At 47.0% G+C, this 57,671-nt stretch carries 46 protein-coding genes, 1 tRNA gene and 1 pseudogene (1 of these 48 running past the window's edge); 14 read left to right on the plus strand and 34 right to left on the minus strand.

Features of this window, described 5'->3' with window-relative positions:
- Positions 1 to 271: 271 nt before the first annotated feature.
- Positions 272 to 499: pseudogene (locus OCV81_RS07055) on the plus strand (transposase); the annotation flags it as partial.
- A gap of 131 nt (positions 500 to 630) precedes the next feature.
- On the opposite strand, the gene OCV81_RS07060 reads toward OCV81_RS07055, so the two are convergent.
- A tRNA-Gln gene (locus tag OCV81_RS07060) sits at positions 631 to 701 on the minus strand.
- A gap of 132 nt (positions 702 to 833) precedes the next feature.
- Here OCV81_RS07060 and OCV81_RS07065 point away from each other — a divergent pair.
- Positions 834 to 4,082: a S41 family peptidase gene (locus OCV81_RS07065; protein WP_148329481.1), complete on the plus strand. Its 3,249-nt coding sequence runs from the start codon at positions 834 to 836 to the stop codon at positions 4,080 to 4,082.
- Positions 4,083 to 4,321: 239 nt separating this feature from the next.
- Here OCV81_RS07065 and tyrS read toward each other — a convergent pair whose 3' ends face one another.
- The 10 genes from tyrS to OCV81_RS07115 all read right to left on the minus strand — a co-directional run bounded on the left by tyrS (position 4,322) and on the right by OCV81_RS07115 (position 14,829).
- A complete protein-coding gene (gene tyrS / locus OCV81_RS07070) occupies positions 4,322 to 5,614 on the minus strand; it encodes a tyrosine--tRNA ligase (RefSeq protein ID WP_148329421.1) in 1,293 nt (430 codons plus the stop codon).
- 77 nt (positions 5,615 to 5,691) lie between these two features.
- Positions 5,692 to 6,351, minus strand: coding sequence for a TatD family hydrolase (locus tag OCV81_RS07075; RefSeq protein WP_148329422.1), 660 nt, complete (start codon positions 6,349 to 6,351; stop codon positions 5,692 to 5,694).
- Positions 6,352 to 6,362: 11 nt separating this feature from the next.
- Positions 6,363 to 6,584, minus strand: a complete 222-nt coding sequence (gene yidD / locus OCV81_RS07080) for a membrane protein insertion efficiency factor YidD (protein WP_022353779.1) — start codon at positions 6,582 to 6,584, stop codon at positions 6,363 to 6,365.
- Positions 6,581 to 6,976 (minus strand): ribonuclease P protein component, encoded by a 396-nt coding sequence (locus tag OCV81_RS07085; RefSeq protein WP_148329423.1) that lies wholly within the window; start codon positions 6,974 to 6,976, stop codon positions 6,581 to 6,583. The genes yidD and OCV81_RS07085 overlap by 4 nt, the downstream gene beginning before the upstream one ends.
- A gap of 72 nt (positions 6,977 to 7,048) precedes the next feature.
- Positions 7,049 to 7,795, minus strand: coding sequence for a uroporphyrinogen-III synthase (locus OCV81_RS07090; RefSeq protein WP_148329424.1), 747 nt, complete (start codon positions 7,793 to 7,795; stop codon positions 7,049 to 7,051).
- Between the two features lie 5 nt (positions 7,796 to 7,800).
- Entirely contained in the window at positions 7,801 to 8,610 is an 810-nt protein-coding gene (locus tag OCV81_RS07095; protein WP_148329425.1) for a DUF4271 domain-containing protein, read from the minus strand.
- Complete coding sequence (locus tag OCV81_RS07100) at positions 8,607 to 9,194, minus strand: LOG family protein (RefSeq protein ID WP_148329426.1); 588 nt, start codon at positions 9,192 to 9,194, stop codon at positions 8,607 to 8,609. Before OCV81_RS07100 ends, OCV81_RS07095 begins: the two co-directional genes overlap by 4 nt.
- 93 nt (positions 9,195 to 9,287) lie before the next feature.
- Positions 9,288 to 10,601, minus strand: a complete 1,314-nt coding sequence (locus OCV81_RS07105; protein ID WP_148329427.1) for a TolC family protein — start codon at positions 10,599 to 10,601, stop codon at positions 9,288 to 9,290.
- Entirely contained in the window at positions 10,598 to 13,771 is a 3,174-nt protein-coding gene (locus tag OCV81_RS07110; RefSeq protein WP_262640243.1) for an efflux RND transporter permease subunit, read from the minus strand. Before OCV81_RS07110 ends, OCV81_RS07105 begins: the two co-directional genes overlap by 4 nt.
- Positions 13,771 to 14,829: an efflux RND transporter periplasmic adaptor subunit gene (locus tag OCV81_RS07115; RefSeq protein ID WP_262640245.1), complete on the minus strand. Its 1,059-nt coding sequence runs from the start codon at positions 14,827 to 14,829 to the stop codon at positions 13,771 to 13,773. The genes OCV81_RS07110 and OCV81_RS07115 overlap by 1 nt, the downstream gene beginning before the upstream one ends.
- A 174-nt stretch (positions 14,830 to 15,003) precedes the next feature.
- On the opposite strand from OCV81_RS07115, the gene OCV81_RS07120 reads away from it, so the two are divergent.
- A complete protein-coding gene (locus OCV81_RS07120; protein WP_148329428.1) occupies positions 15,004 to 15,915 on the plus strand; it encodes an AraC family transcriptional regulator in 912 nt (303 codons plus the stop codon).
- 83 nt (positions 15,916 to 15,998) lie between these two features.
- Here OCV81_RS07120 and metK read toward each other — a convergent pair whose 3' ends face one another.
- The 8 genes from metK to OCV81_RS07160 form a co-directional block, all read right to left on the minus strand.
- The gene (gene metK / locus OCV81_RS07125; protein WP_148329429.1) at positions 15,999 to 17,294 is read right to left on the minus strand and encodes a methionine adenosyltransferase; all 1,296 of its coding nucleotides are present in this window, start codon (positions 17,292 to 17,294) and stop codon (positions 15,999 to 16,001) included.
- A 237-nt stretch (positions 17,295 to 17,531) separates the two neighbouring features.
- Positions 17,532 to 17,990 carry a 2-amino-4-hydroxy-6-hydroxymethyldihydropteridine diphosphokinase gene (folK, locus tag OCV81_RS07130; RefSeq protein ID WP_148329430.1) on the minus strand — a complete coding sequence of 153 codons (459 nt, stop codon included), beginning with the start codon at positions 17,988 to 17,990 and terminating at the stop codon, positions 17,532 to 17,534.
- A gap of 11 nt (positions 17,991 to 18,001) precedes the next feature.
- On the minus strand, positions 18,002 to 19,057 hold the full coding sequence (gene queA / locus OCV81_RS07135; RefSeq protein WP_148329431.1) for a tRNA preQ1(34) S-adenosylmethionine ribosyltransferase-isomerase QueA: 1,056 nt from the start codon (positions 19,055 to 19,057) through the stop codon (positions 18,002 to 18,004).
- A 17-nt stretch (positions 19,058 to 19,074) separates the two neighbouring features.
- Entirely contained in the window at positions 19,075 to 19,779 is a 705-nt protein-coding gene (gene truB / locus OCV81_RS07140; RefSeq protein ID WP_148329432.1) for a tRNA pseudouridine(55) synthase TruB, read from the minus strand.
- Complete coding sequence (locus tag OCV81_RS07145) at positions 19,779 to 20,636, minus strand: undecaprenyl-diphosphate phosphatase (RefSeq protein ID WP_148329433.1); 858 nt, start codon at positions 20,634 to 20,636, stop codon at positions 19,779 to 19,781. The genes truB and OCV81_RS07145 overlap by 1 nt, the downstream gene beginning before the upstream one ends.
- Positions 20,636 to 20,893: a DUF3098 domain-containing protein gene (locus OCV81_RS07150; RefSeq protein ID WP_262640248.1), complete on the minus strand. Its 258-nt coding sequence runs from the start codon at positions 20,891 to 20,893 to the stop codon at positions 20,636 to 20,638. The genes OCV81_RS07145 and OCV81_RS07150 overlap by 1 nt, the downstream gene beginning before the upstream one ends.
- 28 nt (positions 20,894 to 20,921) lie before the next feature.
- Positions 20,922 to 21,791 (minus strand): cell division protein FtsX, encoded by an 870-nt coding sequence (locus OCV81_RS07155; RefSeq protein WP_148329435.1) that lies wholly within the window; start codon positions 21,789 to 21,791, stop codon positions 20,922 to 20,924.
- A gap of 6 nt (positions 21,792 to 21,797) precedes the next feature.
- On the minus strand, positions 21,798 to 22,694 hold the full coding sequence (locus tag OCV81_RS07160) for a class I SAM-dependent methyltransferase (protein WP_148329436.1): 897 nt from the start codon (positions 22,692 to 22,694) through the stop codon (positions 21,798 to 21,800).
- A 140-nt stretch (positions 22,695 to 22,834) separates the two neighbouring features.
- Between OCV81_RS07160 and OCV81_RS07165 the strand changes: the two genes are divergently transcribed.
- Positions 22,835 to 23,035, plus strand: coding sequence for a PspC domain-containing protein (locus OCV81_RS07165; RefSeq protein WP_148329437.1), 201 nt, complete (start codon positions 22,835 to 22,837; stop codon positions 23,033 to 23,035).
- An 86-nt stretch (positions 23,036 to 23,121) separates the two neighbouring features.
- Here OCV81_RS07165 and miaB read toward each other — a convergent pair whose 3' ends face one another.
- Entirely contained in the window at positions 23,122 to 24,495 is a 1,374-nt protein-coding gene (gene miaB, locus OCV81_RS07170) for a tRNA (N6-isopentenyl adenosine(37)-C2)-methylthiotransferase MiaB (protein ID WP_022353761.1), read from the minus strand.
- 121 nt (positions 24,496 to 24,616) lie between these two features.
- On the opposite strand from miaB, the gene OCV81_RS07175 reads away from it, so the two are divergent.
- Both OCV81_RS07175 and OCV81_RS07180 read left to right on the plus strand, forming a co-directional pair.
- A complete protein-coding gene (locus OCV81_RS07175; protein WP_148329438.1) occupies positions 24,617 to 24,973 on the plus strand; it encodes a hypothetical protein in 357 nt (118 codons plus the stop codon).
- Positions 24,974 to 25,022: 49 nt separating this feature from the next.
- Positions 25,023 to 26,519, plus strand: coding sequence for an acetyl-CoA hydrolase/transferase family protein (locus OCV81_RS07180; RefSeq protein WP_148329439.1), 1,497 nt, complete (start codon positions 25,023 to 25,025; stop codon positions 26,517 to 26,519).
- A 73-nt stretch (positions 26,520 to 26,592) separates the two neighbouring features.
- On the opposite strand, the gene OCV81_RS07185 is transcribed toward OCV81_RS07180, so the two are convergent.
- The 4 genes from OCV81_RS07185 to OCV81_RS07200 all read right to left on the minus strand — a co-directional run bounded on the left by OCV81_RS07185 (position 26,593) and on the right by OCV81_RS07200 (position 32,532).
- Positions 26,593 to 28,239, minus strand: coding sequence for an ABC transporter ATP-binding protein (locus tag OCV81_RS07185; RefSeq protein ID WP_148329440.1), 1,647 nt, complete (start codon positions 28,237 to 28,239; stop codon positions 26,593 to 26,595).
- A gap of 354 nt (positions 28,240 to 28,593) precedes the next feature.
- Positions 28,594 to 29,670, minus strand: a complete 1,077-nt coding sequence (locus OCV81_RS07190; protein ID WP_148329441.1) for a fimbrillin family protein — start codon at positions 29,668 to 29,670, stop codon at positions 28,594 to 28,596.
- A 36-nt stretch (positions 29,671 to 29,706) separates the two neighbouring features.
- The gene (locus OCV81_RS07195; RefSeq protein ID WP_204432623.1) at positions 29,707 to 29,871 is read right to left on the minus strand and encodes a hypothetical protein; all 165 of its coding nucleotides are present in this window, start codon (positions 29,869 to 29,871) and stop codon (positions 29,707 to 29,709) included.
- Between the two features lie 222 nt (positions 29,872 to 30,093).
- Positions 30,094 to 32,532 (minus strand): glycoside hydrolase family 2 TIM barrel-domain containing protein, encoded by a 2,439-nt coding sequence (locus OCV81_RS07200; protein ID WP_148329442.1) that lies wholly within the window; start codon positions 32,530 to 32,532, stop codon positions 30,094 to 30,096.
- 140 nt (positions 32,533 to 32,672) lie between these two features.
- Between OCV81_RS07200 and leuS the strand changes: the two genes are divergently transcribed.
- From leuS to OCV81_RS07235, 7 genes are all read left to right on the plus strand, one after another.
- Entirely contained in the window at positions 32,673 to 35,507 is a 2,835-nt protein-coding gene (leuS, locus tag OCV81_RS07205; RefSeq protein WP_148329443.1) for a leucine--tRNA ligase, read from the plus strand.
- Positions 35,508 to 35,577: 70 nt separating this feature from the next.
- Positions 35,578 to 36,474 (plus strand): YitT family protein, encoded by an 897-nt coding sequence (locus OCV81_RS07210; protein WP_022353865.1) that lies wholly within the window; start codon positions 35,578 to 35,580, stop codon positions 36,472 to 36,474.
- 138 nt (positions 36,475 to 36,612) lie between these two features.
- Positions 36,613 to 39,177 carry a beta-mannosidase gene (locus OCV81_RS07215; protein WP_148329484.1) on the plus strand — a complete coding sequence of 855 codons (2,565 nt, stop codon included), beginning with the start codon at positions 36,613 to 36,615 and terminating at the stop codon, positions 39,175 to 39,177.
- Positions 39,178 to 39,193: 16 nt separating this feature from the next.
- Complete coding sequence (locus OCV81_RS07220) at positions 39,194 to 41,530, plus strand: glycoside hydrolase family 20 protein (RefSeq protein WP_148329444.1); 2,337 nt, start codon at positions 39,194 to 39,196, stop codon at positions 41,528 to 41,530.
- 150 nt (positions 41,531 to 41,680) lie between these two features.
- On the plus strand, positions 41,681 to 42,265 hold the full coding sequence (locus OCV81_RS07225) for a non-canonical purine NTP diphosphatase (protein WP_148329445.1): 585 nt from the start codon (positions 41,681 to 41,683) through the stop codon (positions 42,263 to 42,265).
- Between the two features lie 178 nt (positions 42,266 to 42,443).
- On the plus strand, positions 42,444 to 45,521 hold the full coding sequence (locus OCV81_RS07230; protein ID WP_148329446.1) for a SusC/RagA family TonB-linked outer membrane protein: 3,078 nt from the start codon (positions 42,444 to 42,446) through the stop codon (positions 45,519 to 45,521).
- A gap of 14 nt (positions 45,522 to 45,535) precedes the next feature.
- Complete coding sequence (locus OCV81_RS07235) at positions 45,536 to 47,029, plus strand: RagB/SusD family nutrient uptake outer membrane protein (protein ID WP_148329447.1); 1,494 nt, start codon at positions 45,536 to 45,538, stop codon at positions 47,027 to 47,029.
- On the opposite strand, the gene OCV81_RS07240 is transcribed toward OCV81_RS07235, so the two are convergent.
- The 6 genes from OCV81_RS07240 to polA form a co-directional block, all read right to left on the minus strand.
- Positions 47,004 to 48,002: a winged helix-turn-helix domain-containing protein gene (locus OCV81_RS07240; protein ID WP_148329448.1), complete on the minus strand. Its 999-nt coding sequence runs from the start codon at positions 48,000 to 48,002 to the stop codon at positions 47,004 to 47,006. The genes OCV81_RS07235 and OCV81_RS07240 overlap by 26 nt on opposite strands.
- 219 nt (positions 48,003 to 48,221) lie before the next feature.
- On the minus strand, positions 48,222 to 48,872 hold the full coding sequence (locus OCV81_RS07245; protein WP_148329449.1) for a chloramphenicol acetyltransferase: 651 nt from the start codon (positions 48,870 to 48,872) through the stop codon (positions 48,222 to 48,224).
- The gene (locus tag OCV81_RS07250) at positions 48,869 to 49,780 is read right to left on the minus strand and encodes a ketopantoate reductase family protein (RefSeq protein WP_148329450.1); all 912 of its coding nucleotides are present in this window, start codon (positions 49,778 to 49,780) and stop codon (positions 48,869 to 48,871) included. The genes OCV81_RS07245 and OCV81_RS07250 overlap by 4 nt, the downstream gene beginning before the upstream one ends.
- A gap of 69 nt (positions 49,781 to 49,849) precedes the next feature.
- Positions 49,850 to 50,953, minus strand: a complete 1,104-nt coding sequence (gene ychF / locus OCV81_RS07255; RefSeq protein ID WP_148329451.1) for a redox-regulated ATPase YchF — start codon at positions 50,951 to 50,953, stop codon at positions 49,850 to 49,852.
- Between the two features lie 197 nt (positions 50,954 to 51,150).
- Positions 51,151 to 51,537: a DUF3836 domain-containing protein gene (locus OCV81_RS07260; protein WP_148329452.1), complete on the minus strand. Its 387-nt coding sequence runs from the start codon at positions 51,535 to 51,537 to the stop codon at positions 51,151 to 51,153.
- Positions 51,538 to 51,689: 152 nt separating this feature from the next.
- A complete protein-coding gene (polA, locus tag OCV81_RS07265; protein WP_148329453.1) occupies positions 51,690 to 54,458 on the minus strand; it encodes a DNA polymerase I in 2,769 nt (922 codons plus the stop codon).
- 94 nt (positions 54,459 to 54,552) lie between these two features.
- Between polA and OCV81_RS07270 the strand changes: the two genes are divergently transcribed.
- Entirely contained in the window at positions 54,553 to 55,527 is a 975-nt protein-coding gene (locus tag OCV81_RS07270) for a polyprenyl synthetase family protein (RefSeq protein WP_148329454.1), read from the plus strand.
- 85 nt (positions 55,528 to 55,612) lie between these two features.
- Here OCV81_RS07270 and deoC read toward each other — a convergent pair whose 3' ends face one another.
- The 4 genes in view from deoC to uvrC are tightly spaced (at most 33 nt apart) and all read right to left on the minus strand, a layout consistent with a single transcriptional unit that may run on beyond the window.
- Positions 55,613 to 56,560 (minus strand): deoxyribose-phosphate aldolase, encoded by a 948-nt coding sequence (gene deoC, locus OCV81_RS07275; RefSeq protein ID WP_148329455.1) that lies wholly within the window; start codon positions 56,558 to 56,560, stop codon positions 55,613 to 55,615.
- Positions 56,561 to 56,565: 5 nt separating this feature from the next.
- Positions 56,566 to 56,886 (minus strand): nucleotide pyrophosphohydrolase, encoded by a 321-nt coding sequence (locus OCV81_RS07280; protein ID WP_022353851.1) that lies wholly within the window; start codon positions 56,884 to 56,886, stop codon positions 56,566 to 56,568.
- Between the two features lie 2 nt (positions 56,887 to 56,888).
- Positions 56,889 to 57,341, minus strand: coding sequence for a D-aminoacyl-tRNA deacylase (gene dtd / locus OCV81_RS07285; RefSeq protein ID WP_022353850.1), 453 nt, complete (start codon positions 57,339 to 57,341; stop codon positions 56,889 to 56,891).
- A 33-nt stretch (positions 57,342 to 57,374) separates the two neighbouring features.
- Positions 57,375 to 57,671, minus strand: the 3' portion of a protein-coding gene (uvrC, locus tag OCV81_RS07290) for an excinuclease ABC subunit UvrC (RefSeq protein ID WP_148329456.1). Its footprint extends 1,536 nt past the window's final position; only the last 297 of its 1,833 coding nucleotides appear in the window; the start codon falls outside the window, past its right edge — the gene reads right to left on this strand; the stop codon is at positions 57,375 to 57,377.

Raw genomic sequence — 57,671 nt, forward strand, 5'->3', positions numbered from 1 at the left:
TAAAGATACAAAATCTTTAGGTAATAACAATGCCTCGGCTTGGGAAAGTCGGGGCGTTGTCATAAAAAAAGAGGGTATGCATTTTGACACACCCTCAAAAGGAGCTACCCTAAAATTGGAAACTTACATATCCTTCATTCTTTATCGACAGTTTTCCACAAACAATCAGTTTACTTTTATTCAGTCTTTGAATGTCATATCATACCTATGCTAGACATCCACAATATCAAAATTCATTCTTTAACTTAATCACATTTTTATGGAACAAGACTCAGAGAAAGGTATCAGACATAGAGGGCAAAGATGCATAGAGCCTGAAGCCGTCTTTGGACAAATCAAATACGACATGGGATACAAAAGGTTCAGGCATTTTGGAAAAGACAAGGCCACAATGGACTTTGCCTTCTTTGCCATTGCCTTTAATATAAAGAAAATGTGTGCTAAAATCAAAAATCAGAAGATGACAGACAAAAATTATCAAAATATAAGGGTGGCATAAGCCATCTACAGCACATTATACCCCCAAAAGGCATGGACATAGGAAAAACATAAATCACACTCTATGAAAAAGGCAAACGATGATTATATAACGAAAAAGAGGATGCATCATTTTGACACATCCTCTTGACGTTGGACTACCAAGATTCGAACTTGGACAAACAGAACCAAAACCTGTTGTGCTGCCATTACACCATAGTCCAAACTTTATGTTGTTTTCCTCGGAAAACGTTGCAAAGATAAATGTTTTTAGGAATACTTTCCAAATAAATTCTGACTTTTTTTCCGTTTCTGCGGGGAATCCTTACCTTTGTTTTCAAAACCATTTGATTATGATGAAGAAAATATTGTCTGCATTGGTGCTGGGAAGCACAGTGACTTGTGCCATGGCGGTTACCCCGTTGTGGATGCGTGACGTGCGTATCTCCCCAGACGGAAAAGAAATTTTGTTTTGTTACAAGGGAGACATCTACAAGGTAGCTTCTAAAGGGGGTGAGGCGGTACAGCTGACTACCCAGGATTCCTACGAATCGTCTCCGGTGTGGTCGCCCGATGGCAAGCAGATTGCCTTTGCCAGCGACCGTTTTGGGAATACGGATGTGTTTGTGATGTCGGCCAACGGAGGTTCGGCTCGCAGATTGACCACTAACTCGGCTTCGGAAATTCCTTCCGCTTTCACACCAGACGGAAAGTACATTGTGTTCTCGGCCAGCATTCAGGACCCGGCCAGCAGTGCGCTGTTTCCGACTTCTGCCATGACGGAATTGTATAAGGTATCGGCAGAAGGGGGAAAGACGGAACAGATTCTGGGTACGCCTGCCGAAATGGTTTGCTTCAATGCGGCGGGCAACAAGTTCTTGTATCAGGACCGGAAAGGGTTTGAGGATGAATGGCGCAAGCACCACACTTCTTCTATCACACGGGATATCTGGATGTACGACATGACCTCGGGCAAGCATACCAACCTGACCAAACGGGCGGGAGAAGACCGTAACCCGGTATTGTCGGCCGATGGCAAGGAAGTGTTCTTCCTGAGTGAGCGCAACAAAGGTTCGTTTAATGTGTATTCGTTTCCGTTGGATCACCCGGACCAGGTGAAGCCGCTGACTTCTTGCTCCACACATCCGGTGCGTTTCCTGTCTTTGGGCAGCGACGGTACAATGTGCTATACGTATAATGGAGAAATTTATACACAGGCTCAAGGTGGAAAACCGGCAAAAGTCGCCATTTCACTGACACGCGACGACGAGGATATTCCGGTGACGTTGACCTATACGAGAGGGGCTTCGGAAGCGGTGGTTTCGCCCGACGGCAAGCAGGTGGCTTTCATCGTGCGTGGAGAGGTGTTCGTGACCTCTGTGGAATATGGTACGACCAAGCAGATTACGCATACACCGGAAGCGGAAGAGGGATTGTCTTTCGGAGCAGACAACCGTACGCTGGTATATGCCAGTGAGCGGGAAGGAAACTGGCAGCTTTACAAGGCGGAAATTGAACGGAAAGAGGATTTGAATTTCCCGAATGCCACTTTGATTAAGGAAGAAGTGCTGTTGCCTTCCAAGACCGTGGAACGGATGTATCCCAAGTTCTCGCCCGATGGCAAGGAGGTGGCTTTCATTGAAGACCGTATCCGCCTGAAGGTGTTGAACCTCGAAACGAACAAGGTGCGTGAGATTACCGACGGAAGTACGTGGTATGAACTGAGTGGAGGATTCCATTATGCCTGGTCGCCCGATGGAAAATGGTTTACGCTGGAGTTCATCGGCAACAAGCACGATCCGTATACCGATATCGCTTTGGTCAGTGCCGACGGAAAAGGAAAACTCGTGAACCTGACCAACAGTGGTTACACCAGTGGTTCGCCGAAATGGACCATGGACGGCAATGCCATCCTGTTCACCACCGAGCGTTACGGAATGCGTAACCATGCTTCCTGGGGTTCACTGGACGACGTGATGATGGTCTTTGTGAACCAGGATGCCTACGACAAATACCGTATGAGCAAGGAGGATTACGAGTTGCAGAAGGAACTGGAAAAAGAACAGAAGAAGGCTGCGGAAAAGAAAGACGGAAAGAAGGAAGATAAAAAAGAGGATAAAGACAAGAAAGATGAGGCTGCCAAGGTGAAAGACATCGTGGTGGAACTGGAGGGCATTCAGGACCGTATCGTGCGTCTGACACCGAATTCATCGAACATCGCCTCGGCTATTCTTTCGAAGGATGGAGAGAGTCTGTATTATCTGTCGGCTTTCGAACGGGGTTTCGATATGTGGAAACTGGATTTGCGCAAACGGGAAACAAAACTGTTGCACAAGATGGGTTCCGGATGGGCCGACATGGAGATGGACAAGGATGGAAAGAATCTGTTCGTGCTGGGGTCAGGTTCCATGCAGAAGATGGACATGAGCGGGGAGAAGCTGAAGCCGATTTCTTATCGGGCGGATGTGAAGATGGACTTGGCTGCTGAACGGGCTTACATGTATGATAACATGTGTCGTGAGGAGCAGAAACGTTTTTATGACGTGAAGATGCACGGAGTAGACTGGAAGGCCATGACGGCTAATTACCGTCGTTTCTTGCCGCATATCAACAACAAATATGATTATGCGGAAATGCTGAGTGAACTGCTGGGCGAACTGAACGTATCGCACACGGGAGGCCGTTACCGTCCGGGAGCTAAGGAAGCTACCGCCAGTCTGGGATTGCTGTATGACTGGAGTTACACGGGCAAAGGCATGAAGGTGGACGAAGTGGTGGAAAAAGGTCCGTTCGACCGGAAGACGACACAGGTGAAACCGGGTGTGGTGATTGAGAAGATTGACGGACAGCCGGCCGAGGGTGATTTTGCGGCGTTGCTGAATGGAAAGGCTGGTAAGAAGGTCTTGGTTTCGTTCTACGACCCCGAGTCGAAAGCCCGTTGGGATGAAGTAGTGAAACCCATCAGCGGCGGAGCCTTGAGTGGCCTGTTGTATGAGCGTTGGGTGAAACAGCGTGCGGCAGATGTGGACAAATGGTCGAACGGTCGCCTGGGATACGTACATATCGAATCTATGGACGACGGCAGTTTCCGTACCATTTATTCGGATATCCTGGGTAAATACAACAACCGGGAAGGTATCGTGATTGATACGCGTTTCAACGGAGGAGGCCGTTTGCATGAAGACATCGAAGTGTTGTTCAGCGGACATAAGTACCTGACACAGGTCATCCGCGGACGGGAAGCCTGCGACATGCCGAGCCGTCGCTGGAACAAGCCTTCCATCATGTTGCAGTGCGAGGCCAACTATTCGAATGCACACGGCACGCCGTGGGTATACAAGCACCAGGGAATTGGTAAGCTGGTAGGCGCACCGGTTCCGGGTACGATGACGAGTGTGAACTGGGTACGGATGCAAGATCCGGATTTGATTTACGGTATTCCAGTCATCGGTTACCGTCTGCCGGACGGCAGTTACCTGGAAAACAAGGAACTGGAGCCAGACATTTATGTGCTGAACGCGCCCGAAACCATTGTGAAAGGAGAAGATACGCAGTTGAAGGCGGCAGTAGACGAGCTGTTAAAAGAGCTGGATGCGAAGAAATAAGGACTGAAATTTCCGGGAGAACTGTCTTTCCGGACTTACAAAAATGCCGGTTGATTCACAATGAGTCAGCCGGTATTTTTTGTTTTCTGACCTTTATTTCCCGAAGTAATTTTATCTCATGTCAGTACTCTCTTGGTAGTACTCTAGTACTTCCGAAAGTACTGGCAGACTTCAAGATACAAGAAAGGCTGCCCCAAATGGTATTGAGACAGCCTTCCGGTATCTTTTTCTGAAAGAATTTATTTGGCGATAACCAAGTAATAGTTCTTCTTTCCGCGCTGTACGAGCAGGTATTTTTCATCCAGCAGGTCGGCTGCGGTGATTTCCTGGTCGAAAGCCGTCAGTTTCTCTTTGTTCAATGAAACGCCACCGCCTTGAACCAGCTTACGCATTTCACCTTTTGACGGGAAGATGGCTGCTTTTTCGGTAAACAAATCTACGGCCTTGATGCCTGCTTCAATATCCGTCTTGGATACTTCAAACTGAGGAACCCCTTCAAATACAGAAAGTAGGGTGTCTTCGTCCAGTCTCTTCAGGGCCTCGGAAGTAGCTTTTCCAAAGAGGATGCCAGAGGCTTCCACTGCCGCATTGTAGTCGGCTTCCGAGTGAACCATGATGGTCACTTCCTTGGCCAGACGTTTCTGGAGCACGCGTGCTTCAGGAGCCTGTTCGTGTTCGGCAATCAGGCCTTCGATTTCTTCCTTGCTCAGGGAAGTGAAAATCTTGATATAGCGTTTGGCATCTTCGTCGCTTACGTTCAACCAGAACTGATAGAACTTGTAAGGAGAAGTATAACGGGAATCCAGCCAGATGTTTCCTGATTCTGTCTTTCCGAATTTACCGCCGTCGGCTTTTGTAATCAGCGGGCAAGTCAGGGCAAATACTTCTCCTCCGTTGGTACGGCGAATCAGTTCAGCACCTGTGGTGATGTTTCCCCACTGGTCGGAGCCACCCAGCTGCAGCTTGCAGTTCTTGGTTTCATACAGATGCAGGAAATCGTATCCTTGTAACAGCTGGTAAGTAAATTCTGTGAAAGAAAGACCGTCGCGGGCTTCTCCGTTCAGACGTTTCTGTACGGATTCCTTTGCCATCATGTAGTTCACGGTGATGTGTTTTCCTACGGTACGGGCAAAATCCAGGAAAGAGAAGTCTTTCATCCAGTCGTAGTTGTTTACCAGTTCTGCACGGTTCGGGGCATCCGATTCAAAATCGAGGAATTTGCCCAACTGCTTCTTGATACACTCCTGATTGTGGCGCAGGGTTTCCTCGTCCAGCAAATTACGTTCCTGCGACTTGCCTGAAGGGTCTCCAATCATACCAGTGGCACCGCCTACCAGTGCCAACGGCTTGTGGCCGCAGCGTTGGAAATGACGCAACATCATCACGCCACACAGGTGACCGATATGCAACGAGTCGGCTGTAGGGTCAATACCCAGGTAAGCCGTTACCATTTCCTTCTTCAGCAGTTCTTCTGTTCCTGGCATCATGGTATGTATCATTCCACGCCATCTTAGTTCATCTACAAAATTCATCGAATGAAATTCTTAGTTTAACATATTTATTTAATAATTGAAGCAAAAGTACGACACTTTCTCTGAATAACCAATTTTTAGCGGTTAAAAAAGAGACGGTTAGCATTTTCGTGGAGGGCTTTGATGAGGCTCTCCATAGTCGTGCCGCGTACGGAAGCGACTTCGGAATAGAAGGTGGGGAAATCGATATTTTCTTCATCGCTTTCCACCAATAACTTTTCGGTCGGCACGGCAGACAGGGCTTTTTCTTGGTATTTTTTTCCGAAGGAAAGATAAAATCCATGCCGGAGCAAGTCTTCGGCCAGTTCTTTCTTTCCTCTGAAACCATGAATAATCCAAGGTTGCGTAGGACGATGTTTCTTTTGGAATGCCAGAAGCTCTGTCGTAGCCTTGACAGCATGAATAAGTAAGGGGAAACGGTACTTTTCAGATAATGCAATGGCTGCCTGAAAAGCTTCCTGTTGCAGCGGAAGAGGAACATCGCACAGCTTGTCAAGTCCTGCTTCTCCCACGGCTACTACCCGTGGGTCGGATGAAAGGCAGTGTTCCATCCAGTTTGTTTGTAATGGGAGGTTCTCTGCAGACAGATACCAAGGATGGAGGCTGACAGAGAGGTACTTGGCTTGTTGGAAAACCACAGAGGCCGATTCCATCATGCTGCAGCTGAGAATGGAGGTGGTCTGTGCGTCGGATGTCAAGTGATGGGTGTGTGCGTCGAAAAAAGGAGTCTCAAGCATGGGGGAAAGAGTTAAGGAACAGGGTCGTATCCGGAGCCTCCCCAAGGGTGGCAGCGGAGAATGCGCCGTATGGCCAGGTACAATCCTTTCAGGGGGCCGTGCTTCTTGATGGCTTCAATGGCATACTGTGAACAGGTGGGGGTGAAGCGGCAGGAAGGAGGCGTGAAGGGGGAGATGCAGTTCCGGTAAAAATAAATGGGAAGCAAAAGAAGAAAAGTCAGAATCTTTCTCATGCCAGACGTTCTGCAGTAAGTTGTAACAGTTTGACGACCTTAGCTTCTACTTCAGCGGAGTCATGGAGTTCGTTGTCCAGCCAGATAAAGGCCAAGGCCACTTTTTTGTGTGAGTTCTTCAGTGAATCAATCAGGATTTGCTTATGCTTGCGGTAGGCTTCGCGTATCTGACGTTTCACGCGGTTGCGTTTCACGGCCCGTTTAAACCGTTTTTTGGGCACACTGATCAGGATGGTGGCTATGGGCAGATTCTCTCCTTCAACTGGCATGTAGACGATACGCAGAGGAAAAGCAGGAAGCGACTTGCTGCCTCCTGTGAAGAGTTTCTCTATCAGTATCCGGCTATTCAGCCGTTCTACCTTTGGCAAAGTGGGTTTTTGAGAATCAGTCATAGACACGGTACTAAAAAGTAACAAAGCGAAGTAATGCTTTTATTGCTTCGCTTTGTTGGTCAGAGATATTTCTTATTTGTTGTGTTCGCGGATAAACATATCCAATGCGGCCGGCATGGAAGGAGCGGCGCTGGAAGGAGCTTCCAAATCGAGACGTAAACCTGCGTCCTTGACTGCCTTGGCAGTGGTAGGGCCGAAACTTCCAATAGCAATGTCTTTCTGTTCGAAGTTCGGGAAGTTCTTCATCAGCGACTGGATACCTGCCGGGCTGAAGAAAATCAGCATGTCATAGTTGAATTCTTCACCGGGTGTAAAGTCGTTGCTTACTGTGCGATACATTATTGCTTCTGTATGCTGGATATGGTTTTTGTCGAGCAAATCTTTGATTTCATCGTTGTGTACATCAGATATTGGAATGAAATATTTTTCCGTATTATGCTTGACGATGAGCGGAAGTAAGTCGGCAAATTTACCTGTGGCACCGAAAAAGACTTTTCGTTTACGATATTGTACGTATTTCTGGATATACAATGCAATTGTTTCCGAAGTACAGAAATATTTCATCGTTTCCGGAATCGTCACACGCAATTCTGTGCACAGACTAAAGAAATGATCGATAGCATGGCGTGAAGTAAATACAACGGCTGTATGGTCTAGAATAGAAACCTTCTGCTGTCTGAATTCTTTAGCCGACAAACTTTCTACTTTGATGAACGGGCGAAAATCTATCTTCACTCCGTATTTCTCAGCAATGTCAAAATAGGGAGACTTTTCTGTCGTCGGTTTAGGCTGAGAAACGAGGACTTTCTTTATTTTCAACGTTACTAAAAATTTAAAATCAAAATGTTATTTATATATATCAATCCTTTCCAAAGGAAAAGAAGGGGGATGATTTCGAGGGTGCAAAAGTACAGAATTAAATGTAAAATGCCATGAAAATGATTGAAAAAGTTTCTAATGCATTTATAAAATAACAATATTTTGAAACAAATTACTACAATGAGTACGAAGGTTTTAGAAAAATTAAAGTCTAGGTTGAAATAAACAATGAGCAAAGTCAGGGGAAATAGTATGAATGCAGCTCCACATAGAAGATCAAAATAAGCGGAAATCCATGTTTTATTTTTCTCTTTGTCAAAGAAAACCCAGTTGACCAGTTGGTAAAGACAAGCTTTGCCTGACACTGTCAACAGCATACAGGCGATATAAACAAGTAATATGATAGAATGTGGGACAACCTGAAACAGGAAGTTGTTTGTTTTCGAAAAGAAGTCGTAGACAAATAAACTGGCAGATATGCAACTGATTCCTCCCAAACTCAAGGTGTAGCGAAGGTCGAAGTTGGAAGTCTCGTCAAACAGGCCTGCCCGTTCCTTTTGGCGGAAGAAGGTCTTTAGGTGCTGATGGAGATATTTTTTCCCGTTTTTTAGTGCGTAGATAATTAGAAAAAAACAGAGGAAAACCACACAGGTTATCGGTAAGTCGGTGCGGAGCTGATAGGGAAGAGGCTCGCCCGGCATGCCTGTAGTACACCGCATTTCTTTGCTATGCAGCAGTGCGTTATCTATTTCCTTTACGTGCTGTTCGTAAAGTTCCTGGATTTGGGAAAAAACTATGTGGCAGACTTTGTTCATATCGCTGCAAATTTACGAATTTCTTTGCTCCAATGGGGAATGGTATACAGCAAATCTACGGCTTCTTCTGGAGTTTCTGCTACATGCCAGATGTTTTTGTGTTCCTGCCGCATGAAATGTTGGTCGATGGCCTGCTGGAGCATTTCTAATAGAGGGTCGTAAAAGTGGTTGATGTTCAATATGACGATGGGTTTCAGGTACAGTCCGAGCTGCTTCCAGGTAATGATTTCGAGCAGTTCTTCCAAGGTGCCGCATCCTCCGGGAAGGGCGATGACGCCGTCGGACATGTCGGCCATAAGTTGTTTGCGCTCGTGCATGTCTTTGGTCTCAATTAGTCGGGTCAGCCCTTTGTGGTGCCATCCTTGTTCGACCATAAAATGAGGTATAATACCCGTCACAGTGCCTCCGGCAGCCAGTGTGGCGTCGCTGATGCGGCACATGAGTCCCAGGCATCCGGCTCCGTTGATGAGGTTGATGTGTTTCCGGGCCAGGATCTTTCCCAGTTGTTCAGCGGCTTCGAAGTAGATTGGATCAATTTTTGTGCTGGAGGCGCTGTACACGCATATATTTTTGATATCGTTCATTGCAAAGGAGAATAATTTTTGCAAAGATAGAGATTAAACAATTATATGCAATGCCTGACATCGTCTGTAATTGTCAATATTATTAGGTAAAAGCTATTCCTCCAAACGTCCCGTGCACCGCTTGTATTCTGTTTCATAAATTTTGTATTGCGTCAGTGCTTCGATACGGTTGCTTTCAGCCTGTTGCCATTGGGACTGTGCTTCCAGCAGGTCGGTCAGGGTGCTGAGGCCGTGGGTGTAGCGGTTGCGCATCACTCGCAGGCTTTCCTGGGCTTGCTTGGAACCGAGTGCGGCAGTTTGTACCAGGTTATATCCGTTGGTCAGGTTCTGGATGGCCTGTCGTACCTCGATGGTGAGCAGACGTGAATTTTGTTGTAGGTCCAGTTGGGCATTTTGCAAGTCCAGCTTGGCTTTCTTGATCTTTCTCAGTCCTTCTCCCCAATGGAAGAGGGGGATGCTTACCGAAGCCATGACCAGTCCGATACCGTCATCCATTTTTTGAGTAAAAGGAATGTAGTTTCCTTGCGGGTCGGCCGTCATCCCTTTCAGTTTGATGTTTCCGTAGTAGGCATATCCGGCAGAGAGTCCTATTTGCGGTAAAATATTCCCTCTGGCCAATTTTACTTGTTGTTCTTGGGCAGCAATCTGCTGTTTCAGCAATTTGAACTCAGGTCGGGAGTCAATTCCCTCTTCCAGTTGTTCGGGAGGCGTGACTTGGATAAGGGTGTCTGTGGGGAGAATCTGTGTTTCCAACGGTTCACCTAATACATGGCACAGGGCCAACCGGCATAGTTCGTTTCCATTCTGGGCCTTTTGCAGTTGATAGTTGATTTCACTTCGTTTGGCAGTGATGCGCAACAGCTCATTGTCTGTGCCCATTCCTGCTTTTACGGCTGTTTCTACCTGTTGGTATAGGGTATCCATTTGTGTGCGATACGCTTCCAGCATACGTACCTTTTGCTGGACGGCAATGTAGTTCCAGTAAGCCTTGTCTGCCTCCGCAATGACTTCCATGCGTGTCTTTCTCCTGCTTTCGGCAGCACTTTCTCGACCAATCTGGGCCAGTTTGTTCCCTGCCCTGATTTTCCCTCCAGCATATAACGGCTGGGTCATACTGATGCCTGCCAGGTACATGCCGTGAATCTGAAGTTCCATCCCGGTCATTTCGACATCTGGAAACATATAGGACCCCGATACCATTCCGTCGAATTTAGGCAGATAGGAACTGAAGGCAATCTTCTGGTCCAGTTCGGCCTGCTGTAAGGCGTTGGTGGCTTTCTGTAGCTCCTCGTTGCGTAGCAGAGCCAGTTCCCGGCAATCGGCTTGTGTGAGTGAAAGTATATGTTGTGCAGGGAGCTGTGTCAGAAATCCGAGCCACAGTATTCCTCCTAAAATGTATCGTTTCATAATTGTTGTATGGATGAAGGGTTAGACATGGAGTTGGGTTTGTGTATATGGAACAGAGCGGTATAGAAAATGGGGAGCAGCACGAGGGTAATGAGGGTACCTACGGTCAGTCCTCCCATAATCGTGATGGCCATGGAACCATACATCGGATCGTTTACCAGTGGAATCATGCCCACAATGGTGGTCAGGGAGGCCATCAGTACGGGGCGTACACGTGAAACGGTCGCTTCCACCACCGCATGATAAGGGTGGAGATGTTCTTCCTGTTGCAAGCGATTGATTTCATCGACCAGCACAATAGCGTTTTTCACCATCATGCCGATAAGTCCCATCATTCCGATGATAGCCATAAAGGTAAAGGGCTGTCGGAACAGCAACAGGGCGGGCGTGATGCCACAGAAAACAAACGGGAAACAGAGTAAAATGAGTATTACTTTTTTCCAACTGTTGAAAAGTAATAACAGGATGCCCAGAATGATGAAGAGGGTCACAGGCAGGTATTTCATGAGGTTGCCGATGGCTTCTCCCTGCAATTCACCTTCGCCTACCCATCGCATTTTGTAACCGTCCGGCAGAGGGATGCCTTCGATTTCTTTCTGAATGGAAGCAACTACTTTCGCTGGAGTGGCTTCGTATAAGTCGGTATTGGGGTCACATTCCGCTTCGATGGCTCTTTGTCCGTTGAGACGATAGATGTAGTTGTTTTCCCAGTCCAGCCGAATTTGACGGGCTACATTGCCGAGGGGTACACTACGGAACAATTGGTCTTGTAACTCATCGGTTTTGGTGGAACCGGTCAGCACTCCTTTCAGTGCGTCGTCGTCCATGCGCAGGTTCAACGTACTCCATACGGGAATATCATTCAGGTTGGTAATCCGGCTTCCGTCGGCATTCCGTACCAGCAGGTGGATGAGTACGGTCCGGTCTTGGTCGTTCAATACACCTACGGGTAATCCGTCGGTAGCGGCCAGCAGGGCATTTCCTACATCACTCCGTTCGATACCTGACCTTAATGCATCTTCGCGTACATAATCGGCTGTCAGGGTCTTGCCTTTGGGTTTCCAGTTGTTACCCACAGAATAAGGGTCTACATACGGGCAGCGGCGCATAATATCTTCTGCCTGTTGACTCAGTTTCCGTAGGATGGCAGGATCCGGACCTGAAAACTCGACTTCCACTGTATGAGAGGAGGCGATGGAGAAATTGTATTTCCGGATGCGGATGTACGCATCGGGATAACGTTCACGCAGAAGTTTTCTGACTGCAGGTATTTGTGCAACCACGGTCTCATAATCTTTACAGTCGACCATCAGTTCGCCGTAACAGTCGCCTCCTGAGGTCATGGGACGCACCAGGCAGTAATGGGCAGGTGCACTTCCCATGCTGGCAGCTACTCGCTCAATGGCAGGATTTTTCTTCAGCAGGGCCGACATTTCCAAAAGGTCTTTTCGTATACGGTCGGGGTCGGTTTGCGAAGGAAGAAAATATTCTACAATGAATTGCTTGTAGTCGAAATCAGGAAAAAACAGATTTTTTACCTTCGTCATGCCGAATATACAAAGCGCCAAGAGGATGAAGGCGGTAGCCAGTGTCGTCTTTTTGTATTCTACCAGCAAGCTGATGGTACGACGGATAAATCGGTGGATGGGTGAATGGTATATTTGTGGCTGTTGAGTCTTTTTTTTACGGGTAGGCAGCCACGATTTGGCACACACAGGTACTTGGGTCAATGCCAGTATCCAGCTGGCCAGCAAGCTGACACAGAGTACCAGGAACAGGTCGCCGGCATATTCTCCGGCTGAATCGGGAGAAAGATATACCGCAAGGAAAGTCGATACGGCAATCAGGGTAGCTCCCAGCAGAGGCATGGCGGTGTGCTGTCCGATGCGGTACAAATAAGTCTTTGGTCCTAGCCCACGTGCTTTGTCAATCAAAATACCGTCCATGATGACGATGGCATTGTCCACCAGCATCCCCATGGCCACGATAAAAGCCCCGAGGGAGATGCGTTGAAGCGTGGTGCCACACATCAACAGAATGGGGAAGGAGACAGCGATAGTCAGAATCAGTCCGAAGCCGATGATGAGGCCGCTGCGGAATCCCATGGTGAAGATAAGTATCAGGATGACAATCAGGACCGATTCTACCAGGTTGACCATAAAGGAACTGATGGCTTCATCCACCTTGTCGGGTTGGAAGAATATCTTTTCCATTTCCATTCCTACGGGAATCTGTGGCATGATTTCTGCCAGCCGTTTTTCAACCGCTTTTCCCACATCGGGGACAATGGCATTTTCTTCCATGGTCAGGCAGATGGCCAGGGCCGGTTTTCCGTCCACGAAGAAACCGTTCCGTTGCGGCTCACTATAGGTACGTTCTATTTGTGCAATATCTCCCAGTCGGATGGTTTTTCCCTGTGGGGTACGAATAAGCAGGTTACGGATGTCTTTCTCATCAGTAACGGCACTGCTCACATGCAATGGCAGCCGGTCGCTCTCATTCTGGTAACTGCCAGCGTTGACGGTTTTTCCGGCATTCTGCAGGCTCATCATGATTTGGGTAGGGATAATGCCATTACGGGCAATCTTCTCTTTCGATAACGTAATTTGAATGACTTCATCCCGGTTGCCTGTGATGAGGATACGTTTCACACCCTTTACTCCCAGCAGTTCCCGGCGTATCAGTTTGGCGTACTTATAGAGTTCCGGATAAGAATAGCCTTCACCTGTGAAAGCATAGAAGATGCCGTACACATCCATCATGTCGTCTATGACAATCGGGTCATAGCAGTCTTGTGGCAATTTGGAACGGCTGTCGTTCACTTTCCGTCGCAGAAGGTCGAAGTGCTGTTCCAAGTCTTTTTGGAGAACGGTCATCTGGAATTCGACGGTGATTGTGGCCATCCCGTTCTGGCATTCCGATTTGATTTTCTTGACATTGGGAAGGGCGCGGAGTTCGTCTTCCATGGTTTGTGCCACTTTCAGCTCCACTTCATGTGCGGTAGCTCCCGGATAAGGTACGATGACCATGGCTTGCTTGACGGAGACAGCCGGGTCTTCCAGTTTGGGCATTTGCAGAAAGGCCAGCACACCGGCTATTAGAATGAATGTCATGAGCGACCAGAACAAGGTAGGCCGCTTCATAAAGTATTCGGTGAGTTTTATTTTCATCAGATAAGTCCTCCTACGTTGGTTTTACTATCCGTATGGATGACACGGACTTTTTCGTTCTCTTGCAGGGCATTTACTCCTGCCTTTATGATTTGTTCATCCCCTTTCAGTCCGGCTGTAATGACGGCACGGCCTTTTTCATCTATTTCGCTGCAGTTCACTTTCCGTTTGCTGACGGTAGAGTCGGTATTCATTACCCAGACATAGGTTTCTTCCTGTGATTGAATGAGGGCATGCAGGGGAAGTGTAAAAGAAGCACGAAGACTGTCGGTAGCTGCAATGTAGATGCGTACATTGACATTTATGCCTGCACTGAGCCGTGAGTTGGTTTTCTTCTGAAAGGTCAGTTTCAGCTGGTATAACTGATTTCCATCTGCTTTGGGGGTGATGCTTGATATTTTCATGGGAATATCTTCTCCTTTTGCAGAAGGAAGTTCGCAGGTGATACGCTGGAAGCGGGAACGAAGCTGATATACCTCAGCCGGCAGTTCGGTTTCCACTTCCATGGAATGCATGTCGAGCAGGTTGATGACAGGAGTGCCTGCGTCTACCATTTCCGATGGAGCAAAATTGACGCTTTGTATGTATCCGTCGGTAGGAGCATACAAGCGTGTATATGCCAGCTTGTTACGGTTGACTTGCAATTGTACTTTCAATTGCTGCAGTCCGGCCTGTGCTTTTTCATAATCGTTTATGGAAATACTTTTGCTGCGATATAAGGCTTCTGTCCGTTTGACTTCATCTTCCAGTTGCTTGCATTGTATTTCCAAAGCTTGTACACCTAGTTGGTAGTCTGTGTGGTCCAGCTGGGCGATTAACTGCCCCTTCTTTACATAATCTCCTTCTTTTACGTATATTTTTTCAATTTGTCCTGCGGTTTTAAATCCCAGTCCGATGTTATGGCTTTCTTGTACCACTCCAGAAAAGTTTTTGATGCTCTCTGCTCCAGACGGGATAGGAGTGGTCAACATCACACTGCGGATAAAGGTTTGCGTGGGCTTTTCTGTGCATCCACTGGCCAACCAGAGAAGGAAGGGAAGTAATAATAATCGTTTCATCTGTATGGATTTAGAAGTTCTTTGATGCAAAGGTCACATTTTTTGTTTTCTTCTTTACACCCTTATCAGCCTGCAAAATGTCCTAAAGGTTGGATTAGTGGATTAAATAACCTGTTTTTTCCTTGTTTTCTGTTCTAAAGGACTATCTTTGTAAAGAAATAAAGAGCAAAATAGATGAAGAAAGAAGATTCTATTTTTAAGGAATTGCATTTGTTGATGCTTCCTGATGTGGGGCGTACGCTGATTTATGGAAATGAACTGGTTTTGCTGGATAACATCGGAATGGATGTGGAGGAGGAACTGGTTTCTGATTTTGTGTCTCCTTCCTACCCTTTCAAGCTGACTTTTACCCTGGTGATGTTCTGTTTGCGTGGTACCATGCGGGTACGGCTACAGTTGAAAGAATATGTATTGTCGGAGAATGATGTACTGGTGGTGCTTCCAGGTACGATTGGAGAATGTCTGGAAGTGAGTGCAGAGGCAAAGGTGGCAGTTATCGGGATGTCCGGTCATCGTTTGTGGAAAGGTCAACAATCGTCCTTAAGTATGGCTTTCCTGCGTTTTCTTACTGCTACTCCCCTGATACATATCTCGTCGACTCAAATGGAAGAGTGTATGATACTCTATCATTTGATGCGGAAAAAGCTGGAGCAACCCGGTTATAAATTTAAGCTGGAAGCCATAGCAGGCTATTTGCAGGTATTCTTTTACAATGGATGCCAATGGTTGTTGGAGTATGACCGGCAGCAGGTGCGTAAAGTGGAAAGCAGGCAGGAAAAGTTGTTTGAGGCCTTTCTGGAGTTGGTGCAAACGCATTATAGAGAACATCGGAACATGTGTTTCTATGCTGAAAAACTTTGCCTGACGCCCAAATATCTTTCGCAGGTCATTTGGGAGGTAAGTGACCGCCATGCTCCGGATTGGATTCGCGATTGTGTGATTCTGGAAGCAAAGGCTTTGTTGAAAAGTGGACAATACACTGTCCAGCAGGTAGGTGATTTCCTGAATTTTGCAAATGCCTCTTTCTTTGGCAAATATTTTAAGGCTGCGGTAGGATGTACTCCCCGGCAATACATGTGGAGATAGCCAGTTTGAAAAACAAAAAGCAGGAAGAGAACTTTGAGATTCTCTTTCTGCTTTCTGTAGTGATTGTGAATATATTATTCGGATTATTTCAGTCCGAAAGCTTCTTTCACTTTGTCTACATAATCCAGCTTCTCCCAAGTGAAGAGTTCCACTTCTACGTCCTTATTACCTTCGTAAACCGATTCGAAATGTTTGGTAACGATTTGCGGTTCACGGCCCATGTGTCCGTAAGCAGCAGTTTCGCTATAAATCGGGTTGCGCAGCTTTAAGCGTTCTTCGATGGCACGCGGACGCATGTCGAAGATTTCATCCACTTTCTTAGCGATTTCTCCGTCGGTCAGAGCTACATTGCTACGTCCGTAAGTATTTACGTAGATATTGATCGGACGTGCTACTCCGATGGCGTATGAAACCTGTACCAATACTTCGTCTGCTACTCCGGCAGCTACCAGGTTCTTGGCAATGTGGCGTGCAGCGTATGCAGCACTACGGTCTACCTTGCTGGGGTCTTTTCCTGAGAAAGCACCTCCTCCGTGAGCTCCGGCACCACCGTAAGTATCTACAATAATCTTACGGCCAGTCAGTCCAGTATCACCGTGAGGACCACCAATCACGAACTTACCGGTCGGGTTCACATGGTATTTGATTTTATCGTTGAACAAGGCCAGTACTTTCGGGTTGTGGATTTCAGCAATGACACGCGGCATCAGGATTTCGATGACATCCTTGCGGATTTGGGCCAGCATTTCCTCGTCGGCTTTCAGCTGTGCTTCCTTGGAATCGTTTTCCGGCTGGATGAATTCGTCGTGCTGGGTAGATACCACGATGGTATCGATACGTACCGGACGGCGGTCGTCATCGTATTCAATGGTTACCTGGCTCTTTGAATCCGGACGGAGGTAAGTCATGACCTTTCCTTCGCGGCGGATTTCGGCCAGTACCATCAGCAGTTTGTGTGCCAGGTCGAGCGACAGCGGCATGTAGTTTTCTGTTTCGTTGGTTGCATAGCCAAACATCATACCCTGGTCACCGGCTCCCTGGTTCATCGGGTCTTCGCGTTCCACGCCGCGGTTGATGTCAGGGCTTTGTTCGTGGATGGCAGAGAATACACCACAAGAGTTACCTTCGAACATGTATTCGCTCTTGGTATAGCCTATTTTGTTAATCACTTCGCGTGCCACGCGTTGCAAATCGATATACGCTTTGGTTTTCACTTCTCCTGCCAACACCACCTGTCCGGTAGTTACCAGCGTTTCGCAAGCTACTTTTGAACTGGGGTCGTAAGCCAACAGTTTGTCAAGCACAGCGTCCGAAATTTGATCGGCCACTTTGTCGGGGTGTCCTTCAGACACCGATTCGGATGTGAATAAGTATCCCATTGTTTTGGTAAATTAAATAAGTTGTTAATGGTTTGGTTTATCCGTGTACGGACAGAGTAGAGAAGTAATCTTCAAGGAAATCTAACTACGTGTTTTAGCATTTTTTTCCGTGGTTGCAAGCTACTCAAATCTTTCCACTTTTTTAATCGCTTGCAAAGATAGGGAGATAAATTGGAATAATTACAATTTCAGTATGTTTTTAACATAGCTTTAATGAGAGGGGGCTTTAAACCTTTCTCAAGCTTTGTAAAGGGTAGACAAGGCTTTTTTCTGTATAGGATGCATCACATTCTCCGCAATCTCTACCAACGGTTTCATCACAAAGTCTCTTTCTGTCATCAAAGGATGGGGGATGGTGAGTTCAGGAGTTTGCAGCACGAAGTCATCGTACAGCAGGATGTCGATGTCAATCAGCCGGTCGCTATAGACACCGTTGACGGATTTTTTCGTTCTTCCCAACTCTTTTTCGATTTCCTGGGTGGCGTGCAGCAGTTCCAAAGGAGCGAGTTGGGTTTCCAGGCAAATGGCTGCGTTGAGGAAGCTATTTGAAGATTCGAATCCCCAGGGAGCGGTTTCATAAAAAGAGGATAGGGAAACGAGTTTCCCTATCCTTTCTTGCAGTTTATAGATGGCGGTACGTAAATTTGCTTCTTTATCGCCCAAATTCGTGCCGAGTCCCAGATAAACTTTTGCCATAGTCAGCCCGTTTATTTATCCAGAATCAGCATGGCATCGCCGTAGGTACCGAAACGGTAGTCTTCTTTCAAAGCCACGTTGTAGGCCTCCATAATCAGTTCGTAACCTCCGTAGGCGCACACCAGCATCAGCATGGTAGAAAGCGGCATGTGGAAGTTGCTCACCATGGCATTGGCTACCGAGAAGTCATAGGGCGGGAAGATGAACTTGTTGGTCCAGCCTTCGTATTCTTTCAGGTGTCCATCCGTGCCTACAGCGGTTTCGATGGTACGCATGACCGTGGTTCCCACAGCACAAACCTTGTTGCCTCTGTCTTTCGCTTCGTTTACGATACGGCAGGCGTCTGCGTTGACAAACATCTGTTCGGAATCCATTTTATGCTTGGTCAGGTCTTCCACGTCGATGTCGCGGAAGTTACCCAGTCCGGCATGCATGGTGATGAACGCAAAGTCGATTCCCTTGATTTCCATGCGTTTCATCAGCTCCCGGCTGAAGTGCAGTCCGGCAGCCGGTACAGTCACGGCTCCTTCGTTTTTGGCGTAGATGGTCTGGAAACGTTCTTCATCTTCCGGTTCGGCCGGACGATGGATGAAAGGAGGCAATGGGGGTTCTCCCAAGGCATAAAGCGCTTTCTTGAATTCATCGTGAGGACCGTCGTACAAGAAACGGAGGGTACGTCCGCGTGAAGTGGTGTTGTCAATCACCTCGGCTACCATGGAATCATCGTCACCGAAATACAGCTTGTTGCCGATGCGGATTTTACGGGCCGGGTCTACCAGCACGTCCCAAAGGCGCAGTTCTTCATTCAGTTCGCGGAGCAGGAATACCTCGATGCGGGCTCCCGTCTTCTCTTTGTTTCCATACAAACGGGCGGGAAAGACTTTGGTATCATTAAAGATAAACACATCCTTGTCGTCGAAATAGTTCAGTATATCCTTGAAAATGACATGCTCAATTTCTCCGGTGGATTTGTGAACTACCATCAAGCGGGATTCATCTCTGTATTTGGCCGGGTAAAGTGCGATTTTGTCTTCCGGCAACTTGAATTTGAATTGTGACAGTTTCATCTTCTTCCTTTCTTTCCTTAATCGTTTATAACTTCTATTTCTTGCTGGTCAAGCCAAGTCTCAAAATCTTCCACTTTCATGCAGTCTTCCAGTCTCACGTTCCCCACTCGCGTGCGGACCAGTCCTGTGAGATGTGCGCCGCTGTGCAAGGCTTCCCCGATGTCTCTGGCCAGTGCCCGGATATAGGTTCCTTTGCTGCACACTACCCGTATCTTAATTTCCGGCAGGTTGTATTCCAGCAATTCGATTTCATCGATGACCAGTATCTTGGGCTTCAGTTCCACCTCGTCCCCGTTGCGGGCCATTTCGTAGGCGCGCTTCCCGTCTACCTTGCAGGCCGAGAAGGCAGGGGGAACCTGTTCGATGGTGCCTATGAATTTTTTCAATACATCTTCCACCATTTCCCGAGTGATGTGTTCGGTGGGATAAGTGGCGTCAATCTCCTTTTCCAGGTCGAACGACGGGGTGGTGGCTCCTAATTGGAGGGTGGCGATGTATTCCTTCGTGTGATATTGAAACTCCTCGATACGCTTGGTGGCTTTTCCGGTACAGATGATCATCACCCCGGTGGCCAGCGGATCGAGTGTGCCGGCATGTCCTACTTTTATTTTCTTTACTCCTAATTTGCGGCTGATGTGGTATCTTATCTTATTCACCACGGCAAAAGAGGTCCATCGCAGTGGCTTGTCAAAATATAATACTTCTCCTTCTTTGAAATTCATTAAGCCAATTCTAAATTATATCCTAAAAAAGACATGATTAGTATGATGCTTCCTACAATGATACGGTACCAGCCAAAAGCTACAAATCCATATTTTGTCACAAAGCTGATGAAAAATTTGATAGCCAGCAATGCTACGATGAAGGCTACGACATTACCCACAATTAAAGTTGTCAGATTCGTCGATATGATTTCTGTTCCTCCATCCATGAATAATTTGGCCATTTTATACACTGTAGCTGCAAACATGGTGGGCACAGCCAGAAAAAAAGAGAATTCTGCTGCTTTCTTTCGGGTAAGTTTTTGTGCCATACCTCCTACAATTGTCGCCATGGAGCGTGATACTCCCGGTATCATAGAAATACATTGGAATAATCCTATAAAAAAGGCTCTTTTTTCTGTCAAAACAGTTTTTTCGCTTCCGTTGCCGAAAATTTTGTCACAGAATAGCATAAATATACCTCCTGCTATTAACATGACAGCTACTACAGTTACGCTTTCCAGCATCGCATCTATCATGTCACTGAAGAGAAGTCCCAAAACAGCGGCAGGAATAAAAGCAACTAATAACTTCCAGTAAAAATCATATTTGTGAAGGAAACGCTTCACTGGAGTACAATTTTCTGGCATGGGCGTATGATTGAGACGGAAAAAGTTTTTCCAGTATAAACATACCACCGACAAGATTGCACCAAACTGGATAATAAATGTAAAAGCCTTGACAAAATCCGTACTTTCTACCCCTAAAATGTGTTGGGTAATAATCATGTGTCCTGTAGATGATACCGGAAGAAATTCGGTAAGTCCTTCTACAATAGCAATTACAATTGTCTGAAATAAGTTTAAATCTCCTTCCATTATAATTTTTCCTCTTCTTTTGTAGTTATTTCTTTATCTTTAGGTTTTCTCAGAATGCCATAAATCATGAAAATAAATCCCAAAAAGCAAACAACGGGAGCTACTTTGATGCGGCGTACACTGAAAATATCTGGTTCAAAAGCTGTTTCAGTGGAGCCTGGTCCGCTCATTAACAGGAATCCGATGATAATGACTATCATACCTATGGCAAGCAGTATGAAGTTTGTTTTATCAAAAGCAAAACTTTTTTTGTCCATAATGAATTTTGTCTATTTAGTTTGAACATTAAAGGCGATATAAATCTCCGGCTTTCATCTTCAAATATTTGTTGATGGAGATGTAGGCACATAAGGTGGCGATGAGGATACCCGAGATAAAAACAGCACCCATTACGCAAAGCATAACTTCCGGAGTAATAAGTTCCAGTAGCCCCGGCTCATAATTGACGAGCATGTAGGACATACTGATAAGCAGGGCATTGGCCATAGCCGCCGCAAGAATGCCTATCCATACATTTCTGACAATGAACGGTCGCCGGATGAATGACCAGCTTGCACCTACCAGTTTCATGGTGTGAATCAGAAAACGTTTGGAGTAAATGGTCAGTCGTATGGTATTGTTGATCAATGCAAATGAAATAAGGGTGAGCAAAGCAGCCAGCCCTAACAGGAACATGCTGATCTTACGTATGTTCTGGTTGATGGTGTCAATCAGGTCCTGCGGATAATTTACTTCAATGACTTTTTTATTATCCAGCAGTTTTTCCTGAATCCAGCTCAGACTGTCAGAATTGGCATATGCTGCATTGAGCTTGATTTCGATGGAAGCCGTAAACGGATTATAGCCTAAGAATTCAGCCGGATCTGTTCCCATGGCTTCTGTCTGTTCCTTCAGGGCCTGTGCTTTCGATATGTAGGTGGCCTGCTTCACAAAAGGTTCTTCTTCCAGCTGTTTTTGGAAGCGGATGGCTTCTGCTTCTTTCATGTCGTCGTTGAGGAGAACGGAAAAGTTGATATTCTCACGTACGTATACAGAAAGATTATTGGCGGTCATAACAAAAAAGACCACTATACCCAACAACAGCAGTACCAGCATCGTACTGATGCAGGAGGTAATGAATTGCATATCGAAAAGACTGCCCGACTTCTGACTCATAATTTCTTATTTTTTTCTGAATACATAAATCATGGAACTGCTTCGGTCTTTCTTAGCCAGTGAAACAATCCATGCTTCCGTTCCGGCAATCAGGCCTTTTATGAACGGGAAAGCACTTTTCCGGTACTTCTCGCTCAGCATAGATACGTAGAAAGCATCAAAAGGCATCGGATGTCGTTCGCAAAGGATGAAATTGTGCTTGGCACCGAATTGCTGCATGGCTGAAGGAGTGAAATGCCACAAATGACGAGGTACATCGTAGGCGGCCCACATTTCTTTGTACTTTTCTGCATCAAAGGAAGTAGGATTAGGTACAGCTATCACCAGAATGCCCCGGTCTTTCAGGATGCGGTTCAAGGTTTCCCATGTTTCGTTCAGATGCTCCAGATGTTCCATGACATGCCACAAAGTGATGACATCGAAAGAGTTGTCGGCATAGCTGTCCAGTATATCCGGTGAATCTACATCGAGGGAAAAATGTTCTTTGGCGAACTGACGGGCCTGAAGGCTTTTTTCGATGGCCGACACGCGCCATCCTTTTTCCTGCATGAAATGAGGAAAATACCCCGTTCCCGTACCGATATCCAGCAGGTAACCTCTGCTGAGACCTGAATGATGTTTAATCAGGCGGGCTTTACGGGAAAGCATAAAATGACGCACCCAATGATATACACGGTTCATCAATCCTTTGTGTGTATCACTGTGTGAAATGTAATCCGGTGTTTCATAATAACGCCCGATTTCTGCTTCTACGGGAGCAGCCTGAGTGAACTGGAAGCCACAATGCTGGCAACGGCAGATGGCAAAAGACTCACCGGAAGCATAGTGGTCCGTGCATGTCATTACCTCTTCAAAATGGCTTTCTCCACAGAGTGGACATTTATCTATCTTTAGTGTATTCACTTCATTCCCTAATTTGCTGCAAAATAACAAATAAAAACCCTATAGAGCGATTTTCTTTAAAAGTTTTTAAGAGTATTGGCCGGCTTTACGTATGTTTTTTTGTATCTTAGCCCCAGTTTATGGATACTTGAAAAATGAATATGGAGAAGAAAAGATTGACGCGGTCAAATAATCGTATGATAGGTGGGGTTTGTGCCGGGATAGCCGACTATTTTAACTGGGATATTACACTGGTGCGGATAGTTTACGTGCTAGCTACTTTTTTTACAGTTTTTTCCGGGGGAATTGTCTACCTGATTCTCTGGCTTATCATGCCGGAAGCAGGGAGGGAAAATGACTGAGATGAAAAAACTCACGCATACAAAAGGATGGAATCATTCACATTTGTATACGTGAGTTTTTTGTTTTGAGGAGTTTCCTCTGAATATTATTCAGTAACTTCTGTACCTTTCAGGGTTGCAGAACTGGATTCTGTGATTTTTACCTTTACAAAATCACCAATCCGGTGGCTACCGCGGTCGAATACCACTACTTTATTCTGTTCTGTGCGGCCGAACAACTGTTCTTTGGAGCGTTTGGACACACCTTCCACCAACACTTCGAAGGTTTTGCCCACGTCTTTTGCATTGCTTTCGGCCGAAAGCTGGTTTTGCAGTTCGATGAGTTCGTTCAGACGGCGGATTTTGATTTCTTCCGGCACGTCGTCGGGAAGATGCTTGGATGCGTAGGTGCCCGGACGTTCGGAATACTTGAACATGAAGGCCGAATCGTAGGCACATTCCCGCATCAGCGAGAGGGACATTTGATGGTCTTCCTCCGTTTCGGAATGGAAGCCGGAGAAGATGTCGGTGCTGAGTCCGCAGTCGGGGATGATGCGACGGATGGCAGCCACTCTTTCCAGGTACCATTCGCGGGTATATTTACGGTTCATCAGTTTCAGGATGCGTGAACTTCCACTCTGTACGGGCAAGTGGATGTGCTTGCACACGTTGGGTACTTCCGCAATGACATGTAAGGTCTCGTCGCTCATGTCTTTCGGATGGGAAGTAGTGAAGCGTACGCGCATGTCGGGTACGGCCTCGGCCACGGTACGGAGCAGCATGGGGAAGGTCACCGTTTCTCCGTCTTTCTCAAAACGGTAGGAGTTGACGTTCTGTCCCAGCAGGGTGACTTCCTTGTAGCCTTTCCGCTGCAGGTCGCGCACCTCGTTCAGGATGCTTTCCACGTCGCGGCTGCGTTCACGTCCGCGGGTGTAAGGCACGATGCAGTAGTGGCAGAAGTTGTTGCATCCGCGCATGATAGACACAAAGCCTGAGATGTGGTTGCCGCAGATACGCGAAGGAATGACGTCGCGGTAGGTCTCGGTGGTAGAAAGTTCCACGTTGATGGCCTTTTCTCCGGCTTCCACGGCTCCGATGAGGTCGGGCAGTGTCAGATAGGCATCGGGTCCGGCTACCAGGTCGACGTGATGCTTTTCAATCAATTCGTTCTTTACTCGTTCGGCCATGCATCCCAGTACACCCACAATCAGGTGTTTCCGTTTCTTGCGCAGGGAGTGGAAAAATTCCAGTCGGTTCAGGATTTTCTGTTCTGCATTGTCGCGGATGGAGCAGGTGTTCATAAACACGGCATCCGCCTCTTCCAGGTTGTCACACGGGGTGTAGCCGGCCATTTGCATGATAGAGGCAATCACCTCACTGTCTGCCACATTCATCTGGCATCCATAGGTTTCGATAAACAGTTTCTTGCTTTCGTTTTCAGTTGCAGATTTAAAGTCTGCTCCTGTGGTTTCTTTTGTCATACGTTTTTGGAAATTAAAAATTTGCTTGCAAAGATATCTGTTTCTTGGTTAACTTCCATGAAAAGGGTAGGATATATAGATTTTATTCGTATCTTTGAAGAAAACCTTAACACTTGTATTTATGGATGTGCTTCAGATTCTTATCTTTCTGGGATTTATATGCTTGGGATTTTATCAGACAATGCGGAAGAAGCAACCGAAGTCGGCTCGCCGCAAAGTGGTGAGAAAATTCGTTCCGGCAGATTTTTTTCCGATGGAAGAAGCAATTCCCGAAGAAGTGAGAATGGCTCCCCCGCCTGAAACTCGGAAAAAGAAGCGCTCTGTAAAGCAAGAAAAACAACCGGAGAAAGAACAAAAACAGGTTTCTTTGCAGACCGAGAAGCCGGAAGAAGACCGTTCGGAATATGCTTTCCGTACGCCTTCGGATGCGCGGCGGGCTTTTATTTATTCTGAAATCTTCTGCCGGAAATACGACTGAGAGACAAACTTTTATACTTAAATACTATAACATAAAAACACTTGATACTATGAGCTTTAACTTTATTACGGCAGCCGAGGCTGCCAGCTACATCAAGGATGGGGATATTGTCGGATTGAGCGGCTTTACCCCTGCAGGAAGTCCGAAAGCGGTGACCGCAGAGTTGGCAAAAATAGCAGAGGAAAAACACGCGAGGGGTGAAGCCTTTCAAATCGGTGTGATTACGGGAGCGTCTACAGGAGATTCCTGCGACGGGGCACTGACCCGGGCACACGCCATCAAGTTCCGTGCTCCTTATACCACAAACACAGATTTCCGTAAGGCGGTGAACAACGGTGAAATCAATTATACGGACATTCATTTGTCGCAGGTGGCACAGCGCCTGCGTTCTGGTTTCTTGGGGCATGTCAATGTGGCCATTATCGAAGCTTGTGAAATTACGGAAGACGGACGCATTTACCTGACTGCCGGTGTGGGCATTTCACCGACCATAGCCCGGCTGGCCGACAAAGTGATTGTGGAACTGAATGCAGCTCATAGCAAGCGTTTGATTGGCATGCACGATTTGTATGAGATGGAACGTCCTCCTTATCGCCGGCCGATTCCGATTGTGCGTCCGAGCGACCGGATTGGTCTTCCGTATATTCAGGTAGATCCTTCCAAAGTTGTGGGTATTGTGGAAACGAATATGCCGGATGAGGCTCGTGGCTTCCATGAATCCGATCCCGTAACAGACAAGATAGGACAGAACGTAGCGGAGTTTTTGGCATCCGACATGCGCAAAGGCATTATTCCCTCCACTTTTCTTCCGTTGCAGTCAGGAGTAGGGAATATCGCTAATGCAGTGTTGAGTGCCTTGGGAAAAGACTCCAGCATTCCCCCGTTTGAGATGTATACGGAAGTGATACAGAATGCCGTAATCAAGCTCATTAAGGAGGGCCGTATCAAGTTTGGCAGCACTTGTTCGCTGAGCGTAACCAACGACTGTCTGCAGGATATTTACGATAACATGGACTTTTTCCGTCACAAGCTGGTGTTGCGTCCTTCGGAAATTTCCAATTGTCCGGAAGTCATTCGGCGTATTGGAGTCATTTCCATGAATACAGCCATTGAGGCGGACATTTATGGCAATGTGAACTCTACTCATATCTGCGGTACCAAGATGATGAACGGCATCGGTGGTTCCGGCGACTTCACGCGTAGTGCCTACATCTCTATCTTCTCTTGTCCGTCGACGGCCAAGGGAGGCTGCATCAGCTCTATCGTACCGATGGTATCGCATCTTGACCACAGTGAACATTCGGTGAATGTGATTATTACCGAGCAGGGTATTGCCGACTTGCGTGGAAAGAGCCCGATGGAGCGTGCGGAGGCAGTGATTGAAAACTGTGCACATCCGGACTACAAGCAGCTGCTTTGGGATTATCTGAAAATCTCCACGAAAGGGCAGACTTGCCATAGTCTTTCTGCGGCATTGGGCATGCATCAGGTGTTCCTTGATAAAGGAGATATGCGCTTGACCGACTGGGCTGATTTTCAAAAATAACAAACGTATCCCATAAATAATCACGAGCGGGGGATGAGAACTTTCTGAGAAGGTTTTCATCCCCTGACTTGTTTCAGGAGTGCATGCCGATGCGTATTTTTCGGGTACATTCGTTCATCAGGTTGGCGTCGTGAGTCACGAACAGGATGATTTTGTCTTTTCCTCTTTCCAGCAAATGTCCGATTAATTCTTTTGCCGTGTGACTGTCCAGTGCCGATGTGATTTCATCGAAAACCCAGATGCTTCCAGGGAGGAGTAGGGCCCGGGCAATGGCCAGACGCTGTGCCTGTCCTTCAGATAACCCATAGCCGGATTCTCCGATGAGGGTATCCATGCCTTCGGGAAGTTCTTTGACAAAGTAGGCGCATGCTGCGTCGATGACCTCTTTCAGCATTTCCTCGGTGGCTTTCGGATTGGCCAGCAACAGGTTTTCCCGGATGGTTCCGCTGAACAGGCTGTTTCCTTGCGGAACGTATACGAAATTTTTTTGTGAAATGTCTTTCAGTGGGAAGGTCCGCCCTTCTTCTTCTACGTACATATCTCCTTCATCTGGTTCCAGAATTCCCATAACCAGACGGAGAAAAGTGGTTTTTCCGGCTCCTGTAGGACCGATGATGGCTACGGGTTCTCCAGCTTGGATGTCGAGCGACATTCCATTGAAAAGTTCGGTCTTTTCATATTTGAAGAACAAATTCCGGCATCCCAGTCGCGTGGGGGTATACAGCATGCGGCTGGAACGGTTCTTTTCCATATCTCCCTGGTCGAGTTCCATGAGTCGTTCAATGGACGCTTGTACCTTGATGAGCCCGGGTACGAAGGAAATCAATTGTAGGACAGGTCCCTGCACTCGTCCTACCAGCTGAATGAAAGCCGTCATGGAGCCGAATGAAATCAGGTTCTTTGAAAGCGAGTGAATGCCCCACAGGAAAGCCGTGAGATATCCGCCTCCGAAGACAAGTTGCAGCATGGACTTGGAGTAAGTTCCGAATTTCAGTTGCTCCATTCCCAGCTGATAACGTTTTTCCTGCTGTTCATTGAGTTTGGAAACCCGGACGGAAATGGCTCCGATGGAGCGTATTAGAATACGGGAGGCCATATTTTCCTGCATGACAGACAATAGCTTGCTGTCGGTTTCTTTCCACGCTTTGCTCAAAGCTCTCATTTTCTTATAATACAATTTGGAAAACAAAAGCAACGGGGTAGAGACCAACAGAATCCAGGCCAGTTGGGCATCCAGTGCACACAGGAATAAGAAAGAAGCAATCAGTTTGACTGTTGTGACCGCAATGGAGGGCAGCGTATATACCAGCAGTTGTATTACGTCGTTGCAGTCGGATATCATGCGGTTGATGATGTCTCCAGTGTGCCATTGCCCCGCACTGCTCCAGGAATTTCTCATCAGATGGTCCGACAGCTGAGTTTGCAGTTTCATTTGCATTCTCAGTTTCACTTTTTCCGTAATCCACGGATTTGACAGACTGGAAATGATGGAACCTAAGATACAGCCTACCATTAAGCCAGCGTTCAGCCATAAAGAACCGGAGTCGCTTCCGGTAGCAATATCAATGGCTTTTTTGGAAAAATAAATGGAGCACAAGGAGAACCCCATTCCCATTAAATCGATTAAGGCAGAGCAGACGATTGATTTGCGGAAAGGGCGGACCAGGGTGCTGGTCCATGCAAGGCATTCCCGTATGTGTTGGCTAAAGATAAACTTCATTCGTATATGGTTGTTTGGTACAAAGATAACCCAATCACTTTAAAACTGCAATAAAATAAGTTCTGTTGCAGGGACTTTGCTGTAAATGGATGGGAATGAAACGGATATTGGGTTTCTGACTGATGTTTTTTTCTTTTCTTCGAGGTAATTTCTCTGTTTCACAGTGTGGGATATAAAAACCACACTGTGAAATACATAAACCGCAGTGTGAAATATAAATACCACACTGTGGAATAGAGAAGTTGAAAGGGCTTTTGCCTTTATGTGACGAAGTGTATGGGAAAAAGCTTTGTCGTAAATATAAAAAAATCTGTCAGGAGGCTTTCCTGACAGATAATGGGAAATAGTAATAGATCAATCTATGGGAATCAGAATATCTTCACCTTCTTCCCAATTACCAATTACAACCGGAATGACCACCAGTGTACCGTCGGGCTGTATTCTCAAGTTGAAACGGTAGTAGGTGCCGGCTTTTAATGCATTGATGCTGTTTCCCGGAATGGCCAATGCCTCTGTCGCTTTTCCGTTCACGTTCAGTTCAAGCAAGACATTCTGACTTGCTGAGAAAGAAGTGGGAAGTGCGGACAAATAGGCAGTGAAAGCTTCGTCCGGGTCGGAGGTGAATCCATTTTCCCCTAACTTCAGCATGGTATAGGATGAACGAGTAGATGCTCTTGAGGCAGCAGTGTTCGGACTTCTTGTGCTACTTCCTTCGAACCTAAGGTAAACGCCCTCCGAATAGAAAGGAGTTCCGTTGTCGGTTTTCATGGTTACGGAATGCACTGTCACTTTCCGTCCGCTGTCGTTGATGATATTGAAGACCAGCAAGCTGCTCAGGTGCTTGAAGCGTAAGCCGGTCAGTTCATTCAAGTTTTCTTCACTTTGCACGACACTGGTATACATCGGGCGGTATTTGTTTAAGTGAAGTGAACTGTTCTTTTCCGTCTGGCATAGAGGGGAATTGCCGTTTCCGGTAGGAATGGTGAAACGGATTTGCTTGTCACTTGTATAGTAGGTGGCATTGTGGATACCGAAATAAGTCTTGGTATCGACTGCAGGACCGATGTATTCGAACAGTGCCGATGAAATTCCTCCTTCCTCTGTTTGGAACGTACATTGTGTCAGGTCGTCAATGGAGTTGCCGGTCCAGATGGTTACTTCGTCTCCGGCATCCCAGCGCAGCAAGTTTGTTCCTCCGTTGGTAGAACCTTCCACCACAGAAGCTCTGCTTTGCGTCTGAGTGGTGCCCGTACGGAAAGTGAGATGTACAGTTTGAGGGACATCGGGTTGAGTCGTTTCTGTATTTTCTCCTTGTTCGGGAGTTTCCTGTGTGGGACGATTGGTTTCGGATAATTCTTCTTTGCTGCATCCGGGCAAAAGAATATGCCCACCTGCAAGCAGCAGCATTCCCCAGAATAGTTTTTTTCTCATTTTAATTGCAATGCTTATGTATAAAACTAATACCTGTTAAAAACGTGATTCGCGTGAAGAAAAGCTTCGTCCCCATGAGCCTCCATCTGCGTCTCCTTCTCCTATGATAGGATTGCTTCCCGACAAAATAGCACCTTCTAATTCAATTTGGATAATCTCCGCGTGGGGAGGTACGTAGCTTTCTTTCTGATTTGTTTCCATTGTTATCTTTATTACCTTAAATTGTTTCAGTTGTTTTACTTTGTTGCACATTTTGTTTACAATTGTAATAACGCTTATGTGGGATAAATGTTTTCATATTTATCCGAATTTGAATTTTTTAAGAACTTGAATGACGTTAATATTTTGATAAACAGCGAAATAAAAAAAGGCAGGATTACACTCATACTGTATCCTGCCTATGATTAGGGGTATTGGTTGATTTTATTTGATTGAAATTTGTATTTTTCCTGCCTGGAGTCCTTTGGCGGTAGCTTCAAGTTCAAGTATACCGTTTTTTTCTCCTGCCTGTACAATGGCAGTCAGCATCCCATTAAAGGCATGCATTTGAGGCAGGTGGAACAAGTCTAGACAGGTCGGGTCGCCATTGGCAGAGGCCTTGTAGCTTCCGGCACCTTTTACTTTGAATTTCACCAGGCGCATGTCGGTGGGGCAGAGGTTTCCGTCTTTGTCTACAATGCGTACGGTTACGTAGGCCAGGTCTTTTCCGTCGGCTTTCAGCGATTTCTGTGCAGGAACCAGTTCGATGTGATGAGGTTTTCCGGCCGTGCGGATTGTTTTTTCCGCTTGGGCGGTACCTGCTTCATCGTATGCCACAACTTTCACTTCTCCTAGTTCGTAAATGGCATGCGGCCACATCAGGCGGTAGCGGTTTTCCACTGTTTGGCGGTTCTTGGTCTGTTTCCCGTAACTTTTCCCGTTGATGAAAAGTTCGGCTGTCGGATAGTTGGTATAGACGAATACGGGCACTTCCTTACCTTCCCGTCCTTCCCAGTTCCAGTGCGGCAGAATGTGCAGGGTTTCTGCCTGCTTGTTCCATACACTGCGGTACAGGTAATAACGGTCTTTCGGAATAGAAGCCAGGTCGATGATACCGAACATGGAACTGTGGTTGGGCCATGCGTCCGTGTCGTACGGACTGGGTTCACCCAGGTAGTCGAAACCGGTCCATACAAACTGTCCCAAGGTCCATTCATGGTCGTCTGCCAGGGCGAAGTCGATGTCGGGAATGTTGGACCACGAGCAGTATTCCAAGTCGTAGGAAGACGACTGATGGTCTTCATATTTGGCGTCTGCTTTCCGTTCGGCAGGGAATTTATACACACCGCGGGAGCTGACGGTCGAAGAAGTCTCTGAGCCTAACACCAAGTTTTGTGGCAGCCGCTGATAGGCTTCTTCGTAGCGGTGTGCCCGGTAGTTGAATCCCGGAATGTCGAGCATGGCGGCAAATCCGTTGTCCAATACACAATCTACCTGGTCCATACCGCAGGTAACCGGGCGGGTGGGGTCTTCGCGGTGACAGATGTCTTGCAGGAATTTGGCCACCTTATAGCCTTCGGCGCTGCATTGGGTGGGTACCTCGTTTCCGATGCTCCACATCACCACACAAGGGTGGTTGCGATATTGTTGCAGCATGTTCACCATGTCTTTTTCCGCCCATTCGTGGAAGTAGCGGTGGTATCCGTTGTCGCATTTGGCGATGTCCCATTCGTCGAACGGCTCAATCATCATCATGAAACCCATTTCGTCGCAGAGGCTGACCAGTTCGGGAGCCGGCATGTTGTGGGCCGTACGGATGGCGTCGCATCCCATGTCTTTCAATAGGGTAAGCTGGTGGCGTAAGGCCGAAACATTGATGGCGGCTCCCAGCGGGCCTAAATCGTGGTGGTTGCATACGCCCTGGAACTTGCGGTGTTTTCCGTTCAGGAAGAATCCCTTGTCGGCCATGAACTCGATGGAGCGGATACCGAAGCGGGTGGTATAGGTATCAGTAAGTTGCCCGTCAACATAGATTTTGGAGACAGCCTGATAGAGTACGGGGGTTTCCGGTGACCATAACTGAGGATTTTCCACGATAAAGTTCTGTGTGAAAGGTTGGCCATGGTTGATGCGTCCTTCGTTCTTTTTGCTGGTCACTTTCTGTCCGTCGGGAGAAAGAATCTCCGTTTCTACGGTAATTTTTTCTTTTTCCACATTTTTCAATGTAGTGCGGAGACAGACGGATGCATAGTCTGTAGCCACGTGAGGAGTGGTGATTTGAGTACCCCATACAGGTACGTGTACCTTCTCTGTGGTAACCAAGTGGACGTTCCGGTAGAGTCCGGCTCCCGGATACCAGCGGGAAGATTGGGGACGGTTCTCCAGACGTACCGCCAGTACGTTGTCTTTTCCGTCCTTATGCAGGAATTCAGTCACATCGCAGTGGAAAGAATTGTAACCGAACGGCCAGAAACAGGCCTCTTGTCCGTTGACATATACATGGGCCTCACTCATGGCACCGTCGAAAATCAGGGTTGTTTTTTTGTTGGGGTCTGCATCAAACCGCGTGCGGTACCAGCCTACTCCCACGTAAGGCAGTCCGCCGGTACGTCCGGTCTTCACTGAAGCTTGCTTTTCGAGATTCTGCGTAATGGCGACGTTCTGCAAGTCATTGTTCCGGTCGAAGGGTCCATAGATAGCCCAGTCGTGAGGGATGCGGACCGATTCCCATTGCGCATCATTGAATGCAGGCGAGGCGGCTCCGGAGGCTTCTCCTTTATGGAATTTCCAGTCGGTTTCCAGAAGTTGTTCGTGACGTTGTGCGCTGAGGCTGCATACGCTACAGAGCAAGACAGCGAGCAGGAAGAGATAACGGATGTGCATAGAATTTTAGTATTAGGTTTTCATTTATCAAGCAAAGATAAACTTTTCGTTCGAAACTATCCTTATTTATTCCTGAACTCTTACTATATTTGCGGAAAATTTGGAGAAATACGTAAAAATCAATTATATAATATTTCGATATGGAATATAATTTCAGAGAAATTGAAAAAAAATGGCAGCAGAGATGGGTGGACCGAAAGACCTATAAGGTTGTCGAAGATGAATCCAAAAAGAAGTTCTATGTGTTGAACATGTTCCCTTATCCTTCGGGAGCCGGTCTTCACGTAGGTCATCCGCTGGGATACATTGCCAGTGACATTTATGCACGCTACAAGCGTCTGCAGGGATTCAATGTGTTGAATCCGATGGGATACGATGCATACGGCCTGCCTGCCGAACAATATGCCATTCAGACGGGACAGCATCCGGCGGTCACTACTGCGGCTAATATCGCCCGCTATCGTGAGCAGTTGGACAAGATTGGTTTCTCGTTCGACTGGGACCGCGAAGTGCGTACCTGCGATCCGGGATATTACCACTGGACGCAGTGGGCTTTCCAGAAGATGTTCAACAGCTTCTATTGCAATTCTTGTCATAAGGCTCAGCCTATCAGCAAGCTGGTAGCACATTTTGAAAAGGAAGGTACCGAAGGTCTGGATGTAGCTTGCAGTGAGGAACTGCATTTTACAGCCGAAGAGTGGAAGGCAAAAACCGAAAAAGAACAGCAGGAAATCCTGATGAACTACCGTATTGCTTACTTGGGTGAAACCATGGTAAACTGGTGTCCGGCGTTGGGTACCGTACTGGCCAACGATGAGGTGGTCGACGGGGTGTCTGAGCGTGGAGGCTATCCGGTGGTACAGAAGAAGATGCGCCAGTGGTGTTTGCGTGTGTCTGCCTATGCACAGCGTCTGCTCGACGGACTGGAAACGGTGGACTGGACCGATTCTCTGAAAGAGACTCAGCGTAACTGGATTGGTCGTTCAGAAGGTACGGAAGTCCGTTTCAAGGTGAAAGACAGTGATTTGGAATTTACTATCTTTACGACCCGTGCCGATACCATGTTTGGGGTGACTTTCATGGTACTTGCACCTGAAAGTGAACTGGTTCCGCAGTTGACTACCGAAGCACAGCGTGCGGAAGTGGAAGCTTATCTGGAACGCACAAAGAAACGTACCGAGCGTGAACGTATTTCCGACCGTCGGGTAACCGGTGTGTTCAGTGGCTCGTATGCCGTGAATCCGTTTACGGGTGAGTCCGTTCCGGTATGGATCAGTGATTATGTATTGGCCGGATATGGTACAGGTGCCATCATGGCCGTACCTGCACACGACAGCCGTGACTATGCGTTTGCCAAGCATTTCAATCTGCCGATTGTCCCGTTGGTAGAAGGTTGCGATGTGAGTGAGGAAAGTTTTGATGCCAAGGAAGGTATTGTCTGCAACTCTCCGAAAGCCGGTGTGACTCCTTATTGCGACTTGACCTTGAACGGTCTGACCATCAAGGAAGCCATTGCCGCTACCAAGAAATATGTAAAAGAACATAACCTGGGACGTGTGAAAGTGAATTTCCGCTTGCGCGACGCCATCTTCTCTCGTCAGCGTTACTGGGGTGAACCGTTTCCGGTTTACTATAAGGACGGTATGCCGTACATGATTGACGAGTACAAACTTCCATTGGAATTGCCGGAAGTCGCCAAATTCTTGCCGACCGAAAGCGGGGAACCTCCATTGGGACACGCTACCCGCTGGGCATGGGATGTGGAAAAAGGTGAAGTGGTGGAAAACTCCAAGATTGATAATGTTACGGTGTTCCCACTTGAACTGAATACCATGCCGGGATTTGCCGGTTCAAGTGCTTATTATTTGCGCTACATGGACCCGCACAACGACAAGGAACTGGTTTCTGAAAAAGCTGACCGCTACTGGCAGAATGTTGACCTCTATGTGGGAGGTACGGAACATGCGACCGGTCACTTGATTTATTCTCGTTTCTGGAACAAGTTCTTGTTCGACCTGGGTGTCAGCATCAAGGAAGAACCGTTCCAGAAGCTGGTGAACCAAGGAATGATTCAGGGTCGAAGCAACTTTGTATATCGTATCAAGGATACCAATACGTTTGTGTCACTGGGCTTGAAAGACCAGTATGACGTGACTCCGCTGCACGTGGATGTGAACATTGTATCCAACGACGTACTGGATGTGGAAGCTTTCAAGAATTGGCGTCCGGAATACCACAATGCAGAATTCATCCTCGAAGACGGCAAATATATCTGCGGTTGGGCAGTGGAAAAGATGAGTAAGTCCATGTACAATGTGGTCAACCCGGATATGATTGTAGAACGTTATGGAGCCGATACCTTGCGTATGTACGAAATGTTCCTCGGTCCGGTGGAACAGTCCAAACCGTGGGATACCAATGGTATCGACGGGGTACACCGTTTCCTGAAGAAACTCTGGAACCTGTTCTATGACCGTCAGGGCACTTTCTTGCCTGCCGAAGGAGAGGCGACCAAGGAAGAACTGAAATCCATTCATAAGCTGATTAAGAAGGTGACTGGCGATATTGAAACCTTCTCTTACAATACGTCCATCAGTGCGTTCATGATTTGTGTGAACGAACTGACTGCCTTGAAGTGCCGCAACAAGGAAGTGATGAGTAACCTCGTTATCCTTCTGGCTCCGTTTGCTCCTCACTTGGCAGAAGAATTGTGGGAAGCACTGGGTCACACCACTTCTGTATGCGATGCGCAGTGGCCGGCATTCAACGAAGAATACCTGAAGGAAGACAGCGTGAAATACACCATTTCGTTCAACGGAAAGGCTCGTTTCACTATGGAATTCCCTGCCGATGCCGACAATGAAACCATTCAGGCTGCGGTAATGGCCGAAGAACAGTCGCAGAAATGGATTGACGGCAAAACACCGAAGAAGGTGATTATTGTGCCGAAGAAGATTGTGAATATTGTACTTTGAGTTTTTTAATTGTCATCCGGGATAGACGGATTGGAATATCCGTTCTGTCCCGGATGATTTTTATTTGTGTATGGAAACATTATTGAAGAAGAAATTAGGGAGAGAGTCAAGGGACTATCTGGCCATAACCTTTGGCCTGATTTGTTATTCTATTGGCTGGGCGGCCTTCATGCTTCCGTATCAGATTACGACAGGAGGAGTGACGGGTATCGCTGCCATTATTTATTATGCGACGGGCATTGAAATCCAGGTTTCTTATTTTGTAATCAATGCGGTTTTTCTGGGGTTTGCCTTGAAAATATTGGGGCCGAAATTCAGTATCAAGACCATTTTTGCCATCTTTATGCTGACCTTCCTGCTCTGGTTTTTCCAGATGATTCTGAAGGATGAAAACGGGAACCTGCCGCAGCTGTTGGGACCTGGACAAGACTTCATGGCTTGTGTGATAGGAGCTGGTCTGCTGGGCTTCGGTATCGGTATTGTCTTCTGTAACAACGGAAGTACGGGAGGTACGGATATCATTGCATGGATTATTAACAAGTATAAGGACGTTACTTTGGGACGGATGATGATGTATTGTGATATTGTCATCATTTCTTCGTGCTACTTTATCTTTCACGACTGGCGCAGGGTTTTGTTCGGCTTCTGTGTCTTGTTTATCATGAGCATCGTGATTGATTATGTCATCAACAGCACACGCCAGTCTGTACAGTTCCTGATATTTTCCCGCAAGTATGAAGAAATAGCGGAAGGTATTGCTACTAAAATTGATCGGGGAGTTACTTTATTAGATGGGAAAGGATGGTATAGTAAGCAGGAAATTAAGGTAGTAGTCGTTTTGGCTAAAAAGAGAGAGTCGCTCGATATTTTCCGTCTGGTAAAAGATATCGACCCGAATGCGTTTGTGTCACAAAGTAATGTGGTAGGAGTCTATGGGGAAGGCTTCGATAAACTTAAAGTAAAATAAACATTTCCCTAAGATAATTAAAATAAAAGTAGGTTTTCCCGTTAAATTTGTTTTATCGGGAAAACTTTTTTTATTTTGTACTTTAAAGAATGTGATACTTAAATCTATAGCGTGAAAAAAATATTCAAACTTATTCTGATGGCAATGTCGTTTTTTATCGCTGCTTTCGGAAATCATGTAGAGGGGAAAAATTTATCTCAGATTCGTCAGTTGCATACGGGCTGGGAGTTTTCAATGTACGGCAGTCACGAATGGTTGTCTGCCGAAGTCCCGGGTACGGTTCATCAGGATTTGCTGGCTCATGACAAATTGCCCGATCCTTTTTATGGCATGAATGAGGAGAAAATACAGTGGGTGGAAAAAGAAGACTGGCTGTATCGGACGTCGTTTGTGGTGAGTGAGGAAGAGATGAGTGCAGAAGGTACGTTTCTGGTATTTGAAGGATTGGATACTTATGCGGACGTTTTTTTAAACGGTGCGTTGTTGCTGAAGGCAGACAATATGTTTGTCGGTTATCGGGTTCCTGTCAAATCCGTATTGAAAAAGGGTGAAAACAAACTGGTGATACGTTTCCGTTCACCCATTTGGGAGGCGATGCCCCAATGGGAAAGTAACGGATTCGATTATCCGGCAGACAACGACCATTTCCCACAGAAGTTAAGTGTGTTTACCCGTAAAGCTCCCTATTCTTATGGCTGGGATTGGGGAATCCGTATGGTGACTTGCGGAATCTGGCGTCCTGTGTATCTGGAGTTTGTCAATAAGGCGGTGGTAGAGGATTATTTTGTGCATCAGACCTCGGTCAGTGCAGTCCGTGCAGAGGTAGACAATCAGATAGAGATAAATAATATAGGCAATGACAGGCAGCAGGCTTTGGTCCGCGTCACTTACCGCTATCCTGGAGAAACAGATAAAAGCGTTGAAAAGAAGGTAGAGCTACAGCCAGGACAGAATAACGTATCGCTTCCTTTGTCGGTAGAATCCCCGCATCTTTGGATGCCCAACGGCTGGGGAGAGCCTGCGTTGTATGAGTTTGAAGCGTCGGTGTGGGTCGACGGACAACAGGTTTCGCAGAAAAGTCATCAGATAGGGTTCCGGCAGGTACGTGTGGTACAAGAGAAGGACAAAGAAGGAATGAGTTTCTATTTTGAGGTGAACGGCGTTCCGATGTTTGCCAAAGGTACCAACCTGATTCCTTCCGATGCCTTGCTTCCGCGGGTGACTCGTGCCCGTTATGCGCGTTTGTTGGAAGATGCACAAATCTCTCACATGAATATGATACGTGTGTGGGGAGGAGGCATTTATGAAGATGATGCCTTCTTTGAAGAGGCCGATAAGCGGGGAATCCTCATCTGGCAGGATTTTATGTTTGCTTGTACCACGTATCCGCACGATTCGGCTTTCCTGCATCGGGTATCGGAAGAAGCCGAATACAATATCAAACGGTTGCGGAATCATGCCTCATTGGCTATGTGGTGTGGCAACAATGAGATTTATGAAGGCTTGCGTTATTGGGGCTGGAAAGAAAAATATACACCGGAAGTCTATCAGCAGATGCTGGAGGGATACGATGTGCTTTTCCGCCACCTTCTTCCGGCAAAGGTGAAAGAGCTGGACCCGGGACGATTCTATCTGGAGGGTTCTCCCTATGAAGCCAACTGGGGAAGACCGGAAAGCTGGAAGATAGCCGACAGCCACAACTGGGGCACTTGGTATGGCCAGAAACCTTTCGAGAGCCTGGATGCGGAAATTCCCCGGTTTATGAGCGAATATGGGTTTCAGGCCTTCCCGGAAATGAAGACCATCCGTACGTTTGCTTCTCCGGAAGACTATGAGCTGGAATCGCCGGTGATGAACGCACATCAGAAGAGTACCATCGGGAATGCCTTGATAAAAAAGACGATGGCCCTCTATTATCCGGTACCGGAGAAGTTTGAGGACTTGGTGTATATGGGACTTGTCTTGCAAGGGCAGGGTATGCGTCATGGCATGGAAGCGCATCGGCGGAATCGCCCGTATTGTATGGGGAGTTTGCCTTGGCAGTTGAATGATAGCTGGCCGGTGGTTTCCTGGTCGGCTATCGACTATTACGGTAACTGGAAAGCCATGCAGTACCAGACCCGACGAGCTTTTGCTCCTGTGTTGGTGAATGCCATTCGGGAAGGCGAAAAATTGCGCGTGTACGTGTTGTCCGATTGCCTGAAGGCAGAAAAAGTGACCTTGCAACTGGAATGGACTGACTTCCAGGGAAAGATACATCGTCGGCAACAGGTAGAGGGAATGTTGCCGGTCAATGCTTCGGAAGTCTTTTATGAGGAAGACTGGCAGAAGGCTTTTGCAGCCTGTGATACGACGGCTTCCTACTTGCGCATGACATTAAAGGGAAAACAAAGCCGGAAAGTGCTTTCGGACGAAGTGTATTATCCGGTATATCCTAAGTATCAGCATCTGCCACAAGCCAAGATTTCTTGTAAGAAAGTCCTGAAGGATGGAACTTGCGAACTGACGTTGAAGTCCAGCCAACTGGCCCGTGATGTATTTATAGAAATACCGGTGCAAGGAGTACGTTTTTCAGATAATTTCTTTGACCTGTTGCCGGGAGTGACCAAGAAAGTGACGGTAACTTCAGCCGATGGAAGTCCCGTGGAAGATTTTACGGTGGAAATACATCAGCTGAGTGACATTGCAAATTCTAATTATTAACCTTTATATTATCAACATGAGACCATTTTCAAAAATGAATTGCTTGGGGTTGGCATTCGCAGGAATGCTGGCGACCTCGTGTACGGATAGTCCGACCGCTGTGGCAGACTATCAGATTGTGCCGATGCCATTGGAAATCACGGCGGCATCACAAGGCTCGTTTCTGCTGAAAAGTGGAGAAACGATTTACTATACTGCCGGAAATGAAAAGATGAAGAAGAATGCCGAATTCCTGGCTACTTTCATCAAGGAACAGACGGGCATTACACTGAAAACACAAGAAGGTGATAAAGAGGAGGGTATTGTGCTGAAACTGGGGTTGGAAGCCAATTCTCCGGAAGCTTATCAGCTGACCGTAGACGGCAAGAAGGTGGTGATTACTGCTCCTTCGGAAGCCGGTGTGTTCTATGGCATCCAGACTTTGCGTAAGTCTGTGTCTGTGCACGAAGGAGGGGGCGCCATTGAATTGCCCGCCGTAGAAATCAACGACAGTCCGCGCTTCAGTTATCGTGGAATGATGCTCGACGTAGGCCGTCACATGTTTACCGTGGATGAGATTAAGACGTACATCGACATGCTGGCGTTGCATAACATCAACCGCTTCCACTGGCACCTTTCAGAAGACCAGGGATGGCGTATTGAAATCAAGAAATATCCGAAGCTGACCGAAATCGGTTCCAAGCGTAGTGAAACGGTTATCGGACGCAACTCGGGCGAATACGACGGAAAACCTTACGGCGGTTTCTATACCCAGGAACAGGCCAAGGAAATTGTGGCATACGCAGCAGAACGTTACATTACGGTAATACCGGAAATCGACATGCCGGGACACATGCAGGCAGCTTTGGCAGCTTATCCGGAACTGGGATGTACAGGTGGTCCGTATGAAGTATGGCGTATGTGGGGTATCTCCGACAATGTGCTTTGTGCCGGAAACGACAAGACCATCCAGTTTATCAAGGATGTGTTGGCTGAGATTATCGACATCTTCCCTTCTAAATATATTCATGTAGGTGGCGACGAATGCCCGAAAGTGAAGTGGGAGACTTGTCCGAAGTGTCAGGCCCGTATCAAGGCTTTGGGTATCAAGGGCGACAGCAAGCATTCAAAGGAAGAATATTTGCAGAGCTATGTGATTCATGAAGCGGAGAAGTTCCTCACCGAGCATGGACGGAACATGATTGGATGGGATGAAATCCTGGAAGGTGGACTGGCTCCGAATGCCACAGTCATGTCTTGGAGAGGTGAAGCGGGAGGCATTGAAGCAGCCCGTCAGCAACACAATGTCATCATGACGCCGAATACTTACCTGTATTTCGACTATTATCAGGCAAAGGATACCGACAATGAACCGCTGGCCATCGGTGGTTATCTGCCGATTGAAAGAGTGTACAGCTACGAACCGATGCCTGCTGCGCTTTCTCCGGAAGAACAGAAATACATCACGGGTGTGCAAGCCAATCTGTGGACTGAATACATTCCTACACTTGCACAGGCTCAGTACATGGTATTGCCGCGTATGGCAGCCCTTTGCGAAACCCAGTGGAGTGCTCCTGAAAAGAAGAAAGATTATCAGGGATTCCTGAAACGTACGGCTCGTTTGACCAAGATTTATCAGCTGAAGGGATGGAACTATGCGACTCATATCTTTGATGTGGACGTGAATATTGTGCCGAATCCGGAAACCGGTAAACTGGATGTCAGTGCCGCTACGATTGATGAGGCTCCGATATACTATACACTCGACGGAACCGAACCGACGGCTTCTTCTACCAAGTTTGAAGGTAAATTGAGTATTGATGCAGCTTGTGTATTGCGCATGATGGCCGTGCGTCCGGAAGGCAATTCCTGTGTGACGCTCGACAGCATCTCGTTCAGCAAGTCTACTGCAAAACCGATTACGATGCTGCAGCCCATCAACAAGCCCTATGAGTTCAAGGGAGCGGTGACGTTGGTAGACGGTATGACCGGTAACCGGAACTACAAGACCGGCCGCTGGATTGCGTTCTACAAGAACGATATGGAAGCCGTCATCGATTTGAAGGAAGCTACGGAAATCAGTTCCATGACCCTGCGTACTTGTGTGGAAAAAGGCGACTGGATTTTCGATGCCAGAGGTATTACGGTGGAGGTGTCTGATGACAACAAGACCTTCAAGAAAGTGGCTTCGGAAACTTACCCGGCCATGACCGAGAAGGATGCCAACCAGATTTATACGCATACGCTGAAGTTTACACCGGTAAAGGCCCGCTATGTGAAAGTGACTGCTTTGTCTGAAAAGAATATTCCGGCATGGCATGGAGGAAAAGGCAACCCGGGTTATCTGTTTGTGGATGAAATCGTATTGAACTAAACCTACAGTTCTTTTATAACGATAAAGGTCTGGCTTCCCGTATGGGGAGTCGGACCTTTTTTATGCAATTTTTGAAAGGAGCATTTGAATTGTCGGCCGACGATATGTATCTTTGTACCTGTAAATGTGATTATTTAGAACAACTGCATGATGAAAAAGAAGTTGGTTTTTGCCACGAACAATGCCCATAAGCTGGATGAAATATGTGCCATATTGGGTGAGAAAGTAGATATCTTGAGTTTGAAGGACATCCATTGCGAGGCAGATATTCCTGAAACGGCAGACACCTTGGAGGGAAATGCGGCACTCAAGGCGGAGTATATTTATCAGCACTACGGTCTGGATTGCTTTGCAGACGATACGGGTCTGGAAGTAGAGGCGTTGAACGGAGCACCCGGTGTGTATTCGGCACGCTATGCGGGCGGTGAAGGACACGATTCGGAGGCCAACATGAAGAAGTTGCTGACCGAACTGGAAGGAAAAGACAACCGGAAGGCACAGTTCCGTACGGCCATCTGCCTGATAGAAGGCGGACAGTCGCACCTGTTTGAAGGAATCGTGAGAGGTGAAATCATCCGGGAGAAACGGGGAGCCTCAGGCTTTGGGTACGATCCGGTGTTCATGCCCGAAGGCTATACCGAGACCTTTGCCGAGATGGGAGCAGAAGAAAAGAATAAAATCAGCCATCGGGCAAGAGCCGTACAGCATTTGTGTGAATACCTGAACCGGGAGTAACTGTATAATGAAGGTTGTGGACTTTTTCTACAGGTGTGTAGTCTTTCCACGACCTTTTTTCGTAAGATAATATCTTAATTCGTTTATTATTAAAGTCTTATAAAATTAGGATTAAATAAAGGCATTTTGGCGTATATTTTGTTTACGGCTTTTTATAACAATAAACAATGAGCGTCAAATGCAAAAAATCAGATTTTTAGTTTTATTGTTGTTGTGTGTGGCGTTTCAGCAAGCTTTTGCACAACAGCGTATTCTTAGTGGGGTGATAACTTCTGCGGAAGATCACGAACCACTTATCGGAGCCACCATATCTGTACAAGGGAATGAAGCCCATGGAGTGGTGACGGATATCGAAGGAAAATACAGGCTGGAAGTGGGACCCAATGATAAAATTTTGGTAGTGGCCTATTTGGGTATGAAAACTCAGCTGATAAAGGTTCCCAAAAAGGAACGTTTGAATATCGTGCTTCAGCCTGAAACCATGAACCTGGACGAAGTGGTGGTGACAGGTTACGGAAACTTTACCCGCTCTTCTTTCACGGGTTCTGCCAATACGTTGAGAGGGGATATGATGAAGGATATTCCGGTAATGAGTGTGGAGCAGAAACTGCAGGGAATGACGACTGGAGTTTCGATTAGCAGCAGTTCCGGACAGCCGGGAGCCAACCAGAGTATCCGTATCCGTGGTATGGGTTCTTTTAATGCTTCTCAGGAACCGTTGTTTGTTATTGATGGGGTGCCGGTCACTTCCGGTAGCTTGAGTGCAGGAGGGGCCGATGCAGCCTATATGAACAACTCCAAAACCAACATCATGAGTACGCTGAACCCGGCAGATATCGAAAATATTACGATTATCAAGGATGCGGCAGCCGCTTCTTTGTATGGTTCGCGGGCAGCCAATGGGGTGATTTTGATTACCACGAAGAAAGGAAAGGCGGGAAAAGCACAGGTTTCTTTCAACATGTCGGGTGGTTTCTCTAATGCGGCAGTCAATTTCCGGCCTACGTTGAATGGCGATCAGCGCCGGGAATTGTTGTACGAAGGCTTATTGAACTATGCAATGGATGAACAGATGGCCGACCTTGCTGGATATGCCAATGGGGAAATTGACAAATATGCCTCTGTGCCTTCCATGGGATATACCAACTGGCGGAAAGAATTGCTCCGTACAGCCATCCAGCAGGATTACGAAGCTTCTGTGTCAGGAGGAAACGAGAAAACGACTTTTTATGCTTCCTTGGGCTACAACAGTCAGGAGGGCTTGGCCAAAAACTCCAGCTTGGACCGTTATTCGGCTCGTCTGAACATGACGCAGAAAGTGGGACGTTACGGCGAGGTAGGTGCCAATATGATGTTCACACAGATGAACCAGGAGATGAACGAGGAACGTGGATCTTCCATCAATCCGTATTTGTGTGTGGCGATGACCATGACGCCTTCTATGCTGGTACGCGATGAGGCAGGTAATTATGTAGGGGCTTACGACGGCACGCAGTTGAATCCGCTTCGTGATATCCTGACCGATTACAATCGTACCCGGATGACCCGTATGTTTTCTACCGGATATGCGGCTGTAGAGCCGATAAAGGGTTTGAAGATAAAGGAAACACTGAGTTACGACTATACCATTCAGAAAGACTCCCGCTATTATAATCCTCTGAGTTCGGCCGGACCAAAGAGTGGGTCGGATGCACAGTCTTCCAAAGGATTCATTGAATACGGAAAGTTGATTTCTTCTACTTCCGTGAATTATGTTAAGACGTTTGCACAGAAACATCATCTGGATGTGCTGGCTGCGTATGAATTGGAGAGTTACCAGACGGATAAGGCCTCAGGAGAACGTTCTAAAATTCCTTTGTATTCTGGACTTACGGAACCGGATAATGCGGCCGTACTGAACAGTTTCGTATCTTCTACACAGGATTACCGTATGTTGTCGTACATCTCTCGTTTGAATTATGATTATGACGACCGCTATTACGTGGCAGGCAGTTTCCGTCGTGACGGTAGCTCTCGTCTGTCTCCCGACAACCGTTGGGGAAACTTCTGGTCGGTATCCGGTATGTGGCATGTCACCAACGAGGCGTTTATGCAGCCCATCAAACATATTCTGAGCGATTTGAAGGTCCGTGCTTCTTACGGTGTAAATGGTAACCAGCCGAACTCGCTGTATGGCTATATGGGATTGTATGCCTTTGGACAGAGTTATATGGGAGGCTCCGGGTCGTATGAATCTTCCATTCCTAATTCTAATCTGGGATGGGAAAAGAACTATAACCTGAACGTAGGATTGGATTTGTCGTTTATCAACCGTATTTTCCTGACGGTAGAGTATTATAACCGTGATACGAAAGATTTGCTGTACAGCCTTCCTATCAGTGCGACTACCGGATTCACGAATTACTTGAGCAATATCGGACAGTTGAACAACAAGGGTGTGGAACTGGAACTCCGTACCATCAACATTGCCAACGATAATTTTAACTGGACGACAGTGTTGAACCTGAGCCACAATAAGAATAAGATTGTATCACTCAACGGACAGTTGGACCAGTCGATAGAAGGTACTTGGTTCATTCACAAAGTGGGACTGCCGTATTACAGTTTCTATGTGAAAGAGTATGCAGGAGTGAATCCGGAAAACGGAAAGGCTATGTATTATCGGAATCAGGAAATACCGCAGGAAGACGGGTCGGTAGTTGTGGACCGCAGTCTGACGGAAGATCCGGGCGAAGCACAGGCCATTCCCTACAAGTCGGTCAATCCGAAAGTGTCAGGAGGTTTGACGAATATGTTGAACTACAAATGGTTGGATTTGAGTTTCACACTGACTTATTCGTTAGGTGGATACTCGTTTGATAAAACCGGAACTTATATTGAGAACGGAACGGATAAAATATATACCTCGAAGTACAATCTTCCGGTGTATGCCCTCGACCGCTGGCAGGAACCGGGAGACGTGACCGACGTGCCACGCTTTGTCTACGGAGAAGCAGCTGGGCCTCAGAATTCTTCACGTTACATTCATAGTACCAATCACTTGCGCTTGAAGAACCTGACACTTGGCTTTACCCTTCCTTCCGCGTGGACACACAAGGCGATGATAGACAAGGCCCGTATCTATTTCTCAGGCAGTAATTTGCTGACTTGGGCCAAATGGAAACAGTATGATCCGGAAACACCGGTCAACGGAGAAGTGTTCTGTGAAGCACCTCCTATGCGGACATTTAATTTCGGCATACAAATCACATTTTAAAAAGTAAATTAGTCATGAAACATCTTTATCTATATTTTCTTGCCGCTTCACTGGCATGTAGCTCTTGTTCGGACAGTTGGCTGGACCTGAATCCGTCCACTTCTGTGACTACCGACCAGGCTTTTACCACGCTGGATAACGCACAGACGGCTTTGAACGGCATTTACCGTCTGGCTTCCGCACATAGCTATTATGGAGACAACTTCTTTTATTTTGGTGACTGCCGTGCGGTAGACGTACAAGCGCGTATGAGCAAAGGAGATGGAGGACGTGTATCGCCTTATTATGAGTATACTGTCAAGGCGACCGATAACTTTAATTCCACTCTGCCTTGGAATCAGGTGTACAAGGTGATTCGTCAGGCCAATAACTTGTTGGAGGCCATCGAGGAGGGGAAGGTGGTAACTGCCGATGAGCAGGCCTTGAATGAAATCAAGGCGCAGGCACTGGCCATGAGAGGTTTGGCCTTATACGATTTGGTTCGGGTATTTGCCATGCCTTATGCTTATGACAATGGACAGTCTTTGGGAGTGCCTATCGTGACGACTCCGACCGATCCGACTTCCCGGCCTGCACGCAATACGGTGGCCGAGTGCTATACACAGATTATAAAAGACTTGACTGACGCGCTGAGCGGATTGACCAAAGAGAAGAAGGATGGCTGCCTGAACTATTGGGCCGTACAGGGAATCCTTTCCCGGGTTTACCTGAACAAGCTGGATTATCCGAATGCGTACAAAGCGGCTACAGATGTCATTGAGAACAGTAAAAGTCTGTATCAGTTGTACACCAAGGAAGAATACCCTACGGTGTGGGGACAGGAATACACCAGCGAGTCGTTGTTTGAGTTCTATTTCTCTTTGACGGAACCTTCCGGTGGTTCCGGAGGTGAAGGAGCACCGATGGTGTATGCCAATGAAAGTCAGGTGGACTGGAATAACCTGATTCTGACAGAGGATTTTCTGAACCTGATGGATGAGGACCCGGACGATGTGCGTCATTGTGTGATGGCAGCTTCCGTTATTCCCAACAACACCGGACTTCCGGAGGGCGCACGCAACAGAACAGTATACCTGACCAAGTTCCCGGGTAAGTCGGGAGACCCTCGCGACAATAACTTGTGTATCGTACGTCTGTCGGAGATTTACCTGAATGCCGCAGAAGCAGGTTTGAAAATAGGAGGCAGTGAAGCGGCCAAAGGAATGGAATATTTGAACGACGTCATTACCAACCGTACCACGAATGCAGCCATGAAAGTAAATTCTCTCAGTGATTTTACCTTGGAACGTATCCTGAAAGAAAGGAGAAAGGAACTGGTAGGTGAGGGCTTGGCCGTGTACGATTATACTCGCAACAAGCTACCGATTGTACGGACAGGCGGATGGCACCTGGATCCCTTGAAAACTTCCGATTCACAGACCATTCAACCAGATGATTCACGTTTAGCCGTACCAATTCCTCAGTCGGAGGTGGATGCCAATCCTAATCTGAATCCGGACGCGGAGTAGAATCCGCAGCAGACATGCATTTCAAATAATATCCCCGTCCTTTGACGGTAACAATCCGATAATCCGGGAAGTCTTGCAGGACTTTCCGGATTATTTGTATATGAGTCTCCAGTTTTTCGTCGGCTTGGGCATCATGCGGCCAGCAGGTAGCTTGGATGTCCTTCCGGTCGACACATTCTCCATTTTTCTTCCACAACTGATGGAGAATCTGTAAATCCAGACGGGAGATGGCACATTGTATGCCGTCGATGAGGAGGACCTGATGCGTCAGGTCGATGTAGAGGCCTTTTGCAGGCTTTTTCTGCCGTTTTTTATAGCGTAGGTAAAGCAATACGCCTCCGGCGAACAGCACCAGGAAAAAGGTACCATAATAAGCCACAGGGACATAACGCAACATCGTAAGGAGGTCGTAGTCTGCCCACCCCTGCAACTGGAGATTGTGCGTCAGGTCGAGCTGATAGACGGGTGTTCGATAAGCTGAGGCTGTCGGCAGGATACCTGCCCGTGTTTGGGTACGGGCCTGCGTGTGGATATAAAACACTCCGGCCATTCCGCTGATGTGTCTTTGGGCGAGCTGTGCCTGGAACAGTTGGTTGATTTGCTCGGCATCGGCTGGCAGAATATCGTCCAGCAGGTATTCATTCAGCAATTTCCGGGCAGTGGCTTCCGGAAGGCTGTCCTGAAACACGTAAGTTGTTTTTTTCTCCAGGGTCTGGAGGGTATAACTCTTGATTTTCCGATTGGATACGGGAGCGAGGAGATAGGCCTTGAGCGCAGGGTCTACGTATAGTCTGTTGTCTGTCTGAAAAGTATTTAGACGGTCCTCATAATGCAAGCGTTCGGCTTCCCGTAAAGCCTTGTTGATGGCCGTGTGAATCTGTGTCCGGCTGCAGCGGAAGGCGATGCCGCAGATGGCAATGCAGGCACGGAAAAAAACGGCGGCAAACAGGAGTATGATAATTTTTTTTTTCATGACAGCTTCTTTGAGGGCAAATTAAACGAAAAAAAGCGGGAATTCAAAAACGTGACGGCATTCATGAAAAAGTGGGCTTGCCTGTTTTAGGTTTCCCAGTCAGAAAACATACGTTTCTCGGTGCGAAAACGTACGTTTCGTGTAAGGAAAACATACGGTTCCGCATCGGAAAACGTAAAAAAGAACGAGGCCTTGTCAGGAAAATGTGCCTGCGTTTTCTTATCTTTCTTTCAGGTATTGTGCTACCTTTTCAAAAAACAGGGAGATGTGGGCTCCGTCTACGAATGCATGACTCACTGTCAGAGCGATGGGCATCACCAGCCGTCCTTCCCGTTTGACGGCCTTTCCGGCATTCATCAGCGGATAATCCAACGGATGGCCGGAGGCATACTGTGTGTAGGAAATGGATGTGAAATACAGTTTGGGGGTCGCACTGAGCAGGATGACGTCGAAATCGCCCTGTGCGGCAATTTCCTTGTCGGTACCGTACGGGTCTCCATCGTCCGGAATGGAAGTGATGATGCGCCGTGCTTCTTCGTAGAAGGCCTTGAAATCGCTTTTCCAGGGAATGCGTACGGTATAGAAGGTCTTTCCGGGGACGGCAATCGGAGTGGTGATGTCTACTGTGTCATGGTAGACCACCTGTCCGTCTTTGTCCCATCGGTAGCGGAATTCCTTGATTTCGTTGGCGGCACGGAGGATGGCATACAGGTAATACAGGAAAAAGGAATGCCCTTTGGCCTTGGCTTCGGCGTAAGCCTCCGTACAATCCACTTCGCTGGTGAGGGCAATCCAAGAGTTATGGAAGTCGCGGAAGAAGAGGTAATTGTCCTTCCGCTCCCAGGTGTCAATGTCAATCAGATGTTTCATGCGGGTTTGAATTTTTGTGCCACTTTCCGGTAGGTAGGCATCTCGATGTGTAATTGTTTTCCCAAGTCAATCATGTCGAAGAGCAGTCCCTGAATTTCCGATTCATGACCGCGGGCGATGTCCTTCTGCATGGAAGCCGTGCTGTGCGGGTCGAGCTTGTCGATGACCATCAGGTTGTAGGCAACCGGGTCGCTGGGGTAGCGGATACTCAGCTTTTCGCCTATCTGTGCGCTTTCACGCGACAGGCCGATGAAGGTGTCACGCACTTCGCCTTCGTGCTGCACTTCTCCCATCGGCACATCGTGATAAGCCCCCGTGCAGGCCATGGCGGAGATGAACGACCATTTGATGAAGGTATCGCGGTTGATATCGTCCGACACATCGACTTTGATGCCACATGCACGGAGCTCTTCGGCAATGGCTTCCAGCCGTTCGGGGGCAACATGTTGTTCCGGACGGGCTCCGAATACCAGGCGGAAGATGCTTCCCATCTGGCTGATTTCTCCTTCACCCGACACGAATCCCACAATGTAGATACAGCCGTCGAGTACTTTTACCGACGGTACGAGGCGTCCGATGCGGGGGCCGGTACCGTAGACATTGAGGATAGGAATGACCAGTGTGTCGGGAGTGGCAGCCCGTTCCAGCACTTCCTGAATGGAGTCGATGGAGTAGCCTTTCACGCAGACAAAAATCACGTCGGCTTTCCCCTGAAATTCTTCGGCGGTACAGGCTTTCACGGGGAGAAAATGTTCGCCTTTCAAATCCGATTTCAAATGCAATCCCTGACGGCAGATGGCCTCCAGGTGCTTTCCACGGGCGATACAAGTGACCTCCTTGCCTGCCAAGGCAAGAAATCCGGCGATGCATCCTCCTACACCGCCTGTTCCAATGATGAGATAGTTCATGGTGTAATCAATTTAGAGGGATAAAAAAAGCACGGAAGCGGTCGATGCTCCGTGCTGATGGGATGAGTTTTATACATTGAAGCGGAAGTGCATGATATCACCGTCTTCCACGATGTAATCCTTACCTTCCACATTGAGTTTTCCGGCTTCGCGTACGGCTGCTTCTGAACCGTAGTGGATGAAGTCGTCATACTTGATGACCTCGGCGCGGATGAAGCCTTTTTCAAAGTCGGTGTGGATGACACCTGCACACTGCGGAGCTTTCCATCCTTTGTGGAAGGTCCATGCGCGGACTTCCATCTTTCCGGCCGTGAAGTAAGTCTCCAAGTTCAGCAGCTTGTAGGCGGCCCGTATCAGTCGGCTCACGCCCGATTCTTCCAGCCCGATTTCCTGCAGGAACATCTGGCGGTCTTCGTAGGTTTCCAGTTCGGCGATATCCGCTTCCGTTTTGGCAGCCACAATCAGGATTTCAGCCCCTTCGTCCTTGACCGCTTCGCGAACCTGCTCTACATATTTGTTGCCGCTTACCGCACTACCTTCGTCCACGTTGCAGACATACAGCACTGGTTTGGAAGTCAGCAGAAAGAGGTCGTGTGCGATTTTCTGCTCGTCCTTTGATTCAAACTGTACGGTACGGGCTGATTTTCCTTGCAGCAGGGCATCGCGGTAGCGCACCAATACTTCGTAGGTTTGTTTGGCCACCTTGTCGCCTCCGGTCTGTGCCTGTTTCTGCACCTTCTGGATACGGCTTTCAATGGTTTCCAGGTCTTTCAGCTGAAGCTCTGTGTCGATAATCTCCTTGTCACGTACAGGATTCACATTGCCGTCCACGTGCGTTACGTTTTCGTCGTCAAAGCAGCGCAACACGTGCAGGATGGCATCCGTCTCACGGATGTTGGCCAGGAACTTGTTGCCCAGTCCTTCTCCCTTGCTGGCCCCTTTCACCAGTCCGGCGATATCCACAATTTCTACCGTGGTAGGAACGATGCGGTCCGGATCTACCAGTTCAGCCAGTTTGTTGAGCCGCTCATCGGGTACGGTAATGACTCCTACGTTCGGTTCAATAGTACAGAATGGGAAATTGGCTGCCTGCGCTTTCGCGTTGGACAGGCAGTTGAAGAGTGTCGATTTTCCGACGTTCGGCAAACCGACGATACCACATTGTAATGCCATAATTTATCGTTTGTTTTTAATCTATTTCTACAGATAATCCTCTAATTTTCTGCAAAGATAGTGAAAGGTAAGGGCAGAGACAAACGAAAACGCAATTTTCAAGTTTAAGTGTGAGGAAGTAGAGGACATAAAAAAGAGGCGCTCCTCACGAAGTGCCTCTTCTTTAATAAGAGAGTTTATGAATTTTCTTTATTTAATCATTTGTCCATTGTTACTGTCATTTCAGGAATCAGAATGAAATCATTCTTCTTGGAATTCCATTTGTAGTATTCTGTAGTTACACTCTTGTTGTCGTAAGTATAACGGATACACAAATCGTTTTCCCAGCAGTTGTTGTTTGCATTCCATTTCTGTGACATGTTTTCTGTCATCTGGTTATTGGCATTGTACTTGTAGTTATACTTCATGTAGTTGGTTAACATGTTGCCGTCTTTCTTATAGACAGTTTCAGCAACTTTCATTCCGTTAACTTCTTCTGCATTGTAAATCAAGTTGTTGTTCATTTTTGCCGCATAAGTCGACAAGTTCGCAATAAAAGTTATAACCAGAACAATTACACACTTTGCTAAATCCATCTTTTTCATATCTTTTTTATTTTAAGGTTTTACTTACTTTTTGTTTCTTTTGACGGTGCAAATGTAGTAAAAGCTTTGATATGTTGTATTCTTTCTCGCAAAAAAATGCAAGAAATTAGCAAAATGTCACCAATTAAGCATTTGTTAACAATATAGAATGATTAATGTGCTTCCAGCCAATTTTGACCCCAACCATAGTCTGCACGCAATGGAGCTTTCATTTTGTAAGCAGCTTCCATTTCAGATATCACAATTTGCTGTACTTTTTCTTTTTCTTCCGGCAAGACGCTGAAGTTTAATTCATCATGTACCTGAAGAATCATCTTGGATTGAATTCCTTCTTCCTGGAATCGTTGGTATATTCGTATCATGGCTACTTTAATGATATCGGCTGCGCTTCCTTGAATAGGGGCATTGATTGCATTTCGTTCGGCATAGCCTCTGACGACTGCATTTTTGGAGTTGATGTCGGGCAGATAACGTTTGCGCTTGAAGATGGTTTCAATGTATCCTTGTTCCCGTGCAAGCTGGATGCTTTTATCCATATAAGCCTTTACATCCGGGTAATTTTCGAAATAGCCGTCGATGAGTTCTTTGGCTTCTTTCCGGTCGACATTCAGTCGTTCGGCCAGTCCGAAAACCGAAATGCCATAAATGATTCCAAAGTTGGCTGTTTTGGCTTTGCTTCTTTGTTCTCGTGTGACGTCTTCCAGTTTCACCTTATATATTTTAGCTGCGGTGGCTGCATGAATGTCCTGACCTTTCTGGAAAGCCTCTATCATGTGAGGGTCTCCGCTTAAGTGTGCCATGATACGCAGTTCAATCTGTGAATAATCGGCCGAGAAGAATTCGCATCCGTCGTCTGGAATGAAGGCTTTCCGGATTTCCTTTCCGTCTTCATTGCGGATAGGGATATTCTGCAAGTTGGGGTTGCTTGAACTCAGTCGCCCGGTAGCAGTGACCGTTTGATTGAAAGAGGTGTGAATGCGTCCGGTGGCTGGATTGATCAGTAGGGGAAGGGCATCGATGTAGGTTCCCAGTAGTTTCTTCAGACCGCGATGTTCCAGTATCTTGGCTACGATTTCGTGCTTTCCTCTCAGGCTTTCCAGCACTTCTTCCGAGGTGACGTATTGCCCTGTTTTTGTTTTCTTGGCTTTTTCCACGATTTTTAATCGGTCGAACAACACTTCACCTACTTGTTTGGGAGACGCAATGTTGAACTCCATGCCGGCCAGTTGATGTACCTCTTCTTCTATCTGATTCATGCGTGTGGTGAAATGACGTGAAGTTTCCTTCAGTGCTTCTGTGTCGATACGCACTCCGTTTCTTTCCATGTAGGCCAGCACTGGAACCAATGGCATTTCAATTTCTTCGAATAATTTCTTTACATCGTTCTTCTCAAGTTCTTTTTCTAGTATGTGTTTTAACTTGAGAGTTACGTCGGCATCTTCGCAGGCATATTTGTAAACGGCTTCCGGTGCGAGGTCGCGCATGTTGCCCTGTTTTTTGCCTTTCGGTCCAATCAGTTCTTCAATTTTGATTGTTTCATATTTCAGATAGACTTCTGCCAGATAATCCATTCCATGACGCAGTTCGGGTTGAAGTACGTAGTGTGCAATCATGGTGTCGAACATTTTTCCTTTTAGTGTCACTCCGTAATTGGCCAGCATAATTAAATCGTACTTGATATTCTGGCCAATTTTGAGCGAATTGGGATTTTCAAAGGCCGGTTTAAATATATTTACAATTTTTAAAGCTTCCTCACGGTTCGCGGGTACAGGTACATAAAATGCCTGATTTTCGTGTATACTGAAGCTCATTCCCACCAATTCTGCTGTGATAGGGTCTGTTCCTGTGGTTTCCGTGTCTAGACTGAAAAAAATCTGATTTGTCAAATTTTGAGCTAATTCCTCCATTTTTTCTTGATTATCAATAAGTTGATAGTCGTATGGAAGAGATTCTAACCTCGTGAGATTTGAATTTTTGGCGTCGCCTGTATCTTCCTGCGCAAATAAGCCAAAGAGATCGGGTTGAGCAGTGGGTGAGGAGGGGGCCTTTTTTTCCGTTTTGATGACACGGTCGATTAGAGTACGGAACTCCAACATTTCGAACAGACGGCGAAGTTCTTCTTCGTCGGGCTCCTCTTTTTTCAGTGCATCCATGTCAAGCTGGACAGGTACATCAGTTTTGATGGTAGCCAGAAATTTGGAGAACATAATCTGTTCCTTGTTTTCTTCTACTTTCTTTTTGATGGCTCCTTTCAGTTCATCTGTATGGGTGAGCAGGTTTTCGATACTTCCGAACTGGGCAATCAGTTTTTGTGCGGTTTTTTCTCCCACTCCGGGACAGCCCGGAATGTTGTCGGCTGTATCGCCCATCAGGCCCAGCATGTCGATGACCTGAAGAGGAGACTGGATATCGAACTTGGCTTTGACCTCGTTGACGCCCATTATTTCGAAATCCTTGTCGCCGTACTTCGGACGATACATGAACACATGTTCCCCTACAAGTTGGCCGTAATCCTTGTCGGGGGTCATCATATAGGTGGTAATTCCTCTTTTCCCAGCTTCGGTGGCAAGTGTGCCGATGACGTCGTCAGCTTCATAGCCAGCCACTTCCAGGATAGGGATGCGATAGGCCCGGATGATGTCTTTTATGATAGGGACGGATTGCCGGATGGCCTCGGGGGTTTCTTCTCGTTGAGCCTTGTATGCTTGGTAAGCCTCATGGCGAAACGTAGGTCCCGACGGGTCGAAAGCAATGCCGATGTGGGTCGGATTCTCTTTTCTCAGCACTTCTTCCAGCGTATTGACAAACCCCAGGATAGCGGAAGTGTTAAGACCTTTTGAGTTGATGCGGGGATTCTTGATGAAGGCGTAGTAGGCACGATAAATCAGTGCATAAGCGTCTAGTAGAAATAGTTTCTCCATTCGTGTAAAAATATTAAGATTTTTCATGTAAATGTACAAAAAAATACGGTATTCAGTCTTTTATTATTACTTTTGTGGGCTTAAATAAATGTACATGAATAAAATTGATTTAATAAAGCAGCCTGTAGCAAAAGAATTGGAGGAATTCAGAGGGCTTTTTGAAGACTCTTTGACCAGTACAGATCCTTTATTGGGAGAGGTGCTGTCTTACGTCAAGAAGCGGAGTGGGAAGATGATGCGCCCTATACTGGTGATGCTGATGGCTAAGTTGTTCGGTACATTAAGCGATTCTACTTTTCATGCAGCCTTATCATTGGAGTTACTTCATACAGCTAGTCTGATTCACGACGATGTAGTGGATGAAAGTAACGAACGTCGTGGGCAGTCTTCTGTGAATGCCATTTATAATAATAAGGTATCGGTGTTGGTGGGTGATTACATGCTGGCTACAAGTTTGAAACATGCTGCGCATACCGGTAAGGTGGAGTTAGTAGAATTGGTGGCTTGCTTGGGGCAGGAACTTTCTGAAGGGGAGATTCTTCAGTTGGGCAATACCGGAAAGGAAGATTTTGCAGAAGATACTTATTTTGACATCATACGAAAGAAAACAGCAGCCTTGTTCAAGATTAGTGCGCAAAGTGGGGCGGTATCCGTGAATGCTTCTCCAAAAGAAGCGATGAAAGCGGCACTTTTTGGTGAAATGATTGGAATAGCTTTCCAAATAAAAGACGATATCTTCGATTATTTTGAGAATGCAGAATTAGGGAAGCCCACGGGAAATGATATGCTGGAAGGGAAACTTACACTGCCGGCTTTGTATGTATTGAATAAATTGCACGATACCTCTTTGAATGAACTGGCTTTACGGATACGGGCCTTGAATGCTTCGAAAGAAGAGATAGCCCAGTTTGTAGAAACGGTGAAAAGGGAAGGAGGCATTGAGTATGCCACTCAGAAAATGTATGAGTTCCGTGAGAAGGCATTGGCACTTTTGCCCGCTTCTACCGACGAAGCGATTAGGAATGCGCTGACTGCTTACATTGATTACGTGATTGAACGGAACAAGTAATTCGTTTTATAGATAAAGAAAAGCCCCTTTCGTTTGTGGTTTTCCACGATGGAAAGGGGCTTTTTATTTCATTTCTTTCTTCTGATTAGAAGAACTTGGTCTCACTGCCTACAATTTCTGAAAGCAGGAGGTTGGCCATGCGGCTAGTGCCCAGACGGAAGCGTTCGTTAGTCAGCCATTCTTCGCCCAGCAGTTCCTTGACGATGGTATAATATACCAGCGCATCGTGAACGGAATTGATGCCGCCTGCTGGCTTGAAGCCTACTTTTCGTCCTGTTTCCAGGAAATATTCCTTGATGGCCTGGCACATTACGTATGCTGCTTCCGGAGTAGCGGCAGGGCTTTCTTTTCCGGTAGAAGTCTTGATGAAATCTGCTCCGCAGTACATGGAAAGAATGGAAGCTTTCTTAATGTTAGAAGCAGTTTTCAAGGCACCTGTTTCTAGAATTACTTTCAAGTGCTTATCGCCGCATACTTCTTTCAGTTCCTCGATTTCATCGCACATTCCTTCGTAATCTCCAGTCAGGAATTTCCCTACAGAAATGACGATATCGATTTCATCGGCTCCGGCATGGAGTGCCATGGCTGTTTCGGCCACTTTCACTTCAATGAAAGTTTGTGAGGAAGGGAATCCTCCCGATACACAAGCAATCTTGACATCGTCTGCTTCCAAAGTATCGTTGACAATTTCGGCCATGTTGGGGTAGACGCAGATGGCGGCCACGTTTTTCAGGTCCGGATAACGATCTACAAACTCATTTACCTTTTCGGTAAACTTCATGACGCTCGGTTCGCTGTCTGTACATTTCAGTGTCGTCAGGTCGATGCAGTTGAAAAGGAATTTCTTTACCTCCAGGGTGTTGTTCTCTTCCAGATGTTTTTCGATGAGTTTCGCCGTTTTTGCTGCGATTTCATCGTCATTCAGCTCCGTATTATACTTGCGCAAGGCTTCGTCATACTTGCTGGTCTGGTTCGGATTTTCTCTTTCATCCTCGGGGGTATATCCGCCCCCATGTTCGCGATAATGTTCCATACTCTTTATAGTTTAGGGTTGTTTTTATGTCTGTCCTTGTCACGGTTTGTCTTTTTCTCCAGGTTCTTACGAAAGGCTTCTGTCAGGTCTACGCCTGTTTGATTGGCCAGGCAGAGCAGTACCCAGAGCACATCCGCCATTTCATCGCCTAGGTCGGTTTTTTCTCCCGCTTTGAACGACTGGTCGCCATACGTCCGTGCCATGATGCGTGCCAGTTCTCCCACTTCCTCAGTGAGCACGGCCATGTTGGTCAGTTCACTGAAGTATCTCACTCCATACGTCTTGATCCACGTATCTACCGTTTTCTGTGCTTCTTCCAGTGTCATAGTTATTCCTTGTTTTTGGTATCCATGCAGATGGTTACCGGTCCGTTGTTAATCAGTTCCACTTTCATGTCGGCTCCGAATTCACCGGTTCCTACCTCCTTTCCGAGGGCAATGCTCAGTTCGTTGCAGAAATAATTATAGAGGGGAATGGCAGTTTCATGCCCCGCTGCTCGGATATAAGAAGGGCGATTTCCTTTCTTGGTAGAAGCCATTAAAGTGAACTGGCTGATGACCAGAATTTCTCCTTGTACATCCAGAATGGATTTGTTCATTACTCCGTTTTCATCGTCAAATACGCGGAGGTTGACAATCTTTTTGCAAAGCCAGTCGGCATCTTCTTGGGTGTCGGCTTCTTCAATACCGACCAGTACCATGAAGCCTTCCTTGATGGCTGATTTGCATGTCCCGTCAATGGTGACGGAAGCACGTGTCACACGTTGTATCACTACTCTCATGTTTCTCTTCTTGTTTTTACAAAAGTAAGAAAATTATTTGGAATCCGACAGGGATTCCTTGACGCTTTTCGCCGCGCTTTCTCCGATGACCTCTGCAATTTCTTCCAGACTTGCCTGACGGATACGGGTCACGCTCTTGAACTTTTTCAGCAGAGCTGTCTTCCGTTTTTCCCCGATGCCTTTGATGGTGTCGAGGGCCGAGGCAATCTGACTCTTGCTTCTTTTTTCCCGATGGAAAGTGATGGCAAAGCGGTGCACTTCGTCTTGTATATTCTCCAGAAGATGGAAAAGGGGAGTACCTTGCTTGATGCCGAGAGTTTGAGGAGGGAA

The organism is Phocaeicola fibrisolvens, from assembly GCF_025567125.1.
In the GTDB taxonomy this organism is placed as follows: domain Bacteria; phylum Bacteroidota; class Bacteroidia; order Bacteroidales; family Bacteroidaceae; genus Phocaeicola; species Phocaeicola fibrisolvens.

What these genes read in the sequence shown, in the direction of transcription:
- tyrS (WP_148329421.1), bottom strand. Translation starts at nt 5,614, where the DNA reads ATGAATTTTGTAGATGAACTAAGATGGCGTGGAATGATACATACCATG.
- deoC (WP_148329455.1), bottom strand. Translation starts at nt 56,560, where the DNA reads ATGGAACATTATCGCGAACATGGGGGCGGATATACCCCCGAGGATGAA.
- OCV81_RS07215 (WP_148329484.1), top strand. Translation starts at nt 36,613, where the DNA reads ATGGCAATGTCGTTTTTTATCGCTGCTTTCGGAAATCATGTAGAGGGG.
- OCV81_RS07235 (WP_148329447.1), top strand. Translation starts at nt 45,536, where the DNA reads ATGAAACATCTTTATCTATATTTTCTTGCCGCTTCACTGGCATGTAGC.
- OCV81_RS07195 (WP_204432623.1), bottom strand. Translation starts at nt 29,871, where the DNA reads ATGGAAACAAATCAGAAAGAAAGCTACGTACCTCCCCACGCGGAGATT.
- OCV81_RS07210 (WP_022353865.1), top strand. Translation starts at nt 35,578, where the DNA reads ATGGAAACATTATTGAAGAAGAAATTAGGGAGAGAGTCAAGGGACTAT.
- OCV81_RS07110 (WP_262640243.1), bottom strand. Translation starts at nt 13,771, where the DNA reads ATGAAAATAAAACTCACCGAATACTTTATGAAGCGGCCTACCTTGTTC.
- OCV81_RS07280 (WP_022353851.1), bottom strand. Translation starts at nt 56,886, where the DNA reads ATGACACTGGAAGAAGCACAGAAAACGGTAGATACGTGGATCAAGACG.
- OCV81_RS07200 (WP_148329442.1), bottom strand. Translation starts at nt 32,532, where the DNA reads ATGCACATCCGTTATCTCTTCCTGCTCGCTGTCTTGCTCTGTAGCGTA.
- metK (WP_148329429.1), bottom strand. Translation starts at nt 17,294, where the DNA reads ATGGGATACTTATTCACATCCGAATCGGTGTCTGAAGGACACCCCGAC.
- OCV81_RS07145 (WP_148329433.1), bottom strand. Translation starts at nt 20,636, where the DNA reads ATGGAAGGAGATTTAAACTTATTTCAGACAATTGTAATTGCTATTGTA.
- OCV81_RS07230 (WP_148329446.1), top strand. Translation starts at nt 42,444, where the DNA reads ATGCAAAAAATCAGATTTTTAGTTTTATTGTTGTTGTGTGTGGCGTTT.
- ychF (WP_148329451.1), bottom strand. Translation starts at nt 50,953, where the DNA reads ATGGCATTACAATGTGGTATCGTCGGTTTGCCGAACGTCGGAAAATCG.
- yidD (WP_022353779.1), bottom strand. Translation starts at nt 6,584, where the DNA reads ATGAGAAAGATTCTGACTTTTCTTCTTTTGCTTCCCATTTATTTTTAC.
- OCV81_RS07180 (WP_148329439.1), top strand. Translation starts at nt 25,023, where the DNA reads ATGAGCTTTAACTTTATTACGGCAGCCGAGGCTGCCAGCTACATCAAG.
- OCV81_RS07075 (WP_148329422.1), bottom strand. Translation starts at nt 6,351, where the DNA reads ATGCTTGAGACTCCTTTTTTCGACGCACACACCCATCACTTGACATCC.
- OCV81_RS07190 (WP_148329441.1), bottom strand. Translation starts at nt 29,670, where the DNA reads ATGAGAAAAAAACTATTCTGGGGAATGCTGCTGCTTGCAGGTGGGCAT.
- OCV81_RS07250 (WP_148329450.1), bottom strand. Translation starts at nt 49,780, where the DNA reads ATGAACTATCTCATCATTGGAACAGGCGGTGTAGGAGGATGCATCGCC.
- OCV81_RS07155 (WP_148329435.1), bottom strand. Translation starts at nt 21,791, where the DNA reads ATGAGTCAGAAGTCGGGCAGTCTTTTCGATATGCAATTCATTACCTCC.
- folK (WP_148329430.1), bottom strand. Translation starts at nt 17,990, where the DNA reads ATGGCAAAAGTTTATCTGGGACTCGGCACGAATTTGGGCGATAAAGAA.
- OCV81_RS07240 (WP_148329448.1), bottom strand. Translation starts at nt 48,002, where the DNA reads ATGAAAAAAAAAATTATCATACTCCTGTTTGCCGCCGTTTTTTTCCGT.
- OCV81_RS07220 (WP_148329444.1), top strand. Translation starts at nt 39,194, where the DNA reads ATGAGACCATTTTCAAAAATGAATTGCTTGGGGTTGGCATTCGCAGGA.
- truB (WP_148329432.1), bottom strand. Translation starts at nt 19,779, where the DNA reads ATGAATTTCAAAGAAGGAGAAGTATTATATTTTGACAAGCCACTGCGA.
- queA (WP_148329431.1), bottom strand. Translation starts at nt 19,057, where the DNA reads ATGAAACTGTCACAATTCAAATTCAAGTTGCCGGAAGACAAAATCGCA.
- OCV81_RS07115 (WP_262640245.1), bottom strand. Translation starts at nt 14,829, where the DNA reads ATGAAACGATTATTATTACTTCCCTTCCTTCTCTGGTTGGCCAGTGGA.
- miaB (WP_022353761.1), bottom strand. Translation starts at nt 24,495, where the DNA reads ATGACAAAAGAAACCACAGGAGCAGACTTTAAATCTGCAACTGAAAAC.
- OCV81_RS07085 (WP_148329423.1), bottom strand. Translation starts at nt 6,976, where the DNA reads ATGACTGATTCTCAAAAACCCACTTTGCCAAAGGTAGAACGGCTGAAT.
- OCV81_RS07270 (WP_148329454.1), top strand. Translation starts at nt 54,553, where the DNA reads ATGAATAAAATTGATTTAATAAAGCAGCCTGTAGCAAAAGAATTGGAG.
- polA (WP_148329453.1), bottom strand. Translation starts at nt 54,458, where the DNA reads ATGGAGAAACTATTTCTACTAGACGCTTATGCACTGATTTATCGTGCC.
- OCV81_RS07095 (WP_148329425.1), bottom strand. Translation starts at nt 8,610, where the DNA reads ATGAACAAAGTCTGCCACATAGTTTTTTCCCAAATCCAGGAACTTTAC.
- dtd (WP_022353850.1), bottom strand. Translation starts at nt 57,341, where the DNA reads ATGAGAGTAGTGATACAACGTGTGACACGTGCTTCCGTCACCATTGAC.
- OCV81_RS07065 (WP_148329481.1), top strand. Translation starts at nt 834, where the DNA reads ATGAAGAAAATATTGTCTGCATTGGTGCTGGGAAGCACAGTGACTTGT.
- leuS (WP_148329443.1), top strand. Translation starts at nt 32,673, where the DNA reads ATGGAATATAATTTCAGAGAAATTGAAAAAAAATGGCAGCAGAGATGG.
- OCV81_RS07260 (WP_148329452.1), bottom strand. Translation starts at nt 51,537, where the DNA reads ATGAAAAAGATGGATTTAGCAAAGTGTGTAATTGTTCTGGTTATAACT.
- OCV81_RS07150 (WP_262640248.1), bottom strand. Translation starts at nt 20,893, where the DNA reads ATGGACAAAAAAAGTTTTGCTTTTGATAAAACAAACTTCATACTGCTT.
- OCV81_RS07100 (WP_148329426.1), bottom strand. Translation starts at nt 9,194, where the DNA reads ATGAACGATATCAAAAATATATGCGTGTACAGCGCCTCCAGCACAAAA.
- OCV81_RS07185 (WP_148329440.1), bottom strand. Translation starts at nt 28,239, where the DNA reads ATGAAGTTTATCTTTAGCCAACACATACGGGAATGCCTTGCATGGACC.
- OCV81_RS07245 (WP_148329449.1), bottom strand. Translation starts at nt 48,872, where the DNA reads ATGAAACATCTGATTGACATTGACACCTGGGAGCGGAAGGACAATTAC.
- OCV81_RS07225 (WP_148329445.1), top strand. Translation starts at nt 41,681, where the DNA reads ATGAAAAAGAAGTTGGTTTTTGCCACGAACAATGCCCATAAGCTGGAT.
- OCV81_RS07175 (WP_148329438.1), top strand. Translation starts at nt 24,617, where the DNA reads ATGGATGTGCTTCAGATTCTTATCTTTCTGGGATTTATATGCTTGGGA.
- OCV81_RS07165 (WP_148329437.1), top strand. Translation starts at nt 22,835, where the DNA reads ATGGAGAAGAAAAGATTGACGCGGTCAAATAATCGTATGATAGGTGGG.
- OCV81_RS07120 (WP_148329428.1), top strand. Translation starts at nt 15,004, where the DNA reads ATGAAGAAAGAAGATTCTATTTTTAAGGAATTGCATTTGTTGATGCTT.
- OCV81_RS07105 (WP_148329427.1), bottom strand. Translation starts at nt 10,601, where the DNA reads ATGAAACGATACATTTTAGGAGGAATACTGTGGCTCGGATTTCTGACA.